This window comes from Solibacillus isronensis (genome assembly GCF_023715405.1).
In the GTDB taxonomy this organism is placed as follows: domain Bacteria; phylum Bacillota; class Bacilli; order Bacillales_A; family Planococcaceae; genus Solibacillus; species Solibacillus isronensis_B.
This window is the reverse complement of record NZ_JAMBOC010000001.1, coordinates 979,571-1,037,241: the sequence shown is the minus strand read 5'-3', so window position 1 is coordinate 1,037,241 and position 57,671 is coordinate 979,571. Positions and strand designations below refer to the sequence as shown.

Genomic DNA, 57,671 nt, shown 5'->3' with positions numbered 1-57,671 from the left:
AATCTTCCTCATGTTTATTCGAGTACTGTTCTTTGTTATTTCGCAGTGATTTCAGCAAATCTGTTACTTCACGGACACATTCATCCGTAAATTGAGCAGTGGATAGAGCATAGTGCTCAGGCATTCTGTTGTAAGGTTCGAAGCAGGAAAATGCTTTCTTTGCATGCTCAAAATCGGCTTTGTACTTAGGGTTTTCAGATAAAAATTGTATCACTTCATCCATCGATTCAAAGAGACTGTATAAATCAATCCCATAAAACCCGACTTTAGTGCTCAAAGTATTATTTATATTCTTTAGCCATTCTACAAATTGTTCTACTTCTTCATTTGCCCACATCCATTGCGGCCATCGATTAAAAGATTCCTTCAAAATTGCAGCGGCATTTACATCATCCTCTTCATAACCTTTTACATAGCGGTTCACTGCCTGTGCAGACGGCCAATCTCCTTCTACCGCAATAATATTGAATCCTTTTTGATTAATCAGCAGTTTCGTTAGCTCGGCGCGGACTGTGTAGAACTCCGAAGTACCATGTGAAGCTTCACCGATCATCACAATTTTGGCATTTCCAATCGATTTAACGATTTGATTTAAACTTTTTTCGTTAAAGGGAAGTGCATGCTCTTTTATTGCAGCTACCAGTTTTCTTGGCATGTTTTATTCGCTCCTTTCATACAACGTTATCTTTCCCGTGCTACTCATATGAATACCCTGCTGTGTGTAATTTACTCTGGAACTATGATGAAAAACCAATTTATTTTTAAATTATTATGTATAAAAGTAGATTTAAGCGGTGATACTTTTAGTGATGGTCGGTTAGCCATCGAATGATTTGGCGCATGATTCCTCGTGAATCTTATGCGCCTTTAATTTTGCTCATTTTTACATAATGTAGACAATCGCAATCTTTTTATAACTTTCGGGTTAGTAATTTTGTACTTTAGTGATTTTTATAATATGATAGTTTTATACTATATCTTGTAGGGAGAATGACTTAATGAGCATTTATAATTATTTAGTGAAAAAAACAAACGGTGAGATTCTTTCAATGGAAACTTATCGTAATCAAGTAATGTTGGTTGTGAATACGGCAAGCAATTGCGGATTTACATTCCAATATGAAGACATGCAAAAGTTATATGAACGCTATGCAGATAAAGGGTTCACAGTACTTTCATTTCCATGCAACCAATTTGGCGAACAGAATCCGGAAGACGGGGAAACGTCTGCAAGACAGTGCAAGCTTCAGTTCGGTGTTACATATCCAGTGTTTGATAAAATCGAAGTGAATGGTAATGAAACTCATCCACTATTCAACTATTTAAAACACGAAGTTGATTGTCCGGAATTTGTTCGTGAGACAATGCAGCAAAAACATTTATACAATACAATTCAAACGAATTATCCGGATTACTTAATCGGCCGCAATATTCGCTGGAATTTCACAAAGTTTCTAGTAGACCGTAACGGCCGTGTCATCCAACGTTTTGAGCCGGATGCTTCCTTCTTGGATATCGAAAAGGCGATTGAAGGGCTGTTGGAAACTGCTGCTGTAAAATAGAATATATATAAAGCCCATTTCTTTGTTGGAAATGGGCTTTATTCTAAGCATTTTTCTTCGTCCTTGTAGTTGTTGTACGTTTTCTCGTTTTCGGCTTCTTCGTTTTATCGAGTGAAGCTTGTAATGCGGACATTAAATCGGTCACATTATCAGGCAACGGTCGTCTTTCGTTTGCCACAACTGTACTTTCCGCTTTCTTTTCCTCTATCAGCTGCATAAGTGCTGTCCGGTAATCATCTGTGTATTTGGTCGGATCGAACTCGGTTGTCAATTCTTCAACAAGCATAAGGGCCGTGTCTAGTTCCTTTTGAACGACTGCTTCGACACTCGGTATATTCGGTACATCTCCGACATCTCGCACTTCATCCGGGAAATGAATGATTTCCATAACGAGCGTATTTTTGTAGACACGGACAATGGCCAATTGCTCTTTAGACCGAATCGTAATTTTAGCCACCCCAATTTTACCAGATTCCTCCAACGTTTTACGTAACAGTACATACGCTTTTCCACCTGTATTATCAGGGGATAAATAGTACGTTTTTTCAAAATAAATCGGGTCGATTTCTTCAAGCTTCACAAAATCTATAATCTCTACTGATTTATCCTCATTTTCTTTTCGCAAATTTTCCAAGTCCTCTTCATCCAAAACAACGAATTTGTTCTTTGTATACTCGTACGCCTTTACGATATCTTCATCTTTCACTTCTGCCTGACACCCTTCACAAACCTTTTTGTAGCTGATTGGTGTATGACATTCCTTATGGAGCTGCCGAAGTTTGACGTCTTTATTTTCAGTTGCCGCATGAAGTTTTACCGGAATATTCACTAAGCCAAAACTAATACTACCTTTCCAGACAGTATGCATGTTGTCACCTCATTTTTCCTTACTATGGGACTAAAAATTTAATTTATGTATCGTCTGCGAAAAAAAACAAAGGATAATTGAAAAACGAAAGTTGGCCAATATGTGAAACCAATGTTATTAACCGATGCACCTGAAATTCCGTTAGGTGATGATTGGTTATATGAAACTAAATATGACGGTTATCGTTCTGTTTTAATTTGGGGAAAAGGTAATCAATCACCATTACTGAAAAGCCGAAATGGAAACGTTTTAAATGAAAAATTCCCTGAAATTATTCGTTACTGTGAAAGTATTTATGACAAAATCGAAGCTTATTTACCGCTTACCTTTGACGGGGAAGTCGTTTACTTACTAAACGATTTTCAAAGTAAATTCTCGTTTGTGCAAAAGCGGGGCAAAATGACCAACCTAAAAAATATTGAATCGAACGCAAATACATTTCCATGCCATTATATTGTGTTTGATTTGCTGAAATTAAAAGGGAAAGATAAGGGAAATAGCCGGTTAACAACAAGAAAACAATTACTATCCGACTTTTTTGAACGTCTCAATTTACCTGGAACTGTTCAATATAGCGATTCAAGAAGACTCCAAATGATCGATGTATTTGAAAATCCGCATTTACTTTGGCAAAAAGTAAAGACCTATAATGGGGAAGGGATAATAGCAAAGAAGCGCAACAGCAAATGGCTGGAAGATACGAGAACGAAAAGCTGGCTGAAAATAAAAAACTGGAAGCACGTAAATGTCATTCTTAAAAAATTTGATCAGTCAAACGGTTTCTTAAATGGTGCAATATACAAAGAAGATAAGCTTATGGAGATTGTGTCGTTTAAGCATGGTTTATCTGAAGAAGAAAGCAAAACATTGGTCGCATTTTTTAAAACAAATGGTACGCTGGTGACGAAAAGTATATTTGAAATTCCTCCTTCAATTTGCGTAACCGTTGCTTGTATTGATTTTGACGGCAGTAAATTGAGAGAACCGCGCTTTCATTCTTTCCAGCATCATCTGGAAGCTTCAGATTGTAGCTGGCAGCAAATGCAAAGACAATTAAACCCGATTCCGGAAAATGTAACAGTCACAAATCCGGATAAACCGGTTTTTCCTGCAAGCAATATTACGAAGGATGATTATTTGTATTATTTGCAGACAGTTGCGCCGATAATGCTGCCTTTTCTGCAGGACCGGTTATTGACGGTCATCCGTTATCCTCACGGAGTTCCAGGAGAAAGCTTTTACCAGAAAAACTATACCGAAAATTTGCCGGATTATATTACGACGCAGTTAGTAGACGATACCCATTTCATTTTATGTAACAATATTGAATCACTTTTGTGGTTGGGCAATCAGCTCGCATTGGAATTGCATATTCCATTTCAGCCGGTCACTTCCAAGCAGCCGACTGAAATTGTATTTGATTTGGATCCACCGTCTGTTGATGACTTTGGATTGGCAGTAGATGCTGCACTGAAGTTCAAAACGATAATGGATTATTTTGAACTGACAAGCTTTGTTAAAACGTCAGGCGGAAAAGGTATGCAAATTTATATCCCATTGCCGCCTCACAAGTTCTCCTATGAAGAAACGGGTGTATTTACGGAGTTCATATGCAGATTCCTGGCACAGCAATATCCTGATTTCTTTACAGTCGAACGAATGAAGAAAAACAGAGGGAAAAGGCTGTATTTGGATTATGTCCAGCATAGGGAAGGAAAAACGATTATCGCACCATATTCAGCACGCGGCAATGATAAAGGACTAATCGCCACACCGTTGTTATGGGAAGAAGTAAACGAAAAATTAACGCCCGATTTTTTCACAATTCCAAATGTAATAAAGCGTTTAGAGAGCATAGGCAATCCATTTAGAGAGTTTAGGGAAGCAGGTGAGCGTCAGTCATTCCAAGCTGTTCTTGAGCAAATAAAAGGAAAGCAAGTGTAGTTGCAGTGCAAGCAGTCAACTTTAAAAAAAAGCCTTTCGCAAATTATGCGAAGGCTTTTGCATGTTAGGAAGGATTGATCACTATTGGAGCGTCCTCATGATGGGCTTGATGAGCCGGGGAGAGCTCATACGCAATCAGTGTTACATTTAATTTTTGCTCCAGTTGTTTAATTGCATCGAGTTTATTCATATCCAGTTCCGCAAATTTCGTATCTTTCACAAAAGCACATCCTTTACAGTTTAGCTTTAGTATGAAAAGTTAATTTATATTTATCCATATTGTATGTTATTGGTAAACAGGTGGAGACAAATAAAAAAGAGAGATAACATTATCTCTCAAGAATTAATAGCATTATAGTTTAATGGATGCAGAATATTTGTAAATACATCTTTTTTTACAATAAAGTATGTTTTTTTATTATATGTAACGACGACTTGCCCCGGTTTAACAAATACTTTGGCTGTTTTTAAATTAGCATATGGCGCACCCAATAATTTTGAAATGTTCATAATAATTACCCCTTTTTAAGTTTCTATTTTTGTTATTCCCAAAATAATAATAGTTTTAAACTATTTCAGATAGATTTATATTAAAAAATGCATCCAGTTACAAGTTAACATGAATACAAATCTACTTATGAATCAAAACTTTCGTACCAATGGGTGCTCTGGATGATAGTTCTAGAACATCGTGATTAAACATTCTAATACATCCATGTGAGCGATTCTTACCGATTGAAGCCGGATTATTCGTTCCGTGTATACCATAATGAGGCTTAGACAATCCCATCCAAAGCACTCCGAATGGTGCAGGAGGATTAAGTTGTTTATTGATAATCGTATAAGATCCGGAAGGTGTTGGGGTCAATATTTTTCCAACAGCAATCGGGTAAATTTTTATAAGATTATTGTTATTCATTAACTTTAATTGGTGTTTTGAAGTGGATATGTCTATCCATATCGCCATGAAGATCAACTCCATTGTTAAAATATAGTATGAAGCAATATAGATAACGATTAATTAGAAGGAACCAAATATTTCAACCTTTTTCCTTGGTGAATACAAAAAAAGACCTGAGCGACCACTCAAGTCCAAAAATGACCACTTATTATAAAATATGTTTTTAACTACAAATTATTACACTTTCAACACTTTATTATTGTGACTTAACTACCGGAATATAAATATCACAAATTTTCCCTTCATCAAGCATACAACGGTCATCGTACAATTCAAAATCATTACAACCTGGTGCGTATTCGTAACCAGACTTATGGAACCATTCATTAAAAATAAAATTCCATGTGCCTTGAATAGCAGCTACAAAGTTTGTGGCATCAGAAGGAGGTGTTGAAAAAACAGCATAAGTTGCGGGAGGTACTTCACGAACATGGTATTCACCAGCAATTTCAGCACCGTCTTTTGGTTCGACCCCGATTACATATTCAAATTCTCCGGTTGTCGGGTCTTCCGGAAAGCATACACCGTATTCATCGTGTTTTTTAATAAAATTTTCCGAATGAAGTTGTTCCATTCTTCCGCCACTCATATAGTCGTCCCAAAAAGCCGGGATGGCAGTTGAGTTTTCTCCGCCAGTTGAAGTCGTTTTAATGGCATAACCCGCAAGTTTAATAGCAGGTAGTGTAACAAATTTAGGTTCCATAACAATTCCTCCGATAAAGTATTTGTACGTGCAGGAAAGGCTTGGCGGAAACGGACGATTACTGTGCGCATGTAAACGGTAAGTTCCTGGTGAACAGCCGTAAAATCGCCGAAAAGCTTTACTGAATCCAGAGTGAGTTTCAAACCCGTATTCTATTGAAATATCGAGAATTCGCTTGCCCGATGAAAGTTCATGTGCAGCAAACGCAAGGCGGCGGTTCCGGACATAGTTCATCACCGAATATCCGGTACCCCATTGGAATACTCGACTGAAATGCCAAGTTGAATAGCCAGCTTGTGCAGCCAAAATATCCGGACTAATGTTTTCAGTGATATTCTCGTCAATAAACTCTAAAATTATCTGTAAAGTTTCTCTTGTGTCCATTTAAATTCCCCCAGCTGTAAAGTAATTCGTACAGTAAAATCAGTATACCAAAGCGCTGGTGGAAAACTGTTCCAAAATTGCTGTATTTGGAAATTAAATTAAAAAAAGCATTATTGTATTTAAAATTGTATTAAATCAAACACTTCAAGATTTACCGTAATTAATAGAGAATATAGGTGCACTCCTCTAAAAATCCTGTAGATTCGTTATTTGGCATATCTATATGCTATTGTAGTGCATGCCAATATGGGCTCTGCACGGATACTTGAAAAGAACGGGTATGAATCAGAAGGACGATTAAAAGACCACTATTTTATAGAGGATAAGTATTATGATGCATTACTATTCGGCAAAATTACTAACCTGGAAACTTAGAGTTCATGTACAGATACAATGAAGAGGTTTATTGACGATAATATTAAATGGTATTCAGTCCCTTCATATTCCATTATAGGGCACAATTCTTGAATAGAAATTGTGCCTTCTTCAGCCAATGACCAGATTGTTGAACAACATTCTTAAGATGTAATATCCAGCGTTTCGCAAGGTATAGACCGTCACCCATACATGACATATTTAAGACCATTGTTGAGGCAACGGTCGTCTTTTTTATTTTCGTTATTCTTTTATCCTTAAATCGGGCCAGATGATGGGATTGCCAAAGGAAGCTAAATATAGTCAGTTTGGGGAGGAATAAGAAACCTAAATAAATTAAATTATGATCTATTTATCTAATTTTTAAGGTGTTCTAAATTTCTTTTCAGATGATCTTTAACAATTCCCTTCAAACCTTCGTCTTGGAATTCCTCAATTAAGAGAGGTTCAACGGTTTTAATTACATCTTCACTAAATGTTTTATGAACTACTTATGATCAGTAAGAAATACATATATCATTATAAAGGTCCATCTAACCCATTAAAAAAATCATATAGTGGAGTATGTATTTAAAGTGAATAGGGATGTATGCCCTATCAAAATAATAAAGGAACTCATCACGAGCTATTTAGCGATGTGCCTATCTAATGAATAGTAGGTGGAGAGAAATAATGAACTCTTTTGAATCAAATCACCGTAATATTTCTGGAAAACAAAATAACTCTTTAAATAAATGGGATAACATGATTTATCCCGATAAACGTAATAAACAGAGTAACTCAAATAAAATTGATAAAAATAACTCAAATATTACTGCCATTGCAGGAAATTGGATTGTAGCAATTGGGTCATTACTATCTGCAATAGCGAGTACACCCTCAAATATTTTTACTCAACAAACACTAACCGATTTTAATTTAATTGGGAATATTTTAGAAGCTGGAGGAAGTGCGGTCGTATCAGAGACCGAGGACGCCTTATTAAATAAAGTTGGCGATCAACTTCAAGCTATAGGCAATTTAGCTACTGTAGCAGGAATACTGTCTAAAAATGAGCAATCAGGTCAACTTTTAGAAAAGCAGGGTAGCCTTCTTCAAGTAGTAGGGTTAGGAATCGTCATTAATACTGAAGGAAAATTAACTCTTTTAGAAACAATATCTAATACCGGTAATATCATTCAATTAATTGGGACTGTGATAGAGGTTTTTGCGGATACTGATACAAAAGAAGGAGAAGTAATGAATGCGGTCGGTGCTTGGATACAAGTGGTGGGAGCTGTTATTACAGCATTGGCTACCGAATAAGATGAATGTTTATATAACATTATCCAATTAATATGGCTTACTTCAGTCTACGAGAGTTCGAACCATTTACTTGCTTTTTAAGTTTTTCTATTTCGCTGGTTAAATAATCTATCTGTTTCTGCATATCTTGATTACCGTTTTTACTTGTATCATTTTGATTATTTTGTTCTTGCCTTTCTGCTTCTAATGCAAGTACTGCTGCCATAGTTGCAATAGTATCTCCTAAAGTAGTTATGGCTGCACCAACAATTGCTAGCTCGGCAGCCTGAATTGCTAATTGGTTTTGATATCTTGACTTTTATTTTTATTTTTCATGAAAATGCCTCCACTAAAATCTCTATTACAACGTATGCTACCAAAGATAATCATATGTAGGTAGGGATGACAAAAGGAGTTGTGACTAAAATTAAAACAGTTAAACCTGTTAAAAACGGAACACTAAAATCAAAAAAACATGATGTAGAGAATTTGTTATTGTTTTTTTACTTATTCAATTGAAGATAATGATATTCAACAATCGGGGGTTTTTCTTGAATAAGATCCCTTTTCTTATGATGATTTTGGAAGGGATATTTCTAGAAACGTAAAATAGCATCTATTAAATCAAAAAAAATAAATTAAAGCCCGCAATTTGTAAAAAGGTTATGGGCTTTTTTGCATTGCATAGAATAGTCAGAGAATGCATTACACGGTATAGTTTAGGTATATGTAGTTACCATTATTTAAGCAGTAATATTAGTACAGGCTCTTTTCTATAAGAGATTTTTGCATAAATTCCTACGTATTTCAATGCAAAAATGGTTGGGTTTTGACGAAGGACTCCGCATTTTTATTCTGAATAAAAATGTTTTAATAGTTCTTAAGGCGGGCAAGTATAATTAGGAATTAAGGAGGGAAAGAAATGAATTTAAGATTACAAAAGCGGGAAATTGAAAATTTAATACATGGATTTATTGAAGGTGAAATCGATAGTCATACAGCACCAATATTAAAAGATGAACTAGATTTAATTGTTTTGTCAGACGGCTTGATTATAGAATTAGATCTTTCAAAAGTAACTTATATGGATAGTAGTGGTCTTGGTTTACTTGTTGCCTTCTATAAGAAAGTAATTAAAGGAAATACTTCCCTAAAATTGATAAATCCATCTGAAAGAATGACAAGAATGTTTAATATCACTGGCCTTAGTCAGTTTGTGGATATTGAAATAAGAAAAGTCACTAGTGTAGGCGTGTAATTACTCATGTCCAGATCTTATAAAAGCTGCTTTAGTAACGTTTCAGCGATTTGCATAAAATCCCGTATAAACAATATTCTAATATAAAATCGATAAACGCTGCTACAACAACGTTTACCGATTTTTGTTATGCCCACAAACTTTTATTCAGGAACGATTGGTTTATTATGTATGCTTTAAAAGTCTTTGCCGATATAACGCATCATCTTAGATAAAAAGAAATTAACTTTTGTAATTCTAATCTTTTTAACCATTTTCCAATGTCATCCTCTTGAAATCCTCTGAAAAATCTAGTCGAATGGGAGTAATCAACTCAATGTAGTTACCATCTAGATCATTAAAATAGATTGCGGTGGTGGCGTGAGAACTGTTAGCTAATGTTCTTCAAAGCCTAATGATGTGCGAATAGCAATTCCTTTTTCATTCAACCAACTCTTAGCTAAAGGATCTCCTTTTTAATTACTTGATTTAAATAAAGCAATAAAATTCCTGCAAATAGGGGAGAATGTCGCTTCTTGCTTATAAAATAATTTCGGTTGAATCGCAATTTCTAATTCAGGTAAATCAACAAAATAAATTCCATCCACATACCCTAGTTGAATTTTAGGTAATATACTGATTCCTACTTCTTTAGCGACTAAATACTGGGCAATCGTAATATCTTTACATTTAGCAACAATATTTAAGGAAATGTTCTTTTCTTTGAGATAAAATATAATATTTTCTAACATCGAATACCCTTCCATAGCTTCTAACGAAATAAACGGGAACTTCATTAAGTTTTGTATCGATACCACATCTAGATCAATCTCATTGGACCATTTCTTTGGTACAGCCAATGCAAAAGGACTAGGTGTTAAGGAGAATTCTTCATACTGTTCACTATTTTCCGGTGCTAAAATAACAGCTATATCTATTTCATTATTAAATAACATTTGTTCTATTTTTTCGGAATCCCCTTTGAAAATTTGTAATTCTACTTTAGGGTAGCTTTGAGAAAATTGCCGTATGACATCTCCTATTAAATGTATACAGCTTGAAGAAACCCCTACACGTAATTGACCCACTTCCCCTTGCATCATATAATCCATTTTCACGTCAAACATTGCCATTTGATTAAGCATATGAGTTGCATGATTATATAGCATTTCTCCAGCTTCAGTAATCTCCCATTTTTGACGATATCGCTTAATTAATGGTGTACCGTAGCGTGTTTCAATTTGTTTTAATAACATACTTAATGGTGGCTGTGCCATATGTAATACTTCGGCAGCCTTTGAAATGCTTCCCTGATCAACTATTTCTTTAAAATAGCGTAATTGACGTAAATCCAATTAACCACCTCATATATAAAATATATATCTTTATTATTTATTATATATTTTTCAGTTAATATTTCAAGGAGTATACTATTTGTAGGAGGGGAAATATGAATCATACAATCACAATTACAAAAAGAATTAGCATTTACATAATTGGTTTATTTCTACTTTCACTTGGTGCTACATTTTCAATTTTGGCAGGTATCGGTGTTTCTCCTGTAACCTCTTTACCTTATGCATTTGCTTTAATTACACCTTTGTCAGTTGGTATTACAACCGTATTAGCTAATTTTGTTTTTATAGTTTTACAAGCAATAATATTAAAAAAAATACGTTGGAAGAATTTTTTCATACAATTAATTATTTCCTTTTTATTCGGTTTTTTTATGGATTTCACGATTTGGTTAACAAAAGGCTTACCTGAAGCAACTTCAATTGTTCTTATTATTGTGTATTTAGCAATAAGCTTAATAATTGTTGCCTTAGCTTTACTGTTATATTTCACAGCGAATTTACCGACGATGCCATATGATTCACTTACGCATGTCATTGCGAACACTTGGAAAATGCCATTCAGTAAAGCAAAAATTACAAGTGACATGCTAAATGTCGTACTTTCACTTGTGATTTGTTTACTATTTATTCAATCATTTGGCGCTATTGGTATAGGTACGTTCATTGCTGCCTATGGTATTGGGAAAATAGTTGGTGTTTTGCTTCACAAACTTCAACCCTCATTAAAACAATGGGTGTTTAAAAACAACTAAATTTATTCAAGTAAATACGATTGCTGCTGCTAATAAATCTTTTTTACTTTGATAATAAAAATAAGCCGGGGAATTTCCCTGGCTTTTACTTGTTTATACCCAAAACCTTTTTGAGTAACCTACTTCTAACTGTCATTACAAACCCCAATCCAACAATCAGATTTTACACTGATGCTTGAATCTTATAAAAAGACAATTAGTTGTGCATAACAATCCAGGAATATAATGAAAATATGGGTTTATAAAGAGTTGGATGGGTAATTACTATTTATTAGTAGTCAAAATATAGAGCCTTTACGAAGGGATTAAGATTCGAAAATATTACAACCTGTTAGTATGTTACATGTATATTTTTACGTAGTTAAGCGTTATAGAAAAGGAGTCATCCTATGAGAGAAATAAATAAATCAGCATCTGCTAAATTCCTATCTCTTTTAAAACAGGCAATAAGCATGAATAAAAGGCCATTTCCTTGGGTAAAAGCCTTTTGTGCAGGGATAGCTGCATCTTTACCAGTCTTTATTGGATTGATGTTTGGCAATTTTGAATATGGATTGATAGCTGGGATGGGGGGGGACCCCAATTAATAAAGTTTAATAATATATTATTTGGATAGTTAATTTATTTATACAAATTCATAATATTATCGTATTCTAAAATTTCCACTTAATGACTTAACCTGTTTAAAATAGAATATTGATTCAGAACCCTTACAACTCAAGCCTTTTAGCGCTATAATACCTCTAGAGGTGAAGAGAATGTATATTTCAGAAACAACAGTAGAAGTGCGCTATGCCGAGACAGATCAGATGGGTGTCGTTTATCATGCCAATTATCTCGTTTGGTGCGAAATCGGGCGTACGCAAATTGTGAAGGATTTAGGATTTAACTATGCGAAGCTTGAAGAAGACGGCTATTTGTCGCCTGTTATGGATTTTTCGATTCAATATAAAGCGGCGATGCGCTATGGTCAAACGGCTACAGTTCGCACATGGATTGAAGAACATACGAAGCTGCGCACTACATACGGCTATGAAATTCTGCATGAAGACGGTACCGTTGCAGTAACGGCGAAGTCTCAGCATATTTTAGTGAAAAAGGAAAACTTCCGTCCGGTCGCATTGAAGAAGATTGATGCTGCTTGGGATGCCAAATATGCGGAAGTTGCGAAAATTCAAAGTTAATCGACATGTCCTGTTAAATTGATAACAGGGCATTTTTTCTTTAACGAACTGACGAATATTGTTATAATCATATACGACTAAACGGAACTGTATATAAAAAATCTATGAGGGAGGTGTGTTCATGGCACCAAAAACAATCGCGAATATTCAAACCCGCTGTCATATTTTATTGACGAATACGGCACGTGAAGCGATGAAGGAGCATGTTCCAGATGAACACGCCTTTTTTAATTTACAGCAATATTTCATTGTCGCGATTGAAAAAGTATCGGTCGATGCAGAGCAAACGCATTTGAGCATCTTTTTCGATAATGATAAAAACGTAAAATTAAAAAATAAATTTGAAGAACGCGTTGTCATTATGGACTGTGTATTTGACCGGAAAAACGGTCTTGTGGCAAAAAGCTTTCGAACACGCGGCAAAGGGACACCGGTTGTCACAAATCGCCGCGCCACAATGAAAATCCACTTCGTTGCATCCCGTATTAGTGGCCATACATACCAGGATCCGTTTCTAAAGGCCATTGATGAACTGCCGATTGCACAGGAACGTTTTGATTATGTCAATAAGAGAATCAGCAGCTGGGAAGGCTATTTAAAAGTTTTAAACAAAAATGCGGACATTGAAGATATTCATGCCCGTTTTTCAAGTGTCACGTTTGATGCCGATTTTTCTCATATGACAGTTCGCATCAACAACCTCGATAAAAAGCAGTGGAAACAGCTGGATGGCCTAAGTGCGCGTTTGCGCGGCTATGTGCAGGAAATCGGGGATGTTGCCAAAATCCGCCGGAACGAGAATACCGTTGAAATTGCGTTAAAACCATATTACAGCAATTTGGCGCGGAGAAATGAGCTGCAGTTCCAATCGGAAGACATCGAATTTTCCAATGCTGCGACGAAATCACAGTTAAAGCGGCTTTTAAAAGGGTTTGAACGTTTAAAAGAAGGATTGGCCGCAAATGCGAACCTCGAAACGATACTATTTGAAGATAAGCCGGTCATTGCCGAGCGCAGAAAAACGGTTCCTCTTAATTTTCATAACCGGCTGAATCCTTACCAACAGCAGGCAGTCGAAGGGGCGATGAGTTCCGAAGATCTGTATGTTATTCAAGGTCCGCCCGGTACTGGTAAAACGACGGTAATTTCGGAAATTTGCTATCAAAATGCAAAAGCAGGTTTGAAAACACTCGTTGCTTCGCAATCAAACTTAGCGGTAGACAATGCATTAAGCCGACTTTTATCGAACAAAGATATCCGGATTTTGCGTTACGGTCGTACAGAAAGCATAGAAGAAGAAGGGAAAAGGTTTATTGAGGAAAATGTTGCAACGTATTGGCAGGAGCAGACATTTGAAGCAATCGGCCATGAAATTTCGCTGCATGAACGAAAAGAGCAGCTTTTAAATAATGAGATCAATGAGGCTCAAAATGAAATTGCTGCGCTTGAACAGAAACAAAAAGAGCTTGAACTTCAAATTGAACAAAAAGAAGCGGCAAAAGCAGAATTGCATATTCTGGCTGAAAAGATTCTGGCATTAAAAAAACAATTGACTGAATGCAAAAAAGAACTGGAAGACAATGAACGCAAGCTGGAGAAACTGCAGGCAACGCAGAGCACAGTAGCCGAAACCGTTGCAAATTTTGAACAGCAAGTAAAAGACGGATTAACTGTCGAGCAATTGACAGAACAAGCACAACAGTTAAAAGAGGCGAGAGAAAACTTCCAGCAGCAACTTACGCAAAGTCATTATAAAGCGCAACTTGATCAATTCCAGCAGCGATTTAATGCTGTTAAAACGAAAATTGAAAAGACCAACGAAACGTCACAGTATGATTTGCTCATTGATAAAATTGCCTCTTTGAAAAAAGTGTATGAAATTGAGGAGTTCATGAGTGAATACAATATTCGCCGGAACTATGCAATGGACCGTTTACTTACAGCGCTTGATCGAATTCAGCCGCAAATGGAGCAGTATAAACCGATTAAAGATGTGAAGGAACGTCTGGAAAAGGCATTGCATTACAGTGAAACGGCGTTAGGTATTCATGTAACACCGGACAGGCTGGATATGGGCCATCATTATACGCTTGAAGAAATTCAGGAGTTTTTGACGAAGCTTAGTATCGCTTTTCGGGACCGTCGCGTAAATGCTCAAAACGGAACCCGCTCCATTCAGGGTGTTCATTTGCGCATGCAATATATCGAGCAGCTGAACAATAAATATATGGATGCGATCCGTGAAACCGTGCTTATTTTCGAAAAGCTGAAAGAGGAAATCATTCTTCAGTTTAAAGAGCAAAATGATGTGAAAGCACAGCATCTTCAGCAGCTGGAAGAAGAGGCAACTACGGTAAAATCCCAAATGGATGCGATCAATGAAAAAATTGATCCATCGATTACGTTGAACCATTCCACGGACGAGCTGGAAGAACTGCTCGCAACAAATGAACTGGATCAGATGAAAACTGAAACACAGCGCCAAAACCGTGAAAAAGTGGAGCTTCAACTGGATAAAAAAGCGGAGGAGCTGGCAGTTTTAAATGAACAGATAGCCCTTGGTACTGAGACTGTCGAACAGTTAACAGTTCGCTTTAAAGGGATCAACAGCGAAGGCATCCAGCTTGAAAAACGCCGGACAGAACTTGAACAGCTGACAAAACTGAACCCTGAGCAGGCGATCATTGAAGTAAACGAAAAGATCGGGCTTCTTACAGAAAAGATCGAGATGCTTGAATTGAAAATCAGTTTGCTTCCGGTGACGGCAGAACTTCAAAACGAATGGTACGGTTTACTGAAAAACGCCAATGCCCATGACTTGGACGAAATCCGCAAATTGTATGTGAAACATGCCAATGTGATCGGGACAACTTGTGTTGCATCGGCAAATAAAGAGTTTATGGACAACTATCCGACATTTGATGTCGTGATTATTGATGAAGTTTCGAAAGCAACACCACCGGAACTGTTACTGCCGATGTTAAAGGGCGCAAAGATCATTTTAGTTGGGGACCATCACCAGTTGCCTCCGCTTGTAGGCGATGCGACATTTGAAGAGACATTGGAGCAAGTTGTGAAGGAAAGTACAACATTTGAAGAAAAACGAGAGCTTGAAAAGTTACTGGAAGAATCATTGTTTGAGCGTCTTTATAACAATTTGCCGTCACAAAATAAAACGATGCTCGCCCTTCAATATCGAATGCATAAAAATATTATGTCAACTATCACACCGTTTTACGAAAATGAATCCGAACAGCTGCAGTGTGGGTTAGAGGATTCGGATGCCGTACGCGATCATTTCCTTGAAACTTCAAAGGTTACACGAAATCACCATTTACTATGGCTTGATATTCCGAATGCCAAGCCGTATTTTGAAGAGCGTATGAAGGAAGGCTCGAGTTTATTCAATTTAGCTGAGCTGGAACAGATTAAACAGCAGCTTCTTGAATTAAATGCCGCAACGGGACAAGCGAAAGCACAAGGGCTGATTCCACAAGACGCATTAAAATCGGTTGGCGTTATTTCATTCTACGCGGAGCAGGTGAAACGTATTAATCGTCTGATCGAACAGGAAATCAGTGTACCGCATTTACACATCCGTACAGGATCCGTCGATAAATTCCAGGGGATGGAGATGGATGTGATTATCGTCAGCATGGTGCGGAATCATGACAATGAACGCGGAGAAATCGGGTTTGCGAAAGATTACCGACGCCTGAATGTTGCATTATCCCGCGCACGGGAACTGCTCATAATGATTGGCAGTACCGAAATGTTTACAAAGCGTCCAAAGAGCGCGAAAACACGGGATATGTATGCCCATGTATTAACGACAGTAAAAGAGCAAGACGGCTATTTTGCTGTGTAGAAACAGGGGGATTGAATGGATTTACAAAGTACAGTTATACAGCTGCAGAAAGAACTCATCCAAAATCCGTCCATTGAAATCAAAAAGCAAATGCAATACGCCATTCCGATTCACACATTGGAAGTGAAATATCATCCGGTAATGCGTAATGCCATGGATATTTTAATGAAGATGATGCTCATTTCATTTGAGAAGGCGAAGCTGAAAAATGTGGAGTTATTAGCCGAAATTTTATTGGTGGAACCGTTATTTATTCATGATTTGACGAATAAAATGTTACGACTGGGTATGATTGTGAAGGAAGAGGAATTTGCACTAACTGCAAAGGGTAAGGCTCAGCTGGAATCGGGCATTTTTGAAGAGGAACTTGAAGAAACAAGTTATTTTATTCAATACAGCCCGATCCATGAGCAGCCATTGGAGGGTGACCTGGAGGAATTTGCGGATTTGGAAGAGTTTCCGGAGCCTTTCCCGACAATCGAAACAGAAGAAATCGAAGCAATTGAAGAGAGCGTGCTGATTGATTTCATACAACAGCAACTTTCCGAACAACCGGTGGCGGAAGATGAAGTACCGCACTATATAACGAGTGTTGTTTCGACGGAATCGATCCAGATTAATGATATACCGGTCCTATGTTTTTTACTGTTTGATCAAAAGGAAAACAGGCATTTTGTGCGGGTATACAATACATTGACACGTGTATGGGATGAACGGCTGGAGACAATCTTATTTACTATAGAAAAAGAGCAGCTTTAGTATGCGTGAAATAATATTTTTGGAATTATTGCAAAATTACAAAGTACATGATACACTAATGACAATTTAATAGACTTATCAAGAGAAGCGGAGGGACTTGGCCCGATGATGCTTCAGCAACCTCTAGTTTAACTAGAAAGGTGCTACTTCCAGCAAGGTGTTGACCTTGGCAGATAAGAACGGGTAGAAGCCCCTCTCAATTCTGTTTTGCTGGAATGAGAGGGGCTTTTTTATTGTTCCGGAACGGTTCGTTTCGCTCGTAAAACAATGCATTGCCTGAATACCACAGATTATTAAAAGTTTATTGAAAAAGTTTATGAGGGGGAAAGTGGAATGCCGATTAATATTCCGAAACATTTACCGGCGGGTGAGCTGCTTAGAAAAGAGAAGATTTTCGTCATGGAGGAAGACCGTGCGAAAACACAACAAATTCGACCGTTAAATATTTTAGTGTTTAATTTAATGCCTGAAAAAGAGAAAACCGAACTGCAGTTGCTGCGCTTACTCGGTAATACACCATTACAGGTGGATGTGACATTTTTAAACACGGCTACATACGAATCAAAAAATGTTTCCAAATCGCATTTAGATACTTTTTACCGGACGTTCGACCAAGTGAAGCACCGTCGCTTTGATGGGCTCATTATTACAGGAGCGCCAGTAGAGAAAATGGATTTTGAAGATGTTGGCTACTGGAATGAGATTACGCATGTTATGGACTGGGCAGATGAACATGTCACTTCGATTATGTATATATGTTGGGGCGCCCAAGCTGCATTGTATCATCATTTTGGCATCGGAAAATTCGAATTGCCGAAGAAATGCTCCGGTGTTTATTCCCATGTGATTACGGATTTAACAGTAGATTTAGTGCGGGGATTCAGTGATGAGTATGTGGCACCTCATTCACGCCACACGTCGGTTTCAATTGATGAAGTGCGAGCACACCCTGACTTGCGACTATTAAGCTATTCGGATGATGCAGGCGTGTTTATCGTGCAATCGAAAAACAATAAACATATTATGATTACAGGGCATCTGGAATATGATGCAACGACCTTATCGGATGAGTATTTCCGCGATATTGAGAAAGATCCGGACAATACGGAAATTCCGATCAACTATTTCCCGAATAACGACCCGTTGCAGGCACCGAAAAATGTTTGGCGTGCCCATTCGCATCTGTTGTTCTACAACTGGCTGAACTACTACGTATACCAAGAAACGCCGTATGAATGGCATTACGTCGATGAAAATATTGAATATCATATTTAATGCTTATAAATGAAACGAACCAGCAAGAGATGGACTCCTGCTGGTTCGTTTTATTTAATTGCGACCCAGGCACGTTCGCGTTCAATCTGCAAACTAATTTCCCGCCCGAAGAAATCGCTTAATAATTCGTCTGTTAAAACAACTTCGCGTGCATTGGCTTCGACATTTTTTCCGTCTTTCATTAAAAGTACATGGCTAAAACAAGGAAGTATTTCTTCTACATGATGCGTCACGTAAATTAGGGTAGGGCCGTTTTCTGCTTGTGCAATCTGTTCTATTGTTTGCAGCAAGTTTTCCCGTTCGATTAAGTCCAGACCGCCACATGGCTCATCCAATATTAAAATTTCCGGATCCGCCATAATGGCCCTTGCTATTTGAACACGCTGCCGTTCACCTTGAGACAAATGCTCGAATGATTTATTTGCTAAATGGTCACAGTGAAAATGCTTCATAATAGAAACCGCATGGTCAATTTCTTCTTCCGTCACATCATTGAAAAGGCGAAGGGCACCGAATTTTCCGCTGAGCACGATTTCAATTGCATTATCCTGCCAGTTGAAGTTATCGATCATCGCATTGCTGACCCAGCCGATCCGCGTCCGCAGTTTCGGTATATACGTCTTGCCATATGTTTCACCCAGTACTTGGACCTTACCTTCATTTGGCCAAATATAGCCGTTAATAACTTTCAGCAACGTCGTTTTGCCGGAGCCGTTTAACCCTAAAATAGCCCAATGCTGTCCCTTTTGAACATGCCAGCTTAAATCATTTAAAATCTTTTTGTCATTGCGATATAAATGGATATTTTCAATATGTATCATTTAAAAACACCTCCACTTACTACTATGCACCTTTTTTCATTGTCGTGAAAGTATTTTTTGAAAATTGTAACAATTTAAATGTAAAAAAAAGAAAGCAAACGCATAATGCTTGCTCTCCTCATTATTTATATAACAACACTTTCGACACCTGCTGCGCGGTGGAACAACTTTCCGTTCCATTTGAGTGCCCATTGTACGACAGGCCCTAAGCCGAACGCCATAAATACAGTACCGACTCCGACTGGTCCGCCCAATACAAAACCTAATACAGCAACCGTTACTTCCATTGTCGTCCGTGCACGGTTGACACTCCAGCCGAGGCGATGCACCAACAGCAGCATTAATGTATCACGAGGTCCTACACCGAGGTTTGCGACCATATACATCCCGCAGCCGAAGCCGAGCAGAACAACGCCAACAACAAACGCCAATGTTTGTTCTAACAGTGTATTCGCATCCGGTAATACTAACAAAAATATATCAATAAAAATCCCTGTCAGGAACATGTCCAAATAAGTCCCTGCTTTTGGCAATCTTTTTGTGAAAAACGTATCAACAGCCAGAATGAGCAAACCTAAAATAATCGACCACATACCGACCGTTAATCCCAAGTTTTTTTGTAATCCGATATGAAGGACATCCCATGACCCAACGCCAAGTATTTGTCCTTTGATCGTCAATGCGACGCCTAATGATAAAACAATGATGCCTGCAATAAAAAATACGCAGCGCCAATAAAATTCCTGTTTCACTTTCACATGTAATCCCTCATCAATCCTCGATATAATCCTTACTCATTATAACGATTGAATCGGCAAAAATGGATTTACAATAAATTCGAAACATTTGAACTTTTTGAGCGGCAAATTGTTTGTATTAGGAAGCGGAAATAGGGCCTTTATTTTTCGTACGAATAAGTTAATTCATCGGATGAATCGGCGACATCTACAACTAAATGATGTTCATTAAAAAACCATTCATCGGATTTTTCGATGTAGTAATGAATATCTTCCACAACCGTTTCAATACCTATTTCATGCGGCTGCTCCCGTGTCATCCCTAACGAAAACCCTTCATGAAAAGGTGAAGAACCTCCATACCTTGCATAAAAGCGAATAAAATCGCCTTTTTCTACTTCCATCTCTTGTTTAAACCAATTGAGTGCTTTTTCTGATAGTTTGATTTCCATATATTTCACCTCTACTGCCATTATGCAGTAAATAAAAAAAACTTACAAAGCTCGCGTTCTGAATTTTAAGTACAAAAAAAGACTGAAAGGAAACCCTTTCAGTCAATCGTTTAAAATCCTTTAATTTTCGGTTCAGTACCGGCTTTAATCCGCTTAATATTTTCACGGTGACGGTAAAAAATGAAGCCTGCCAGAACGACAACCAAAATGAATAATGCATATTCTCCTGTTATCATCCAATGACCAATTACATAAATAACCGCTGCAGCGGATACAATCATAGATGATAAGCTGACCATTTTCGTTAACTTTAAGGCGATGACAAATACAATGATTAAAATTAAAAATAACGGTAAATTATAGCCTAAAATAACACCGCCGCTCGTAGCAACTGCTTTTCCTCCGCGGAAACTAGCGAAAATCGGGAACATATGGCCAGCAGCCGCGATGACACCTAAGATTAAAGGATGGACAGTGCTGTCTGCGAAAAATGGCAATAACGGTAGCAATACCGCAGCCGTTCCTTTCAATATATCAATAAGCAATACGGCGATGCCCGGTTTTTTGCCTAATACTCTAAATGTATTAGTCGTTCCTAAATTGCCGCTGCCTTGTTGTCGAATATCCGTTTTGTAAAAAATTTTGCCAATCCATAAAGCAGATGGAATGGAACCGATTAAATAAGCACAAATAATAATTAATGCGTTGATCAAGTGTTGTGCTCCTTTCGAATTCAGAATTACTACTTGGTACTAATAGTATGTATTGAATATTTTACAATGTTTTTTAATAGAAGGAAAGAGGTATTATTTTTTCGTTCATCGTAAAAAACAGGGAAAAAGTTACATTTTATTGTTTGCTACTGAAGGATATGCTTTTAAACGTTCGTTTTTGATGATACAATTAATCTTTGCAAAGCCTAAATCAGTACCTTTAAACATTGACATCATGCATATTTGAGCGTACGATTAGGTAGTAAATAGAACGTTTGTTTGTATTTTTGGAGGGGATTACATTTGGTAAAAAACCAAGCCGGTATTTCGTATAATGAAGATGCCATTCAAGTATTAGAAGGTTTAGAAGCCGTACGCAAAAGACCAGGGATGTATATTGGTTCTACAGATAGTCGAGGTCTTCACCACTTAGTGTATGAAATTGTAGACAATGCAGTGGATGAAGCGCTTGCTGGATATGGAAATCATATCATCGTGAAGATTCATGAAGATAACAGTATTAGCGTGCGTGACCATGGTCGTGGTATGCCAACAGGTATGCATAAAATGGGTAAACCAACCCCTGAAATTATTTTCACCGTCCTTCATGCAGGCGGAAAGTTTGGACAAGGCGGTTATAAAACAAGTGGCGGTTTACATGGTGTAGGTTCATCAGTTGTAAACGCCTTATCAACATTTTTGGAAGTAACAATTTATCGTGATGGCCAAGTTTATCGCCAGCGCTTTGAACAAGGCGGGAAACCGGCTACATCGCTTGATATGATCGGAAAAACGAAGGAAACAGGAACACTTGTACATTTCCTGCCGGATCCAACGATTTTTTCAGTCGTTAAATATAATTATGATACATTGGCAGAACGCTTACGTGAATCTGCGTTTTTATTAAAAGGATTAAAAATTGAACTAATCGATGACCGCGGAGAAGGAAAAAATGAAATTTTCTATTATGAAAGCGGTATTGAAGCATTCGTCACATACTTAAACGAAGAAAAAGATGTATTACATCCGGTTAAATATGTTGAAGGTAGCATTCAGGAAATTGAAGTGGAGTTCGCACTGCAATTTAATGACGGCTATTCCGAAACGATTTTGTCATTCGTTAACAATGTCCGTACACGTGATGGCGGTACACATGAAACCGGCGCTAAAACAGCGTTGACACGTGTGTTTAATGAATACGCCCGCAAAATCGGATTACTGAAAGAAAAAGATAAAAACCTGGAAGGCACTGATATTCGTGAAGGTCTGACAGCAATTGTTTCTGTACGTATTCCTGAAAATCTGCTGCAATTCGAAGGTCAGACAAAAGGGAAGCTTGGTACATCTGAAGCACGCTCTGCCGTTGATACCGTTGTTTCAGAGCAATTAATGTATGTGCTTGAAGAAAATGCCGAGCTGTCGGCTTCTTTAGTGCGTAAAGCAATTCGCGCCCAACAAGTGCGTGAAGCAGCGCGTAAAGCACGTGATGATGCCCGTAACGGGAAAAAGAAAAAATCGAGTACGCTTCTGTCTGGTAAGTTGACACCTGCACAGTCGAAAAATGCTTCAAGAAATGAATTATACCTTGTAGAGGGTGATTCAGCGGGCGGTTCGGCGAAGCAAGGTCGTGACCGTACATTCCAGGCGATTTTGCCATTGCGCGGTAAAGTTATCAATACTGAAAAGGCAAAGCTGCAGGATATTATGAAAAATGAAGAAATTGCGACGATTATCCATACGATCGGTGCAGGTGTCGGTGCAGATTTCTCGGTGGAAGATGCCGCTTACGATAAAGTTGTTATCATGACCGATGCCGATACAGATGGTGCCCATATTCAAGTATTATTGCTGACATTCTTCTACCGTTATATGCGTCCGCTCATCGAAGCAGGAAAAGTGTATATTGCGTTACCGCCTCTTTATAAAGTATCAAAAGGGTCGGGTAAAAAGCAGGAGCTTATGTATGCCTGGACAGAACAGGAGCTAAGCGCCGCAACGAAAAAAATCGGCAAAGGCTATATTATTCAGCGCTATAAAGGTTTAGGTGAGATGAATGCCGATCAGCTTTGGGATACAACGATGAATCCGGAAACACGTACATTAATCCGCGTAAAAATTGAAGATGGTGCACGTGCAGAACGTCGTATTACAACATTGATGGGCGATAAAGTAGAGCCCCGCCGTAAATGGATTGAATCAAACGTCAACTTCGGCATGGAAGAGGATGCAAGCATTTTAGAAAATGAATTCATCCAGCATGAGGAGGTTAACGAATAATGAGTTTTGTAGAAAAATTTCAAGATCTGCCATTAGAAGAAGTAATGGGTGACCGTTTTGGTCGCTATTCCAAATATATTATTCAAGATCGTGCATTACCGGATACGCGTGACGGGCTAAAACCTGTACAACGTCGTATATTATATGCGATGTTCCATGAAGGTAACACTTTTGACAAACCGTTCCGTAAATCGGCAAAAACAGTCGGTAATGTAATTGGTAACTACCACCCGCACGGTGATTCTTCGGTGTATGATGCAATGGTCCGTATGAGTCAGGACTGGAAAAGCCGTCAGATGCTGGTTGAAATGCATGGTAACAACGGTTCTGTCGATGGTGACCCGCCAGCCGCAATGCGTTATACGGAAGCACGTCTTTCAGCGATTGCCGCAGAACTATTACGTGATATCAATAAAAATACAGTTGAATTCGTACCAAACTTTGATGATCAGGATATGGAACCAACTGTATTGCCATCTCGATTCCCGAATTTATTAGTTAATGGCGCAACAGGGATTTCGGCTGGTTATGCGACGGATATTCCGCCACATAATCTGCAGGAAGCACTTGATGCGGTTTTAATGCGTCTGGACAACAAAAACTGTACAGTCGATGAACTGATGACCGTTATTAAAGGTCCCGATTTTCCTACGGGCGGGATTATTCAAGGTGTTGATGGCATTAAAAAAGCATACGAGACAGGTAAAGGGAAAATTATTGTCCGTTCACGTACAGAAATTGAGCAGTTAAAAGGCAATAAAGAGCAAATTATCATTACCGAAATCCCGTTTGAAGTAAATAAGGCCAATATGATCCGTAAAATGGACGAGCTGCGCGTAAATGACCGCCGTTTAGACGGTATTTCCGAAATTCGAGATGAATCGGACCGTGATGGTTTACGAATTGTTGTAGAGCTGAAAAAAGATGTGCCTGCACAAGGAATTTTAAACTTCCTTTTAAAATCAACGGATTTGCAAGTTTCATATAACTTCAATATGATTGCGATTCATAACCGTCGTCCGATGATGATGACATTGCCGCTTATGTTGGATGCGTATATTGATCACCAGAAGGAAATCGTGCGCCGCAGATCCCAATATGATCTAACAAAAGCAGAAGATCGCTTACATATCGTTGAAGGTCTTATGAAAGCTTTATCCATTTTAGATGAAGTGATTGAAACAATCCGTGCATCGAAAGATAAACGCGATGCGAAAAATAACATTATCGAGAAATTCGGCTTTTCGGAAGAACAGGCAGAAGCAATTGTCAGCCTACAACTTTACCGTTTAACGAATACCGATATTACACAACTGCAAAAAGAGCAAGATGAATTACATGAACTTGTTGTGAAACTGAAAGCCATTTTAGAGGACGAGAAGAAGTTGATCCGTGTTATTAAGTCCGAGTTAAATGACATTAAAAAACGCTTTACTTTACCTCGCCTTTCTACAATCGAAGCAGAAATCGAAGAAATTAAAGTAACGCGTGATGTATTGGTCCCAAGTGAAGAAGTTGTCGTAACCGTAACAAAAGACGGCTATGTAAAGCGGACAAGTCTTCGTTCACACAGTGCGTCAAACGGCAAGGATTTTGCGATGAAGGATTCCGATTACTTGCTGTATGAAGCTAACTTGAACACGCAGCATCATTTACTCCTGTTTACGAATAAAGGGCACTACATTTACCAGCCGGTACATGAATTGCCGGATATTCGCTGGAAAGATCTCGGACAGCATATTTCAAGTATTGTGCCGATCGACTCAAACGAAGAAATTATCGAAGTCATCGGTATTGAAACATTTGAGCAACCGAATATGTATGTATTTACCGCTACAAAAGAAGGGCAAATTAAGCGGTCGGCACTTGCTGACTATATCGTCACTCGTTATTCGAAACCGATTAAGACAATGAATTTAAAAGGCGAAGACGAGATGATTTTTGCGCGTCTTGTTACGGATAAGGAAGAAGTATTGCTTTCTACAAACACGAGCTATACAATCCGTTTCCCTATGGAAGATCTTCCGGTAACAGGTGTGAAAACAGCAGGAGTTAAAGGGATTATTGTTAAAGAGGGCGAGTATCTTGCAGCGGTTGCATTATTAAATCCGGAGCAGGAACAAGAACTCGTTATTGTCACACAGCGCGGTGCCGTTAAACGAATGTTGTTATCGGAACTTGAACTTGGCACCCGGGCAAAACGCGGTGTCGTTATTTTAAAAGAGTTAAAATCGAACCCGCACCGTATTTATACAATTTTAGTTGTTAACTTTAGAAATACGTTTATAATCGAGACCGAAAAAGGTATACAGGAAACAATCTCAGTGACATCCTTAACGAGAGCGGACCGTTATTCAAACGGTTCACTACGGATTGATACAGAAGGCGATGGGGCAATCTGCCGCGCTTATGTGGAGAAAGTAGAATAAATTTGAAAGCGATTGGGCTAAGCCCAATCGCTTTTTTAATAAAAAGCAGAACTAGTCCATCCTCAAAATCTATGCGGTCGCTGTTTTTAATGCAAACTCTATTTTTCTAACCGAACTATCATTAACATGCTATTATTATTTATAACAAACAATAAAAATGGGTGAGTTCAATGCATATACATCAATTCGAAAAAAACGTTTCAAAAGTAATTTTGTCAAGAGGAAAGGATTACTATAACAAAAATCTCATTCGAGAATTTAAGCAAATTGCACATAATGCATGGCGGGCAAAAATTTTAGGTACGGATGAGTACCTTGTTTATATCGAGCTGAAAAATGATAAGATTGTCGAATCTTACTGTACATGCCCGTTTGATGGTACTTGTAAGCATGAAGTTGCGGCGTATTATGCGATTCGTGAAAGCTTGATACAGTCAAATGTAGAAGCCGTCGATTTTATGGCCTTCTTTAATGAAAAGACTAAGGCTGAACTGGTTGATGTATTAGTGGAGATTATGGAGCAATATCCATCTATACAGGAACGCTGGATACCGAAAAAAGTAAATGGTATAAAAAATGCAACTCACCTCATTCTACAAGCAGAAGAGAAAATTTTAAAAAGTGTGAATCAACTTTTTAAAAGAGGCTTTTGGCAAGCGGATGATTTTGAAGAACCCATTGAAAGCATCTTTGAAGTTATGGAACAAGCACAACAACTGACAAATGAAGATCCACTAACTGCATTTGCACTGTTTGAGGTTTGTTTTGAGCGAATTAGCGATATAGTAGATAATTGTCCTTCGTGGCTTTACGAGCAAACACTAGAAGAAATGTATCGTATTTTTTATGATAGTCTTCAGACAGTTCAATCCAATGAACAAGCAATCGAATGGACTAAATGGCTTTTAGTAAAGTTTGACCAAAATGTAAAAGTGAAAAAAGAGTATTTGTTTTTAATGGAAGCTGCCATAACACTTAGTCCTGTTTCCAATATGAAGTATCATATATTGGAAGCCTTACAGCATCATACCAAAAAAACTGGAGATAAGAAGCTGGCATATGACTTAGAATTTCAATTATTAAAGACTGTAGGCGCTGAAAGTGAAATAGAGTCGTTTTATAAAAAAGTCGATATTCATAGCACATTACGTGTACAAATGATTCATTTTGCGATAGACCGGAAACAATATGCAAATGCCCTTACTTTATGCGCAGAGGGAATTGAACAGGATGCAAGCTCTCTGCATTACCGGAATCAATATTTAATATCGGCGTTTTCCATTCATCAAATGATGGGCAATTTGCCAGCTCAACGCACAGTTGCATTTGAATTGGCATTAGGTGGTCAATTAGACGATATTGATCGATTAAAAAATCTTTATGATGGTGAAGAGGAATTACTACACGATATATTAAATGATTTAATTGAAATTCTTGAGCAACAGCAGCCACTCCCAAATCACTATCCAATCCTTTTAGAAAAGACTTATCAATGGGACCGATTATTAAAGTATTGTCAACAAGATATTGAGCGGATTTTACGATTTGGCCATTCACTGCAACCACATTACCCGCAAGAAGTTGAAATTTTACATGTACAACATATTTTAGCGCTTGCAAATGTTGCATCTAATCGGGAACATTACAGTCATCTTGCATCTATTATTACATGCTTGCAACAGCTAGGCTATCAGGACAGGGCTATAGAATTAAAAGCCTATTTAATTGAAACATATCCACGAAAAAAGGCGCTACATGATATATTAAATGCAATGAGCATACTATAACCACAATGCATAAAAGAATATGGGGCAGCATAATATAAAAGTAATTCATTGACATGGGAGGCATACTTTCATACAATGAAGTTAGTAAGATTCATGCGTGATGGATCTACAGTAGTACAGAGCGGTTGGGTGGCCCCCAATCGCTTTTTTATTTACCCTTTTATGATGAAAATTAAAAACACCACCTAGATGGCTAGTCTAAGTGGTGAAAACGAATTTTTTACAGCATCATTCGGAAAAAACGATAAATGGTATCGACAATACGAAAAATGTCTGTCGCATAACGAAAAATGGCGAGTTTTTCCTTACGCTTTTTTTCCGAAACAGCCTTAGCCTTTTCTTTGCGTGATGGATAAGACACAGTAGTACACCTCCTTTGCAAAAGGAGTCAGCTGGATGCTGCTTTACTATTGTACCATGAAATATTAAGGAGAATATTCCTGTTTTTAATAGAAAAAAGCATAGTAAAAGCGTCAAATTCCGGCAAGAAATTCTCCGGATGTTGACGCTTTTTTATTCGTAAGCATTTTTACAAAGGTCCATTTTTGTTCAGGCGGCAAAAGGATATTATTCTGTTTTACCACACCGATCGTAAATCCCGTATAATCTTCCTCGACGACAAACTGGTAAATATCCTGCTGTTCATCGTTCGTTCCTGTAAACTGGACGACATGCTGGCCACTTCGGGCGGTAAAGTACTCCCAATACGTCAATTCATAATGGCCATCAAATACTTCAGCAATGAGTAACTCTTCGTTAAAAGGCCACTGCTGCGCTTTTACATAATCGATATAAGGGGAGTTCGTCTCAATTTCTTTCCCGTTCAGTACAAAGCCGACAATACAGCCCATCACTACGACACAAATGAATACGCGTATATGCTGTCCAAGCATCATCGCTTCACTCCTCAAGATAGAATAGGGGAGATTTCACAAAACAGTGGAGTTATAAAAAATCAGCCTCTAACAGTGTTAGAAGCTGATTCGTTTTTCCTCAACTCGTCAAAGTAAGGAAGGTTATTTTTAGTGAGAAATGTCTTGTACAGAAATCCCTGTCTGAGCTTTTACTTCAACTTCACGGTATTTCAGATCATTTCTTTCTTTAGAAATTAATGTACCGATAAATCCGCCTAAGAAGCCAAGAGGTACAGAAATTAATGCAGGGTTCGTTAACATAATTAACGGTTCACCAACAAAGATTGCTTTACCTTCAACCGGATTCCATACGTTTGGAGATACGGCAACTAAAATCAATGCAGAGATTAAACCTGTTAACATTGCTGTAACTGCACCTGATGTGTTGAAACGTTTCCAGTAGATTGTGTAGATGATTACCGGTAAGTTCGCTGATGCCGCAATACAGAATGCTAATGATACTAAGAAGGCTACGTTTAATGTTTGAGCACCTAAAGCTAATAGAATCGAAACAATTGAGATAATAATTGAACCGATACGAGCTGCTTTAACCGCTTCTTGTTCAGTAACTTTACCTTTTTTAATAATTTGACCGTAAATATCATGTGATAGGGCAGAGGCACCAGAAAGTACTAAACCTGCTACTACCGCTAAGATTGTTGCGAATGCTACCGCACAAACGAATGAGAACAGAATGTCGCCGCCTAGCGCTTGTGCTAGTAGTGGGGCAGCCATGTTACCTGCCGGGTTTGCTGCTACGATTTCGTCTTTACCAACGAATGCTGCTGCACCGAAACCTAGGAAAATCGTTAATACATAGAATAAACCAACAATCCAAGTAGCCCAAATTACTGAAGAACGAGCTGTTTGTGCGTCTTTTACTGTGAAGAAACGCATTAGGATGTGTGGAAGACCCGCTGTACCAAGTACTAGCGCCAATAGCATTGAAATTGTATCAATACCATTTGTATAACGTAAACCTGGATTTAAGTAAGCTTCACCATGCTCTGTTACCGTTGTCATTTGTGTAAACATGTTCGCGATAGAGAAGTCGAATTTTGCTAATACTAAGAATGAAATAATAACAGTACCTAACATTAATAGACATGCTTTAATGATCTGTACCCAAGATGTTGCTGTCATACCACCGAATAATACGTAAATTGTCATCATGACACCAACTAAAAGTACCGCCATCCAGTATTCAATACCTAACAGTAATTGAATTAAGGCACCTGCACCTACAAGCTGAGCGATCATGTAGAACAATACGATTGTAATTGTAGATAATGCTGCTGTACCACGAACTTTTGCTTTATCGAAACGAGCTGTAATCATGTCGGCTAATGTGAATCGGCCTAAGTTACGTAATGGCTCTGCGACGATATATAAAACTACTAAATAGGCTACTAGGTAACCGATCGAGAAGAAGAAGCCATCAAATCCGAATAAAGCAATCGAACCTGCGATACCTAAGAATGATGCTGCCGATAAGTAGTCACCAGCAATGGCCATACCATTTTGCCAGCCCGTTAATCCGCCGCCAGCTGTGTAGAAATCCGACGCACTAGATGTACGTTTAGATGCCCACCAAGTAATGACTAAAGTTAAACCTACGATTGCTACGAAGAAGAATATCGCTGTAAAACTCATTTGCTTCTACCTCCTTCATATTCCGCAATAATCGCTTTCGCTTCTGCGTCATATTTATTAGCACGTGCTACATAGAAGTGAGCTAATCCCCATGTCATTACGAACAACCCAGCTGAATAAAGCCATACCCATGTAATATCACCAATCGCTTTTTGATGTAAGATATCTGTAAACGAAGTTAAGATTGGTAATAACATATAAAGTACTAAAAAGATTGCGGTAATCGACCATAAAAATGAATTCTTTTTCCTCGCCAGTTGCCTGAAAGATTGCTGTGATGCAATTCTCTCATAATCAATAATTGGCTTTTGATTATTCCCCATAAACATTCCCCCATTTTGTGATAATTATTACTGCTTAATGTACGTAAAATTCTGCTTTTAGGATTTTACATTTTCATTCTATTTTAGCTGTAACAAAATTGCAACACTTTTTAAATAAATTATGGGGAAAAATTTTTTGCAAAAATAAGTTTAATAGAGAAAAAATGATACATTAACGGGAGAATATTAAAATGTTATATTTTGGATAATCAATAGAAAGGTAGGATTTACATGGGTTTGGAGGGTCCTGAACATGAAAGAATTACAAAAAATCTGAAAATTAATTATAAGAAAGTATTATTCATTTCTATAAGTAAAAGTAATATTTAAAAAATAATTTATTTTACAAAAAACTAAAATCAGTATATTCGAAAAGTTATATTCATGTAAAAAATGGTATAAAAAAGCAAAAAACTGCTCAAAAATAGCAAATATTTTCGAGACAGTTTTTATTATTTTTAATCTATTGTTCTAATTTATTTTCTTATCATAATTAATGTGATACATCTTGTACAGAAATACCTGTATGTGCTTTAACGCGGATCTCTTTATAAACACGTTCTGCTTCTGCTTGTTCCACTTTGTGTGCTGTTAATATAGAGCCTAGGTACCCTGCAAAGAAGCTTAAAGGAATTGTAATGATGGCAGGTACCGCTAAGTTCACGATTGGTTCACCAACAAAAATTGCATTTCCTGTAGGACTCCAAATGTTTGGACCAAGCGCACCTAATATTAGACAAGATACTAAACCTGTTACCATTGCAGCAACCGCGCCGTTTGCATTGAATTTCTTCCAATAGATTGTATAGAGGATAACCGGTAAGTTTGCCGATGCCCCGATACAAAATGCAAATGATACTAAGAAGGAAACATTTAAGCTTTGCGCAAATAATGCCAAAAGGATTGAAACAATTGCAATGGAAATAGAACCGATTCTTGCAGCTAATACTTGTTGCTTTTCCGTTAATTTCCCGTCTTTCAGAATCTCACCATAAATATCATGCGAAATTGCTGATGCACCTGTTAATACTAATCCGGAAACAACCGCTAATATAGTAGCAAACGCAACGGCACAAATGAATGATAGTAAAATATTGCCGCCTAAAAACTCTGCCAATAGTGGGGCAGCCGTGTTACCAGCAGCATTTTCTGCGATGATTTTATCAAATCCGACGAAATGCATTGCACCAAAACCTAAGAAAATCGTCAGTGAGAAGAAGATCGCCGTAATCCATGTTGTCCATGAAATCGATGCACGCGCCGTTTTCGCATCTTTTACTGTAAAGAATCGCATTAAAATATGCGGTAAACCCGATGTACCGAGGACTAATGCAAGCATCATCGAAACCGAATCGATTGTAGATGTGTACTTCATACCAGGAACTAAATATTCGTCCCCGTAATTTGTGCTAACCGTATCAAACATTTTCACTAAATTGAAATCAAACTTTGAGAATACTAAAAATGCCAGTAATGTCGTACCGAACAATAATAGACCTGCTTTAATAATCTGTACCCAGCTCGTAGCCGTCATTCCGCCGAACAGTACGTACGTCGTCATCATGACACCGACAATTAAAACAGCCATCCAATACTCGATACCGAATAAAAGTTTAATTAATGCACCGGCACCAACTAATTGGGCGATCATATACAAAATTACGATAATAATCGTACCTGTAGCCGCTACACCGCGAATCCGTTTTTCATTAAAACGAGATGTCAGCATATCCGCCAATGTATAGCGTCCTAAATTACGCATCGGTTCCGCTATTATATATAGAAGAACTAAGTTTGCAACGACATATCCGACAGAGAAGAAGAAGCCGTCAAAGCCTGTTAATGCAATCGCTCCGGAAACCCCTAAAAACGCCGCTGCAGATAAGTAGTCACCAGCAATGGCAAATCCGTTTTGCCAACCTTTTAAACCACCGCCAGCTGTGTAGAAATCACTTGCTGAAGAAGTTCTTCTGGCAGCGATATATGTAACGATCAGTGTTAAACCTACGATACCAAGAAAGAAACCTGCTGAAACGAGATTCATTGTTATGCACCTGCCTTTTCATATTCTTGTAAAACAGCAGCTGCAGCTTTATCGAATTTAGATGCCATTTTTACGTAGAGTGTACATAAGATAATTGTCATAATGAATAGGGCAAGCGAGTATACCCATACCCAAGTAATGCTGCCGACAGCCTTCTGTTGTAACACAGGTGTGAATGCCAGCACCGGTAGTAAGATGTAAAATGTCAAAAATGTTATAGTTATTCCGAATAAAAATGTGTTTTTCTTCTTTACAAACTGATTGAATGCTTCCATGCGATCGATTTTTTCATAGTTAATGCCATCGCATTTCGCTGAGATTTTGTCCCCTAATTGACTCAACGGAATTCCCCCTTATGAAAAATTATTCTGTTTTAAACGGCATATTACTATTTGAATCCGTTAATAGTACTCATTGTAAGAGGGGATAGAGTATAATGCAATAACAATTTTTCTGAAAAGTTGGAATGTTTGAAATGGTAATGAAGTAGAATTATCAAGTTTTAAGGAGATAAAATTAAAGAAGATGTGTTTAAAATTTACAAAAGATTATTATTTGGGGAAAGGAAAATAATGAAAAACATATTTTAGCTAGAAATTAAATTACATAAAGCACGATATTATATTTCGACAATTAAAATATCTGTAATTTTAGCTGATTTCGTGTAATTCAGTACATTGTACTATAACACAAAATGGATAGTAAAAATCTGATATACTAACAATGCAAAAATTTTTATAAGACTTGAGGGAGTTTATTCATCTAGGTGAATCTGATTATTTACAAAACATGGAATGATAATATTAATATTTTGACCATGTGTGAGAAAAAACCCGAGATATTCCAAAAAACAAATCAGAAAAATATCAAATTGGAGGAATACGATGTTGAATTTGACTACGAAGCGGTTAACGTTCGAACGTTATACGGAAAAGGATCTTCCATTTGTGGTAGACCTCGTTTCGGACCCTTTCATGATGAAATTTATTGGCAATGGACAAATAAAGGATAAACATTATGCGATTCATTTAATTGAACGGATGCTTGAACAATATCAAAACTTTGGGGATTACGGGTTACATAAACTGTTTCATCGTCAAACGGGAGATTTTATCGGTCACGCGGGGCTTGTTGCACAAGTTATTGACGATACATTTGAAATTGAGCTCGGGTACTGGATTAAACGTACTTATTGGGGACAAGGCTACGGGTTTGAAGCAGCACAGGCCCTTGCAAACTATGCAGATGAAGAAATGTGGTTGCACCGGTATATTTCAGCGATTCAAGTAGGAAATGAAGGATCGAAAAGAATTGCATTAAAAAACGGGATGCATTTGGAGAAAACCATTGAAATGGACGGGAAAATGGTTGAAATATATGTTAAGCTCAATTCATTTGAAGAAGATGAAACGGAAGCATTATAAGAGGAGTATCGACACATTGTGAAAACGTATTTTGAAAGCTACGAACATTATAAAAGGCAAGGGAATTCAATCAAAACAACGACCATTACAGCAAAACAGTTGCTGCCTGCGCTTATTGCCCATATGGAGCGTATGGACAGGCAGTTTACGCTGCATATTATCGGCCAGCTGCCAATACCGATCGATTCTTTAATTAAGGAAGCTTTTGATCAGTGCCATCTAGAACAGCCATTTTATACCCAGCATTGTGAAAAGCGCAGCTACAAATATCGCCAATTAACGAAAAACCGGATTAAAGTGGAGTTTACGATGCGTTACCGTATGGCGCGGCAGGAAGAAAAATGGATAGTTGATGAAATTCAAACCATTTTAAAGAATCGAATACATCCAGACATGTCGGCGTTGCAAAAGGTCTTAATTGTCCATGACTATATCGCAAGAACCTATAGCTATGAACGTCATACTGAAGGTTCGCCATTTGCTGTGTATACATTTATGAATGAAAAACACGGTGTTTGTATGGCGTACGCGCTTCTTTTTGAAAAGATTATGGAAGTACTTCGGATTCCTTGTTATTATGTGATTGGAAAAGCAGCGGGTGAGGGAACAGAGGGGCATGCATGGAATATGGTGCAGATGGATGATCATTGGTACCATGTGGACGTGACTTGGGATGATATCGGCTCAATTTCTGGTAAAGAAGTTCGCTATCGCTATTTTTTAGTTGCGGATGAGAAAATGCGTCTTGATCATGAATGGAATGAAAATCATTATCCAATCTGTACGAGTACTAAATTTGAAGCATTTCATCGTTTATATGATGGCTGTCTTGTCAATAATAGCTTATATTATGCACATCCTGGAAATAGTTATTTGTATGAAATAAAATTTGCAGATTATCCTTTTCATGCAAAACAGAAACTTGCTGTTAACATTCAATTTTGTTTCTATATAGATGGATTTTTATATTTCAGGAATAATTCTCATAATAGTTATTTGTATCAATTTGAACTAGTTGCTGAGAAATTAACGCAGTTAAGCGCGGTAGCAGTTATACGAATCTATGAAACTGAAACATCATTGGAAGTCTTGTATGCAGATAAAACGACAGATAGTATTCAGAAGTTGATTTCAGCGGATACAGAAAGTGAAAATTCTCTAATAGCTGAAACAGATGAAAATCGCCTAGAAGTTCCGTTAAATACATTTGGGGACAGCTGGGTAGCTTCAGTTGAACAAGAAGCGGATTGTCAGCCAATGTTGTTTAAAAGCGCGGTTGGAATCGAATTGATTGTAGAAGATCGTTGCAAACAATTAACGGTAGATATATATATTAATAGAGGTTTACATATACAAATAACGAGTAACCGAAAAAATGTGGAATTCAAACAACCAGCACAATTGAAGGTGCCAATTGCGATAATACCGGGCTTGGAGCAGCAATTAAGTAAACAAAACATGTTGGAGTATTTTGCTGATGAAAAATTTATTTATATACAATTATATAAAAGCGTTACGATCCAACTGAAAATGAAAAAATAAGCGAATGGCCATAATTTAACGGGTCCGGTTAAATTATGGCCATTTCAGTAAAAAACGCATTTTGTCTCACTATTATAAGTATACTTTTGAAACGAGATGTAACTTCCTATAATATATATTATGACCGTGTCCCTATTTTTAAAATGAGTTGCAGCCTTTTCGCTCGCCACTTGGAAATTGATGTACAATTACAAGAACTTCGGGACACTCTATTTTTGGATATTAATACTGAAAACTTAGAAGTTCGGGTCTGAAGTTCTATCCATATTGGATTTTATAATAGATAATCAAACCTGCTCATCTAATAACGAACAGGTTTGATTATTATTTAACTGGAGTATTGATCTCTTTTATAAATGCTGCATAATCAGATTGTTTTAATACAAATAAATTAGTATTATTCCAATGACTTATATCAGTTAAAAACTCATTACTTGAAATACTTTTTATTCTCTTTAGCTCTTGTAAAGGTTTATTGATTTTCTTCTACAACTTGCAATGGCACAGATTCAATTCCTGTAATTATATCTTCTTGATATTCCCCTAAGATGATTAACTAAATGTATTGTAACCTGATGATTAAAAGCATCGATATGGTCTTGATATTTATTGCCACTTCCATATCCCATACTTACGTGAATAAATGCATTTTTTGTATCGGTATGTTTTAGTAATTGGTATATATAGGATGCTTCTTCTTTGGAGTCTAACGGTAACTTTAATTTATTATTCCTCCCTTTTTCACTTAATATTTCTTCGAAGTCTATAGTATTTTGTGTACATTCAGATATATAGTCTTTAAACAGCTATTGTTTTCAATAAATAATAAAAACCTCGATAAATCTTGTTTTTCTAAACCTAGGCAGTGTCTTTCATAAAGTAATTATGTTCAATGATGCATTCTATATTTGTATTAGATAGAATTTCTTCTTTCTAATAGCACATTATCTTTCCATATTCCATCTAATTGAGCGATCTTTTCTCGCACTCCAACAATACGAAAGCCATTCTTGATGTGTAAGTTGAGGCTAGCAACATTCTCTTTAAAGATTTTGGATTCTAGAGTCCAAAAACCTTCCTTTTCAGAAGCTATAATCATATGCTTTAATAATAAATCACCGATTCCTTTCCCTTTAGCGTGTGTATCTATATAAATACTTACTTCTCCTACCCCCTTATACACATTTCGTTTGGAAACGGGAGATAATTTACACCAACCTAAAATATGAATTTCCTCATATGCCACAAATGAACATTGAGGATTTGCTTCACCGAACCATTCATCATAGGATTCTGGTGCTTTCGATTCGAATGTAGCCATTTTTGTTTCTATCCCTGCTTCATAAATTCGTTTTACATCTTGCCAATCTTCACTTACAACAGACCGCACTTTAATTGCCATCGATTAACCTCCATATAAATTGATTGATAATTAAAATAATAAATACAATAGTTGCATTTTACAAGTATTTTTGATTTAATTTTATTAGAGGTGATTGAATGGAAAACAAACGCGAAATTTTTCACATACTAACACGAAGATTTGGCTTATTAAACAAAAATTGCTGCACTGTTGGATCGTTTGAAATTTCTACAATCCAAAGTCATATAATTTATGAAATCGATAAAAAGAAAACACCTTCTATGCAACAAATAGCTGAAACACTCGCAATGGATATTACAACATTCAGTCGTCAAATTCAAACACTTATTAAAATGGATTTGGTGAGAAAAACACCGTCTCCACAAGATAAACGTGTATCGATTTTATCGTTAACAACACAAGGGAAATTTGTCGCAACAACAATTGATGAGTCCATGAATACCTATTTAGAAGAAGTATTTTCACATATGAATGATTTTGAAAAAGAAACTGTGCTACGCTCTATTCAACTACTAAATGAAGCTATGTCCAAATCAAAAGTATGCTGCACCCCTCTTTACTAAGCAAGAGCAATCTTGCTTTTCATTTTCGAAATATAGTTGTACTTTGCAACTAAATAAATTTGATGGAGGATTTTCAAATGGAAATTAAATTAACGGTTAAATCACAAACTTCAAGTTGTTGTTCAGCTACTCCTGAACCAACTACAACATGCTGTGGATCTACTGAGCAAACTAAAAAAGAAACAACAAGTAATGAAATGGCATTTCATTTAAATAAACAATATCCTGTGGCAATACTTGGTGCAGGTCCAGTTGGTTTAGCTGCAGCAGCACATTTAGCAGGAGCTGGTGAATCTTTTATTGTTTTAGAAAAAGGTGCTGACGTTGCTAAAAATATAAAATCATGGCAACATGTTCGTCTATTCTCTCCTTGGCAATATAATGTTGATAAAGCAGCTAAAGAGCTTTTACAAAAGCACGGCTGGAAAATGCCACAGGAGGATGAGCTTCCAACAGGTCAAGAAATTCGCGAACACTATTTACAGCCACTAGCCAATATCCCTGAAATTAAACCATTCATATCATTTAATACAACAGTGGTTGGTATAAGTAAAAAAAATCACGATAAAATGAAGTCTGCTAACCGCGATCAGGCTCCGTTTGTTTTATATATTGAACAAGACGATGAAACAAAACAAATTTTAGCAAGTGCAATCATTGATGCTACAGGCACGTGGACTCAGCCAAATCCGATTCTTTCAGATAATGTATGGACAAAAGCTGAAAAGCAATTAGCTAATAAAATTTTTTATGGCATTCCAAACGTAGATGAATTGAAAAATCGCTATTCAGGAAAACGTGTCGCTGTTGTAGGTGGTGGACACTCTGCGATTAATACAATTTTAGAGTTAGAAAAGCTTAAAGATGTTGAAATTACATGGATTTTACGTAAAAAACGTGTGGAAGATGCATATGGTGGTGAAGACAAGGATGCACTTGCCGCACGAGGTGAACTAGGCAGCCAAATTCACAACTTAGTTGATGAAGGTAAAGTAAAAGTATATACACCTTTCTATATTCAGAATCTTGAACAAACAAAAGATGGCATCATCATCAAAGGCGAAGATCCAGACGGTGAACAACAACTTCCTGTAGTTGATGAAATCATCTCCAATACGGGTAGTCGTCCAGACTTCTCTTTCTTAAATGAAATTCGATTATCGATTGACGCTGCTGTTGAAAGCGTAGAGACGCTTGCACCACTGATTGACCCAAATGAGCATAGTTGTGGTACCGTGCGTCCCCACGGCGAGCTAGAGTTGCGTCAACCAGAAGCTGGCTTCTATATTGTTGGTATGAAGAGTTACGGACGCGCACCAACGTTCTTAATGGCAACTGGCTATGAACAGGTTCGCTCCATTGTCGCTTATTTAACAGGTGATATAGAGGCTTCGCGTAAGGTGGAGTTAGATTTACCTGAAACGGGTGTATGTAGTTTAGATTTAAGTGCATCTAATACCAAAACAACATGTTGCTAATTAAAAGGGCCACGCTAGCTGAACTAGTGTGGCCCTTTTAATTAACAAGAAAGTCTTGTCCATGTACATCAATTTCTAATCAACAATATGGCCCAAAAACGCAAACTTCTTATTGAAGAATCGCGTCCGAATGTTGAATAATATTGATTTATATTAACTGGTTAATGAGTACTATTTAATTCACCATTTTTTATTGGTTTAATTGTAGAATAAATTAACTCTCCAGTTTCGGAAAGTGCTCTAATGTTTACAGGCATTAACATCTCATAATCTGAATTAACAAAGAAAAATTGCGCTCCCACACTGTTAACGATCAAAGCATCTTCAAAGAAGCCTTTCTTTGTTTCAACTTCTATTCTCTTAATAATAGGATTGATAATTTGACCAAAATAGTAGGATCTGTTTCGTTCCTTTGAACCTGATGCACTCCAAGTAAATTCATCATCTTCAATAGGTGGAAAATATGTTGAAATTAATGTAGATTCTAATCCCTCATCATTTCTTAACTCCCAATTCCCCAACCAATTTTGCTCTAACCGAGCCATCATAATTGAATCCCAATTTCTAAATATGGTTAACCAGTCCCCATCTATTTTTCTAACAAGATAGACATCTTCTGTTGCAGAAGACCATTTTTCCGTAAATTTAAACACATCCTCTTCTATGGGTGGTTGTTTGTGATTATAAATTAGAAATACAGTTATCGATACCGTTAATGTTACTATCCAAATAAATATCTTTCTCAATTAATCCCCCCTTTTTTCTGAAAAAGGCGAACTTCTTTTCAAGAATCCCGATTGTGGAATATTGTTTTTATGTAACCCCAAATTTTTCATTTGAGAGCGTTTATTGAATTTACTATTTTTATCCTTTTTCACTAATTTTGTATTATTTATTTTGCGATAAACATGAAATATTGTTTAAGAAGATTTTTTATCAGTGGATTAAGTCCTTCAGGTAACTCACTTACTCTAAAAAACATTACTTCGGTAGTTTCTTGACCATCTGCTTTAAGAACACCACCTTTAATTTCTTTTGAAATATATGCAATTGTAACAGGGTAAAATTGGTCGCCGTTTGGTAACTTCACAAAATGCTGTTTTCCAGAATAGACACCCACTAAATCAAGTTTACCTATTTCAAGCCCTGTTTCTTCTAATACTTCTCTTCTTCCTGCTTCTTCAGTAGACTCTCCTAATTCGATAAACCCGCCGGGAACACCCCATTGCCCATCATTTCTTCTTTGCAGCAATAAATCTCCATTTTCGTTAATCACAGCTACCGCAACTCCAACTAAATTGAGAGGTTGGTTACCCACAATCTTGCGTAAATCTTCAACATAACCCATAGTTTCCTCCTTAAAAAATATAATAAGTGTTTACCTAATTATATTTCGATAAATTTAAAAATTTTCCTTTTGCAAACCTTGCAAAACACTTCCAAGGCCTCATTCGAAAGCATTTCTTAAAAAATGTTATTCAATAATACGGCTCTATAATGGAAAAACGCGACCTTCTTATTGAAGAACCGCGCCCGATTGTTAAGTAATATTAGATTTTTATTGGTTAATTCTATATACACATATCTTGAGGACACATTACAGATGAAGCAAACCTTTGATGGCATTTAAATACATAATTGACCTATCAAAAAAACTTTAAAAAATGTTGAAACTATTTCTCGTTTTTTCCGTCGGTACAGGGCATTACATAATAAAGGAGACTTAATAATGAAGAAAAGTATCAAAAGGAGGTCTTTCATGTTGAAAGCCAAACTAACAATAGTAGGGATTATTTTAATCATTATTGCTGCAAACCCATTCCAAGCACAAGCGGCTACTCAGTTTTCTGATGTGAATAGTCATTGGGCGAAGAAAGAAATCATGTATTTATCTGATCTCAATATTATCGGTGGCTATCCGGATGGAACATTCAACCCGAATGAGCCGATCACGCGATCACAAGCATCTGCTATGCTCATCAAAGCACTAAAGATTCCGCTGAACGAAGATACATCAATTCAGTTCAAGGACGTGGCGAAAGATTCCCCTTACTACAAAATTCTCGCGACGGTGAATGAAAAAGGAATCCTTCGCGGTAACAATGGCTTCATGCGTCCCGGAGAAGAAACATCACGCGCGCAAATGGCTGCAATCTTACGTCGTGCATTCGACATGCCGCTTGATAAGCAACCGACATTCATTGATGTCACACCAGCACACTGGGCATATCAGGATATCAACGGAATCGCAAAACAGCGTGTAGCAGGTGGTTCTAACGGCAAATTTATGCCAAAAGACGCTGTCACACGTGCGCAGTTTTCGGCATTTTTAGTGCGTGCAATGGATGATAAAATGAAATTAAGCAACTATCGTTCATATGTCAGCATAAAAGGTAAAGCAATTGAACAGGATGGCTTGCTCTACTCTATCGCTAAAGACAAAGATGGTTATAATCAAATTATTAAAGAAAATATGGAAACCGCTAAACAAGAGGTTTTATTAAAAGATGAAGACATCCCACGTAGTCCTTGGGATTATTCCCCTTTGTACTTGCATAACAATACTCAATTGATTCTCTATAACAATGAAATTTTTATTCCTTATTATAGTGGCGATTTTGCTGAAGCAGACGAAGTTCCATATGCTTATGCAGTAATGAAAATGAATACAAATGGACAGGAACTGAAGAAAATGAAAGAACCTTCAGGCAGTAACTTCCGTAATATGTTCGTTTGGAACGACCGGATTTTCTATACGGATGTAGATGCAGAGAATTGGAATTACTTGAATCGTCGTATTGTACAGGACAATGAGAAATTTGTGGACAGCAAGCTAGAACTTTATTCTACAAAGATGGATGGCAGTAGTGATAAGAAAAAAGAATGCAGCTTTGATGCGCGTATAACTTTTGATGTATACAGTTACAGTTACGGAGATGGAACACCTATCGAGGCGGGTGGAGAAAATAAATCTGTATTATATGACCATTCTTCAATTTATTACTTTAACAATAAAGGTATCTTCAAATATAGTTTGCTTGATAAAACGACAAACAAGCTTTCCAATGTTTTAGCTAAGGATATGAATATTTCAGATACACAATTAGTTGTGACAGATCTAAACGGAAAGAAACATATACTAAAGAAATAACCTATAAACAAAAAAGTGGTCTTTTGATAAATCGTACTTACTTATGGTACGGTTAACCCATGTTAATCCAAAAGCCTTTTAATTTACCAATAATTCCTTTGAATTCTTATTCAAGAAAAGCGCCCGATTGTTGAAGATCGTTATTCAACTAAAGGCCCTGGAATCGAAATATTGGAGCGAAAAAAATGAAGGTTTACAGCGTTAATAAATTTTCTCTGTATACAGGTTTTTATTCAAATAACAACTCATAACGTTTTCTCCATGTTTATATACCATTGCATAAAAAGCTGTATAAACAAGGTTACATACAAAAACCCGCAAACGTTGATTTAACAATGTTTGTGGGTTTTCTGTACGTGTCCAAACTTTGATTTGGGAACGTTTATTTTATATTTAATGTATGATTTATACGAATCTTTTTTGCACATAACCAAAATAAATAGCGGACAGTAGTAAAATTAGCCCCGAACCAATGAAAAGCCACTGAACAGAAAAGATAGTTGCTAACGTCCCTGCAAGCAATGTTGATAAACCAAATAATAAAGATGTTAATACACCTTGGGCACTATAAACTTTCACAAGTTGTTCATCCGTTGCTTTTAATTGTAGCCACGTACCAAGCAGAATGCCTTTGAACTGGTCAAAAACTCCGAAAAATAGACTTAATATTAGTGCTACTATTGCAATTTGGTTTAATCCAAACAATAACATCACAATAGCAACAGCAACTGATGAAAACAATACGATATTTTTTAAATTCCTCTCGAAAAATTGGTCAAATTTAGTGAAAATAAAACCACCAATAATCAATCCAATGAAGAAGGTTGTATTAATATAACCCCACCATGCCTCAGATACATGTAGTACATCAGCCACAAAAAGATACATAATGGCTGCGACCCAAACGACATTTGCAATGGATTCAAGGATAATCATTACATGAATCGTACGGAACGAATGATTATCCCAAATAAGTTTAAAGCCCTCTGTTAGTTCCTGTTTTTTAGCAACATTTAATTTTCTTTCGAATCGCGTATTGTCTGTAACGAACAAAATAAAAAATGTAGAGAGAATAAAAAGGAATAATGTCATCCAAATCACTATTCCCCCACTAGTTGCTGCCACAAGTATCCCGCCAAGTGCCCAACCACCAAGCCGTGTTGATTCATCAAGCATTGATAAAGTTCCATTTGCACGTAGAAGCTGTGAATTTTCTACGATTCGAGGAATCAGCGCAGTACTAGCTGGTTGTGCAAACCCATCTAAAAAAGCGACTGCAAAAATGATTATTAGCATAAAGGATAATGACAGTGTATAAAGCGAACCTACTGCCAAAATCAACAATAAAATCGTTTTTAATGCTTGCGAAATAACAAGTAATTGTTTTAAACGGTAACGATTAAACAGTAGAGGCGCAAAACTGCTACTAATCATGCGACCAGCCATATTTAAAAATGGTAATAGTGCCATATAGAATGGTGATTCACTTGCTTGATATAAAATAGAAATTAACCCGACGATATAAAAAACGTCACCTAAGTTGGCAAATAATTGACTAATCCATAAATAATGAAACGATTTTTTCATCTTCACTACCCTTTCTTGTATTAAAAATTCAAAAGGTAGTTAAAGTTACACTCGTATCTCCTCCAATTCACTCCGATACACCACTAGCTAACATTTAAATATAAGAACAAAAACGAACTGTAATTATCCATTTTTGGCAGGAAGATGAAATATTTATTTTAATTATAACGTAAAAATTATGCATTTAAAACAAGTTCCCAAAGCGATGTTTGGTCACATTTAGAAATATTTGTTGCTCTAAGCATCCATTTAAATTCCGGTTCCTTTTGAAAGTTTCTTTTTAATAACAAAGTAAGTTACTACACCTAAGCAAATGTATATAATCAACATATAACTTCCCAATAACATTGAGTTCTTAAATACAGTCGTTAGCGTGTAGGCGGCTTATGTTTCAAATCAATCTTAAATTTTTCATATCCACAGTCAAAACTAAAAGACACAACCATTAACTATTTCAATCGTTATTCCCCTTTCTGCTTTAATAACCTTCCCCGTTAGCTTAAGTGGCCCTTTAACTGAAAAGGTTCCATTCCGTATCCAAGGAAAGCGCCCGATTACGATATAAGTAAAAACCTATTTAGTTGTTTCCATTGAGGGAAGTATGAGAAGACAAGCTATACCGATAATTAGTAGATAGGCGGATAATATAAATCCTAAGCTAATGATACCGATTAAGTCTATTAGGTAGCCAAATAGCAAGTAACCTGGTATGCCTCCCCCAACACTAATAATATGATAAACACTAAATACACGCGCAAGGTGTGTACCCTGTACATTGGTTTGAAGATAACTCACAACGAAAATATTTAATATACCTTGAGAAACCCCGCCAACTATTAATAAAAACTGTAACAAAGGCAATGGCAATTTCAGTGCAAAACATAAAATAGCAAAACTAAAAGCAAATAATGATATTAAGAACCCATATTTTTTATTTAAATTGTTGTATAGAAATGGACTAATTAATGAACCTATTACAATTCCGAGTATTGTCGGGGTTGTAAATAAGAAAAAGTATTCGGCTCCTTTACCATATATCACTTTTAAATAACTAATTAAGTAAATATCAATTGCAGAGCCAACCATCCAACCTAAAAAAAATATAATAAACAGCCTGAAAATGATTCGATCCTTTTTAATATAAAGAAGACCTTCTTTAATTGAATTCACTAAGGGAGCTTTTTCTGATATATAAATGTTATTTTGATAAGCAGGTTGAATAAAGAAAACAGTTAGAAGAGAAGCAAAATAAAAAATAGTCACGACGAGTAAACTCTCATATATAGTAAAACCGAATTTAAATAACAGAGCTGCAAAGGAATAAGCAATCAGTTTACCTGTCATATTAATGATACGAAAAAGGCCATTAGCTTTAGGGATTGACTGACTATCTATAATATGTGGAATTAAGCTGGCACTTGAAGTAGTGAAAAAAGCATTCACGAGTGTGATTAAAAAAATCAGTACATAAATTATAAGAACCGATTTGTTTTGAAAATAACTGATGTAATAAAAGAGCAACAGTAGGACTATTCGAATAGCGTCGGAAGAAACCATTATTTTTTGTAATGGTTTTGCTTCAACAAATGCCCCGATGTGTAAACCAAATAATAAAACAGGAAGTGCCGAAAATAGAAAATATAGCGAAGTATCGACACCAGTCCCTCCCAATGTCTGCAGCATACTCAGTAAAATAACAAATAATATTGCATCTCCAAACGCACTAAAAAAGTGAGCAGAAAATAGTAAGAGGAATTTTTTATTGTTAAACATGTTTCACCTCATCCATTTTAATTGACCAGTGGTTAATAAAGAGTGAAAAGAAAACTCTAGCGAACTAGAGTTTTTAGTAAAAAATCGGTATAGGATTGTGCTTCTTCTTGCGCTTGTTCGAAATTTTCAACGCGTCCTTTATAATAAAGGACAAAGCCGTGAAGCGCTATAAATGTCGAGTGGATGTTATTTTCATCTAATGTATGCTTATGTAGGCATTGTAAAGTATGATTGAACTTTTTTAAGCTTTCTCTTGGAGCGATTTGTTGTAAGGGATCATTTAAACCATCGTGTTTAACAAACATAAAATCATACTGGCTTTGATTGTCTAAGCCAAATTGAATATAGTTAGTTAATACATATTTAGTACCTTCAAGGCAATCAAATTTTAAGGCACTATCTAATAAGTTGTTTAATATTGTGAAATACTTTTCAATAACCGCATTAAATAAATCTGTTTTATTTTGAAAGTGGTAGTAAATAGAGCCGTGACTAAATCCTAAAGCACTTGCAATAGAACGCATCGACACTTTTTGAAAATCAATTTGAAGAAACTGTCGGTCTGCCTCCTCAACAATCATATCCTTTGTTAATCCATTCTCAACTTTCTTTCGTCCCATAAATTACACCTCTATTTGACCAGTGGTTAATTTTATAATAAAGCATAAAATTTATTAATGCAAATTAAAAATTGGTTAAACCAAATAAGTTGCCATTCCCCCGTTTGTAACTTAATTAAAGATTCTTATCAAACTTTATTAAAAACCACCCAGATGCAATGCTGTTCGCAATGAACAACAGCAAAATGTTAAACGGCTCAACGATTAACTGCGCTGGTGGTCAAATCTTTAACTAATGTTGCAATCAAACATTGCGAAGGAACCACTCAGGCTGAAGCAGCATTATGGCTTATGTAAGAGCAATCTTCATTTGTACTAGGGCAAACATTAAATGGTGATGGTAGTTGGACAGTCAACTAACTAAATCAACAATATAATCAACTGAAAATCAAAATCAATAAAACTTTCATATACAAAATATCATTCAACTATTAAAGGAGCTGAGATTAAAATGAAATCTTAGCTGCTTTAAGTTTGATCTTGAATTTTCAATATATATATTAGATGACAGGATGAAACCATTACTTTAGCATCTTCTTCTGTAAAGAATTAGGTTTAAACGGATTTTTTTGTTACTGATTTGGTCATCATTATTGCCTCTCCTAGTTAGATTAAATAACACTTGTCAATAACTAAGATAGTACAGCTTGAATATTATCGCCTGTTCAAAGATTCCACTTACCTCTCGGCGACACATCTGTATACTTATTTTTTTAACTCTTCGTTTACAAACTGCTGTATACGAGCACCGATCGCATCCCGTACTTGCTGGAACACTGCCCATTTTTCTTCCTCTGTACCCGTAGCTTTAGCGGGATCTTCAAATCCCCAATGCTCACGGCGCACACCTGGAGGAGTCATTGGACACTTATCCGCCGCATCTCCGCAAAGTGTTACGACTAATGTTGCTTTGTTTAAAATATCTTGATTAATTAAATTCGACGTATGGTGAGAAATATCGATTCCTACTTCATTCATTGCCTTAATCGCATTGGGATTGACACCATGCGTTTCAATTCCAGCTGAATACACTTTCCAATCTTCCGGTAATAGCTTTTGTGCCCATCCGTCCGCCATTTGTGAACGGCATGAATTTCCTGTACATAAGAAATATAGTGTGTTTTTTGTCATATTATAAACTCCTTTAAAAGATTCGTAATGTAATATAAAGTCCGATTAATGTAAAAATTAAGATCGGCACCGTTAACACAATCCCTGTTTTAAAGTACGTACCCCAAGAGATTTTCACACCCTTTTGAGACAATACATATAACCAAACCAGTGTCGCAAGTGACCCGATTGGTGTAATCTTTGGACCTAAGTCTGAGCCGATAACATTAGCGTAAATTAATGCTTCACGTAACGTACTATCCGTCGTCGTTTCTGCAATCGCTAAAGCATTGACCATCACAGTTGGCATATTGTTCATGACAGATGATAGAAATGCCGCGATAAAGCCCATTCCAACTGTAGCTGCAAACAAACCTTGCTCTGCTGTCCATTCAATTACACTAGCTAACATAGGGGTTAATCCTGCATTGCCTAGTCCGTATACAACAACGTACATCCCGATTGAGAAGAATACGATATTCCAAGGTGCCCCTTTCACAACGGCTTTTGTATCCACGACAGCACTTTGTCTTGCCATGACTAAGAAGAAAATCGCGATAACGCCTGCTACGAGCGAAACCGGTACACCAATAAATTCACTTGAGAAATAGCCAACTACTAAAATTGCAAGTACAAACCAAGATAACTTGAACATTTTCATATCTTTAATCGCAAGGCGTGGTTCCTTTAACATCGATTCATTGTATTCACGTGGAATCGATTTGTTAAAGTAAATCAGCAGTACAACAATCGTTGCCGCAAGCGAGAACAAGTTCGGAATAATCATACGTGAAGCATACTCCACAAACCCAATATCAAAGAAGTCTGCTGATACGATGTTGACTAAGTTACTCACTACAAACGGTAAGCTCGTTGTGTCTGCAATAAAGCCACTCGCCATAATAAACGGGAAAATCATTTTTTCGCTAAATTGTAAATTTCGCACCATCGCTAACACTATTGGCGTTAAAATTAGTGCCGCTCCGTCGTTCGCAAATAATGCAGCCACAACCGCTCCAAGCAAACTGACAAACACAAACATTTTTACACCATTGCCTTTTGCTGCCCGCGCCATATGTAATGCAGCCCACTCGAACAGACCAATCTCATCTAATACAAGTGAAATTAAAATAATTGCAATAAACGATAATGTGGCATTCCATGTAATATCTATTACTGTCCCGACATCGTTAAAATCGACCACACCAACAAGTAATGCAACGATTGCTCCGGCCATTGCCGACCAGCCAATATTCAGTCCTTTTGGCTGCCAGATGACAAAAATCAGGGTAATGATAAAAATGAGTGCCGAAATAACAAACATATTCATATTTTAGCCCTCCACACAGTCGCTGTTAATTTTACATCCACATGTCGAATCCTCATTAATTGAAGCAAGTATATTTTGCATTAACGAAGTTTGATTTTCATGAATACGGTAATGCTTCCACGTCCCGACTTTACGTTCTGTAATAATGCCAGCTTCCTTTAGCTTTCGTAAATGCTGACTCACAGCAGGCTGTGAAATTTTAAGGACGTCCGTAAAATCACATACGCATACTTCCCCTTTTTTCAGACAGGCTAAAATGCGTAAACGATTGGCGTCCGCAACAGCCTTCAACTGCTTTTCCATTAAATCGAGCTCCATCATATCCCTCCATAGCTATATAATAATATGCTTATATTATGATTAAAAAATAAATCACTATATAATGATATGCTTATATTATGTTATGACCATTATTTTTGCAACCCTATTATTTACTATTGCATCAAAGAAATGAGAAAACAGTTCAGTTCGCAAATCCTTTTTTTAGATAAAAAAGACTCACTTTAGAAAAAGGTTGATTAAAAATGAAAAGGGCTTCCATATTCCGGAAGCCCTTTTCATTATTCTTTTACTCTTATAAGCCGTAAACTATTTAGCGATACCAAAAGTGTGGCTCCCATATCTGAAAGTATGGCAATCCACAATGTTAACCAGCCGGGTATTACTAAAAGTAGTGCAAGGAATTTAATACCTACCGCAAAAGCAATGTTAACCTTAATAACATTTAATGCTTTTCGGCTTAACTTTACAGTGAATGGGAGTTTTTTTAAATCATCGCCCATTAAGGCAACATCAGCAGTTTCTAATGCTGTATCGGTACCAGCACCACCCATCGCAATACCTACTGTAGAAGCTGCTAACGCAGGTGCATCGTTTACACCGTCGCCTACCATCGCTACATTGCCATACTCAGCTCTTAATTTTTTTATAAAACTCAATTTATCTTCAGGCATTAAGTCGGCTTGTATTTCTGATACCCCAACATAGTCACCTATTGCCCTAGCAGTTCCTTTATTATCACCCGTAAGCATGATTGTTTTTTGAACGCCAAGTTGATGCAATTTATTAATTACCTCTTTGCTTGATTCACGGACTTCATCAGCAACAGCAATAATTGCAAGTATTAATTTTTCAGTTCCAATTACCATCACAGTTTTACCTTGATTTTGAAATTCGGTTACATCCTGTTCTAGATTGTGACTGAAATTTATCGAGTCCATCTCCTTAAATAGTTGGGGACTACCAATATAATAAGTTATTCCCTTAATTGTACCCTTAACGCCTTTCCCTGTAATTGAAGTAAAGTCTTCTACTACAACACCCGTAAAAGAAATTGAATCATTTTCTGCTTTTTTAACAATTGCCGATGCAAGGGGGTGTTGGGAACGATTTTCAAGCGCCGCAATCACTGCAAGTAAATCTTCTTCATTTATATTATTTTCAGTCATTTTATAATCTGTAACAACGGGAATACCTTTTGTTAAAGTCCCTGTCTTATCAAATGCGATTGCTTTTAAAGCGCCCATTTCTTCTAAATAAACGCCACCTTTAATAAGGACCCCCTTATTAGCTGCATTTCCGATTGCCGAAACAATAGAAATAGGTGTAGAAATGACGAGTGCACATGGACAACCAACTACTAAAACGGATAATCCTTGATAAACCCAAATTTCCCAACTACCATCAAAGAAAAGAGGTGGCACTACTGCAACTAAACCTGCGATCAGCATAATAATGGGTGTATAATACTTTGCAAATTTATCTACGAATGCCTGTGAAGGTGCTCGTTCAGCTTGTGCTTCCTCAACTAATTCAATAATTTTTGAAATGGTTGTATCTTCGACTAATTTTGTTATTTTAACTTCAAGTAAACCTTCTTCATTTAATGTACCTGCAAATACTTCATCATCTACTGATTTACCGACAGGAACTGATTCACCCGTAATAGCGGCCTGGTTTACAGAAGAATAACCGTTTACGACAACACCATCCATCGCAATTTTTTGACCAGGTTTTACAATCATGATGTCCCCGACTGTGGTTTCTTCTACATGAAGCATTAATTCTTGACCATTTCTTCTAACGAGGGCCTCTTTTGGAGCGATATCCATTAATGAGCGAATTGATTGTCTTGCTTTATCCATTGAATAGCGCTCAAGTGCTTCGCTGATCGCAAAGAGAATCACAACAATCGATGCTTCTGCCCATTCACCGATGAACGCTGCACCAATTACAGCAACTGTCATTAAAGTTTTCATATCAAAATCTAGACGACGCAAGTTTTGGAAACCGACTTTAAAAAGAGAGTATCCGCCAATAACAATTGATGTGATAAACAATAACGAAGTGATGAGATTATCTTCCCCGTTTATAAACTGTGAAAGATAGCCAAAGACAATAAATAACCCGGCATACATTAAAGTACTGTGCTTTTTATAAAAAGGTACTTTTACCTCTGTAAGTCGATTATTTCCATTCGTATAATTGCCTTCTTCGCGAACAGGCTTATCAGGAATCACTTTCAGATTCTCAAAAGCACCTGCTTTTTCTAATTCCTCGATTGTCGCATCCCCATACACGCTAATTTTCGAAGCGCCAAAATTCACCTTTGCTTCCTGAACCCCAGTTAGTTCTTTTACATTGCGCTCAAACTTCCCTGCACAGTTTGCACAGGAAAAACCCTCAACTCTAAATACCTTTTTATCCATTAATGAATCCGTTGAATTATTCAACTTGAACACCTGCCTTTTGATGGGCAAATGCTATTTCAATGAGTTGTTTTACATGATCGTCATCCAATGAATAATAAACTAATTTCCCTTCTTTACGGTATTTAGCTATTCCGAGATTTTTAAGCAGTCTTAAATGATGTGAAGCTGTAGCTGTAGATGCTCCTACAATATTGGCAACGTCACAAACACACAGTTCATTTTGTGACAATGCATAAGCAATTTTAATTCTTGTATCATCTGATAAGGCTTTGAAAATTTTGGCTACTTCTATTGGGTTTTCCATAGATAATTTCTTTTGAATCCAGACGACATTGTCCTCATTTATACACGTGATTTCACACACATCATTTGCTTTCTGCAAAGTATTCACCTCTATATTCTAATATACGTTTGATTGTATATATTAGGTTATGCTTCTTCATCTAAATAGTCAAATGAATATTTGAATGAAGTATCGATGTTATTCGACAATAGAATAAATTGCATTATCCTTGATTTAAAGGCAAATTTGTATAAAGAGATTTACTCCAGGGTAAACTTTTTAAAGAAAAATCTGGAGGTGCGTTTAACGTGTTAGAGAAAAAATTAGCTCTTCATGAAACAATGGAATTTCATGAAGTTATAAACTTTATGACAACTAGTTTACTTAAATCGAAGTTAAGTCAAGGTGTTGTCTTTGATGATGATTTAAGGGCTTTATTAGATAAAAATGTGAAATTATCTACCCCAGCACTTGCCGCAATGGTTAAGCTCTACTCTAAATCGGAACTGGTATATTAGGAGGTCAAATTTATGGAAGACTATTTAGATCCAATCAATTCAATCGGAATGCCTGAACTAACGGATTCGGGAGTTGCGCTTGAGTTTTTGCTTACAACAAAGACGGGAATTCGAAATCTTTCAATCGCCTTAACCGAAACAGCTTCCCCAGCACTGCAAAAAATCATGAGAACGCAACTCAATGTGATGATTGATCTATATTTTGAGATTTCTGAGCTTATGATGAAAAAAGAATGGCTGAAGCCTTATCATCTAGAAGGTCAAAAAGAGTTGGATATTAAATCTGCTGAAAATGCGATAAGTATTGCACAGTTGGATTTATTTCCTAAGAGCATGAACCGCAAAGGAATGTTCCCTACCCCACCAAAAAAGTAAACGGAAACGAGGGATTTTTTAATGAAAGCTGTTACTTTTCAAGGTATAAAAAATGTTGAGGTCAAGGAAGTAAAAGACCCTAAAATTAAAAAAGCCGATGATATTATAATCCGTCTAACAACAACAGCTATTTGCGGATCTGACTTGCATCTGATGCATGGAATGATACCAAATATAGGCCAAGATTATGTCGTTGGGCATGAACCAATGGGAATTGTAGAAGAAGTCGGCAAAGATGTGACGAAGGTTAAAAAAGGTGACCGGGTTGTCATTCCTTTTAATATAGCCTGTGGTCAATGCTGGTATTGTAATCACGAGCTGGAAAGTCAATGTGATAATGCAAATGACAATGGTGAAATGGGCGCCTACTTCGGCTATTCAGATACAACAGGCGGTTTTCCTGGAGGACAGGCAGAGTATATGCGTGTTCCCTATGGCAATTTCCTCCCTTTTAAAATTCCGGAGAAATCTGAAGTTCCTGATGAAAGTCTCGTTCTCCTTGCCGATGCTGCCTCTACTGCTTTTTGGAGTGTAGAAAATGCCGGTGTGAAAAAAGGAGATACGGTTGTTATTCTTGGTTGCGGACCTGTTGGGCTATTGGCGCAAAAATTTACTTGGTTAAAAGGTGCAGAAAGAGTAATCGCAGTTGACTATATAAGATATCGTCTTAAACACGCAAAGAAGACAAACAAGGTCGAAATCGTTAATTTTGAAGACCATGAAAATTGTGGTGAATATTTAAAAGAGATTACAAAGGGCGGCGCGGACGTTGTCATTGATTGTGTCGGGATGAGCGGAAAAATGACGCCATTAGAGTTTCTGGCAAGTGGTATAAAACTGCAAAGTGGTGCTATGGGAGCGATTGTGACCGCCAGTCAAGCAGTACGCAAAGGAGGAACAATCCAAATTACCGGTGTTTATGGTGGCCGGTACAACGCTTTCCCACTCGGTGACATCTTCCAACGCAATGTAGCAATACGCACCGGACAAGCCCCTGTCGTGCATCTCATGCCTCATGTCTATAACTTAATCGCTGATGGTAAGGTGAATGCAGGTGATATTATTACACATGTCCTCCCACTTGAAAAAGCAAAACATGGCTATGAAATATTCGATACAAAGCAAGATGACTGTATAAAAGTTGTTTTAAAACCTTAAATATAAGTATTTGGTACTTTTGTAACTACTCTTTGCAAAAGTACTTTTTTATTATAATAATTACCTTCTCTCCACCTACTTATCACGAGAATAAGCTTCAGCCACCCCTTTAACAATTTAACGCCTTCTCCCCGAAAAGGTATTTACAATTAATTCGACACATTTTATATAAATTCCATTAAATATATCAATTTATTAATAAACATTTGCTCTACATAAAAATATTACCAGTATTATTATCCTACAATAACTAGTAATATATATTTAGAATCAAAAAGGAGGATTTACCGCGTTGAAGAAAGCATTTAAACTTGGTTGTGGCGGGTTTTTAGCCCTTATTATATTAATAGTAATCATTGCAGTGTTCAGTGATGGAGAAACATCTGAAGTGGATTCAGATACAAAAGTTGAAGCGACAACTGAACCGAAAGAAAACGCAGCAGATACAAAAGAAGAGCCAAAAGAGGAAGCAAAAGAAGATAATGTACCGCGCGAATATAAATCTGCGTTGAAAAAAGCTGAAATGTATGCGGAAACAATGCAAATGTCTAAAGCTGGTATTTACGATCAGTTAATTTCGGAGTATGGAGAAGGTTTCCCTAAAGAAGCTGCGCAATATGCAATCGATAACCTGGAGTTTGACTGGAAAGCGAACGCATTAGAAAAAGCAAAATCATACGCTGAAACAATGGCAATGTCTGACACTGCTATTTATGATCAATTGATTTCCGAATACGGAGAAAAATTTACGGCTGAAGAAGCACAGTATGCAATTGATCATTTAGAATAAAATGAAAGCCTTCCATCGAATTGGTGGAAGGTTTTTTTCATTAAAATTCATCGATTTCCTTAATGACCGTTTTTAACAAATCAATTGAACGGACAGGATCGCCCTTATACTGCAGGCTGTGATCCGCTCCTTCCAGTAGTCTTGACACCAGTTTTGGATTATTGGCGAATTGACGATATCTTTCCGCATTATAATGCGTGTCATCATCCCCAATAAAACATAAACTTTCGTTACGGCTGTGTAACATTGATTCAAAAACATCATCCCGATTAAGAAGCGGCGTTAACCATACAGCCTTTGCATTATGAAAGATTTCTTTGTCTAACAATGAAGCCATAGCAATCGTTCCTAGAGACTTTCCAACAAGATAATAGCCATCATATGAGTTCTCTTCTAAAACTTTATCAATGACTGTACCTACATCATGTTTAATCGCTTCAACGAGCTCATCCATAGTGAAGGAATCATAAAACTTATCGTTATACGTATAATTCACCTGCAGCACATCCACCGATTTATGTGAAAACACGCCCGTCGAATAATGAAGAAGTGGTGCTTGCGCGGTATAGCCAGCTCCAGGAAGCAAAATCGCCAATTTTGAGGCATGCTCATCGGTACTTAAAACAGTATAATCAATATCCTTACCTTTATAACCTTTGATAAAATCTGTTTTAACTTTAAACATATATAAAACCCCTCCTATAAATTATTTATTACTTGGTTCAGTTGCATTTTGATCGACATCAACCGTCCATGAAACAATTGTTGTACTGTCCCGTACACCTTTTGCTTCAATCTCTTTTAATAGCTGCCTTACAGAATCGTGTAGAGACTGGGCATGGTCAAATACATTCATAATATCCTTCGGGTTATCAAATGTAGTTTGAGGACATTCCGTTAGTCCGTCCGTTGTCAAAAACAGCTGATTCCTTCCTTTTCGCAATTCTCTGCGACCCGTACTGTAACACGGCACATCCAATTCAAATGTATTGACACTCCCGATCCACTCGTAGAAATTTCTTTGATTTAACTGATATTGCTGCATTTCAGCCAATTCGGGATGAAATAAATGAAAAATACAGTCCCCAACTGAAAACCACCAAATATATTTGTCTTTCCTTAACACGATCAGACATGCCGTTTCCCCTTGTACTTCACGGCAACGGGCTAAAAAGAGCGGATTTTGAAAAATATGTAGGATATGATGATCTAATTCCAGAAAAGCTTCAGAAAGTGGCTTGTTAAAAATTGAAGTCAGATTATGTTCTTCTTTCGTAAAAGTTTCCACGACAAGTTCGGCACTTTCCGCACTGTTATGAGCATCCAAAATCATGACAAATTCCCAATTCTGTTCTTCATTCACCCAGACGATACAACCATCCTCGTTTTTATATTGCCCTGCTGATGAATGGCCACCAAACCGTCCAATTGTAAGATTCTTGAATTGCTGAATGTGCGGTAAATCAACAAAATGCGTTTCGCTCCCTACCCAACTGAATTTGAACATTTCTACTAACCTCCTTATACTCTTTATAGATTTCCATAGTATAGCACCAATAAAATGAATTTGTAAAATATGGAATAAATTTAGGGGGAAGGTAGGAAATTCGCCACTTTATATAACAAAAAAGCAATCGGTTCCCCAATTGCTTTCATCATTTTTTTATTAAACTTCTACACGGTAACGCCAATTTGCGTGTTTAACATCCTCATAATTGATATACGCAACACTTGCTTCAATGACGTCGTTTAAGTTCAGGCTATGATCCTTTGCAAATTCTTTCAGGCTATCCAGTAATTCTTTATCGCATGTCGTCCGGAATTCGATGCGATCTTTAGGCCGGTTTTTTTTGTCGTAAACGATTGAACCGGATTCGATTAAATTACTATAACCATTTTCCAATAAATAACCGATATGTGTGTCATATTTTTCGGCAAGCTGCTTTAAACTGTTAATAATTGCCGCGCTCATTCGCGTTTTGTACCGGATTCTAGATTCATCTGTTGTTTGAATCAGTTTCCCATTATGTATCTTCCACATTGTCATTCTCCTATCAGCAATTCGTTACGTATATTATAGCCATTATTGCACAAAAGAAAACACTCCTTATGGCATAAGGAGTGAAAGGCGTAAAGTTGCGGTCGGTATTGCCTATTAAGTTGTAATGTTTCGTACGTTAGTTTAACATCATATAAAACGTTTGAGCTGAAATTTTCAATGGTATATCTCAATAATGGTATATCTCAATTCGTGTATGCATTACGCTCGCCTAACTTTTGCTGGCATCTTTCGAAAATCTTCGTTAAAGCATTTTTGTTCATTAATTGCCTAAAATAAACTGTGAATGTTGCTTTATAAACGCATACAACGAAGCTAATAGAAATCATCATATAAACAATCTAAACTAGTGGTTAACTTACATCTACTCTTCAGTGACCGCAACTTTACTTACAAGTAATATACCACGTCAAAACATCCTTAAACCTAATTTGCGAACTTTTTTTTCGGAATTTCAATGATTCAAGTATATAATAGTAGGAACGGAGGTGTCTTAGCATGCTAAAAATTAAAAAGATCGAGTTTATTAAAGTTCTGTATGATGACGCATTAGCGCAAAATATCTTTTCAATCGCGAATATTACGTTTTCAAATAGAAATCCGATTCAAGGAGCCCTCCTCTACTGGCAGCAAAATGAATCAAAGGAACCTTATACAAAAGAAGGCGATTACAAGTTTTTCTATGACTTGGCAAAAGCGCAATATTTTGCTGCTGTAAAGTTTCCGAAAGACTGTGAATTAACACGGGATGAACGCCAGGAACTTGCCTATATCTTACTGGAAGAGCGCGGAGCAATCGGGACGTATAGTTTTGTTTCGACGAAGCCAAAAGCAACTTTCCATTTAAATAGTGCTTTTCAGGAAATTCCGTTCCCTGCACAGTTTTCGGTAGATGATTTTAATGATCTGTCCATTGTGAAACAAATGGAATCGAATGATGAAACTGTTTACGAGCAGCTTCCATATGACCGTGTATTTTTAGAAGCTTACCGAAACTGGTGCCATCAAGCAGTCCAGTTGCATCCTTCCCGCTTGACGGCTTATTTTCAATACTTGCCGTCTACGTATGTAAGTTATGCGAACCCGCTTCTATCAGAGCAGTTTATAATCGATTATTTGCCCGATGTGGATCTGGAAGCACTCCAGTATAA

At 37.0% G+C, this 57,671-nt stretch carries 56 protein-coding genes and 1 riboswitch (2 of these 57 running past the window's edge); of the genes, 24 read left to right on the top strand and 32 right to left on the bottom strand.

What is annotated here, in order from left to right; genetic code table 11:
* Window positions 1–655 carry the 5' portion of an erythromycin esterase family protein gene (locus M3166_RS05285; RefSeq protein ID WP_251688022.1) on the bottom strand. 587 nt of this gene lie to the left of the window's left edge, so only the first 655 of its 1,242 coding nucleotides appear in the window; the start codon lies at window positions 653–655; its stop codon lies beyond the left edge, outside the window.
* 343 nt (window positions 656–998) lie between these two features.
* On the opposite strand from M3166_RS05285, the gene M3166_RS05280 reads away from it, so the two are divergent.
* Window positions 999–1,562, top strand: a complete 564-nt coding sequence (locus tag M3166_RS05280) for a glutathione peroxidase (RefSeq protein ID WP_251688020.1) — start codon at window positions 999–1,001, stop codon at window positions 1,560–1,562.
* 43 nt (window positions 1,563–1,605) lie between these two features.
* Here M3166_RS05280 and M3166_RS05275 read toward each other — a convergent pair whose 3' ends face one another.
* Complete coding sequence (locus tag M3166_RS05275) at window positions 1,606–2,430, bottom strand: Ku protein (protein ID WP_251688018.1); 825 nt, start codon at window positions 2,428–2,430, stop codon at window positions 1,606–1,608.
* A 102-nt stretch (window positions 2,431–2,532) separates the two neighbouring features.
* On the opposite strand from M3166_RS05275, the gene M3166_RS05270 reads away from it, so the two are divergent.
* Complete coding sequence (locus M3166_RS05270) at window positions 2,533–4,374, top strand: DNA ligase D (protein WP_251688016.1); 1,842 nt, start codon at window positions 2,533–2,535, stop codon at window positions 4,372–4,374.
* A 64-nt stretch (window positions 4,375–4,438) separates the two neighbouring features.
* On the opposite strand, the gene M3166_RS05265 is transcribed toward M3166_RS05270, so the two are convergent.
* The 4 genes from M3166_RS05265 to M3166_RS05250 all read right to left on the bottom strand — a co-directional run bounded on the left by M3166_RS05265 (window position 4,439) and on the right by M3166_RS05250 (window position 6,422).
* Window positions 4,439–4,594 carry a uroporphyrinogen-III decarboxylase gene (locus M3166_RS05265; protein WP_251688014.1) on the bottom strand — a complete coding sequence of 52 codons (156 nt, stop codon included), beginning with the start codon at window positions 4,592–4,594 and terminating at the stop codon, window positions 4,439–4,441.
* A 116-nt stretch (window positions 4,595–4,710) separates the two neighbouring features.
* Window positions 4,711–4,884, bottom strand: coding sequence for a hypothetical protein (locus tag M3166_RS05260; protein ID WP_251688012.1), 174 nt, complete (start codon window positions 4,882–4,884; stop codon window positions 4,711–4,713).
* Window positions 4,885–5,005: 121 nt separating this feature from the next.
* Window positions 5,006–5,341: a L,D-transpeptidase gene (locus M3166_RS05255; RefSeq protein WP_251688010.1), complete on the bottom strand. Its 336-nt coding sequence runs from the start codon at window positions 5,339–5,341 to the stop codon at window positions 5,006–5,008.
* 190 nt (window positions 5,342–5,531) lie between these two features.
* Window positions 5,532–6,422 carry an AraC family transcriptional regulator gene (locus M3166_RS05250; RefSeq protein WP_251688009.1) on the bottom strand — a complete coding sequence of 297 codons (891 nt, stop codon included), beginning with the start codon at window positions 6,420–6,422 and terminating at the stop codon, window positions 5,532–5,534.
* Window positions 6,423–6,632: 210 nt separating this feature from the next.
* Between M3166_RS05250 and M3166_RS05245 the strand changes: the two genes are divergently transcribed.
* Together M3166_RS05245 and M3166_RS05240 are read left to right on the top strand one after the other, a co-directional pair.
* Entirely contained in the window at window positions 6,633–6,797 is a 165-nt protein-coding gene (locus M3166_RS05245; RefSeq protein ID WP_251688007.1) for a GNAT family N-acetyltransferase, read from the top strand.
* Between the two features lie 672 nt (window positions 6,798–7,469).
* Window positions 7,470–8,102, top strand: a complete 633-nt coding sequence (locus M3166_RS05240; protein ID WP_251688005.1) for a DUF6944 family repetitive protein — start codon at window positions 7,470–7,472, stop codon at window positions 8,100–8,102.
* A 37-nt stretch (window positions 8,103–8,139) separates the two neighbouring features.
* Here the strand turns inward: M3166_RS05240 and M3166_RS05235 are convergent, their stop codons facing one another.
* Window positions 8,140–8,307 carry a hypothetical protein gene (locus tag M3166_RS05235; protein ID WP_251688003.1) on the bottom strand — a complete coding sequence of 56 codons (168 nt, stop codon included), beginning with the start codon at window positions 8,305–8,307 and terminating at the stop codon, window positions 8,140–8,142.
* 696 nt (window positions 8,308–9,003) lie between these two features.
* On the opposite strand from M3166_RS05235, the gene M3166_RS05230 reads away from it, so the two are divergent.
* Window positions 9,004–9,339: an STAS domain-containing protein gene (locus M3166_RS05230; RefSeq protein ID WP_251688001.1), complete on the top strand. Its 336-nt coding sequence runs from the start codon at window positions 9,004–9,006 to the stop codon at window positions 9,337–9,339.
* A 455-nt stretch (window positions 9,340–9,794) separates the two neighbouring features.
* On the opposite strand, the gene M3166_RS05225 is transcribed toward M3166_RS05230, so the two are convergent.
* The gene (locus M3166_RS05225) at window positions 9,795–10,673 is read right to left on the bottom strand and encodes a LysR family transcriptional regulator (RefSeq protein ID WP_251687999.1); all 879 of its coding nucleotides are present in this window, start codon (window positions 10,671–10,673) and stop codon (window positions 9,795–9,797) included.
* A 95-nt stretch (window positions 10,674–10,768) separates the two neighbouring features.
* Between M3166_RS05225 and M3166_RS05220 the strand changes: the two genes are divergently transcribed.
* The 6 genes from M3166_RS05220 to metA all read left to right on the top strand — a co-directional run bounded on the left by M3166_RS05220 (window position 10,769) and on the right by metA (window position 18,514).
* Window positions 10,769–11,428, top strand: a complete 660-nt coding sequence (locus M3166_RS05220; RefSeq protein WP_251687997.1) for a YczE/YyaS/YitT family protein — start codon at window positions 10,769–10,771, stop codon at window positions 11,426–11,428.
* A gap of 389 nt (window positions 11,429–11,817) precedes the next feature.
* Complete coding sequence (locus tag M3166_RS05215; protein ID WP_251687995.1) at window positions 11,818–12,015, top strand: hypothetical protein; 198 nt, start codon at window positions 11,818–11,820, stop codon at window positions 12,013–12,015.
* Between the two features lie 171 nt (window positions 12,016–12,186).
* The gene (locus M3166_RS05210; RefSeq protein WP_251687993.1) at window positions 12,187–12,612 is read left to right on the top strand and encodes an acyl-CoA thioesterase; all 426 of its coding nucleotides are present in this window, start codon (window positions 12,187–12,189) and stop codon (window positions 12,610–12,612) included.
* 121 nt (window positions 12,613–12,733) lie between these two features.
* Window positions 12,734–16,480, top strand: a complete 3,747-nt coding sequence (locus M3166_RS05205) for an AAA domain-containing protein (protein ID WP_251687991.1) — start codon at window positions 12,734–12,736, stop codon at window positions 16,478–16,480.
* Between the two features lie 15 nt (window positions 16,481–16,495).
* A complete protein-coding gene (locus tag M3166_RS05200; protein WP_251687989.1) occupies window positions 16,496–17,239 on the top strand; it encodes a nucleoside-diphosphate sugar epimerase in 744 nt (247 codons plus the stop codon).
* Window positions 17,240–17,311: 72 nt separating this feature from the next.
* A riboswitch (SAM riboswitch) is annotated at window positions 17,312–17,419 on the top strand.
* Window positions 17,420–17,572: 153 nt separating this feature from the next.
* On the top strand, window positions 17,573–18,514 hold the full coding sequence (gene metA / locus M3166_RS05195) for a homoserine O-acetyltransferase MetA (RefSeq protein WP_014823882.1): 942 nt from the start codon (window positions 17,573–17,575) through the stop codon (window positions 18,512–18,514).
* Between the two features lie 50 nt (window positions 18,515–18,564).
* Here the strand turns inward: metA and M3166_RS05190 are convergent, their stop codons facing one another.
* The 4 genes from M3166_RS05190 to plsY form a co-directional block, all read right to left on the bottom strand.
* On the bottom strand, window positions 18,565–19,335 hold the full coding sequence (locus M3166_RS05190; protein ID WP_014823881.1) for an ABC transporter ATP-binding protein: 771 nt from the start codon (window positions 19,333–19,335) through the stop codon (window positions 18,565–18,567).
* Between the two features lie 125 nt (window positions 19,336–19,460).
* Complete coding sequence (locus tag M3166_RS05185) at window positions 19,461–20,087, bottom strand: YczE/YyaS/YitT family protein (RefSeq protein ID WP_353056567.1); 627 nt, start codon at window positions 20,085–20,087, stop codon at window positions 19,461–19,463.
* Between the two features lie 146 nt (window positions 20,088–20,233).
* Window positions 20,234–20,524, bottom strand: a complete 291-nt coding sequence (locus tag M3166_RS05180; protein ID WP_251687986.1) for a HesB/YadR/YfhF family protein — start codon at window positions 20,522–20,524, stop codon at window positions 20,234–20,236.
* A gap of 110 nt (window positions 20,525–20,634) precedes the next feature.
* Entirely contained in the window at window positions 20,635–21,237 is a 603-nt protein-coding gene (gene plsY, locus M3166_RS05175; RefSeq protein WP_079526708.1) for a glycerol-3-phosphate 1-O-acyltransferase PlsY, read from the bottom strand.
* A 303-nt stretch (window positions 21,238–21,540) separates the two neighbouring features.
* Between plsY and parE the strand changes: the two genes are divergently transcribed.
* From parE to M3166_RS05160, 3 genes are all read left to right on the top strand, one after another.
* Complete coding sequence (gene parE, locus M3166_RS05170) at window positions 21,541–23,514, top strand: DNA topoisomerase IV subunit B (protein ID WP_251687984.1); 1,974 nt, start codon at window positions 21,541–21,543, stop codon at window positions 23,512–23,514.
* Complete coding sequence (gene parC, locus M3166_RS05165; RefSeq protein ID WP_251687982.1) at window positions 23,514–25,943, top strand: DNA topoisomerase IV subunit A; 2,430 nt, start codon at window positions 23,514–23,516, stop codon at window positions 25,941–25,943. Before parE ends, parC begins: the two co-directional genes overlap by 1 nt.
* Before the next feature lie 170 nt (window positions 25,944–26,113).
* Complete coding sequence (locus M3166_RS05160) at window positions 26,114–27,730, top strand: SWIM zinc finger family protein (protein ID WP_251687980.1); 1,617 nt, start codon at window positions 26,114–26,116, stop codon at window positions 27,728–27,730.
* A 220-nt stretch (window positions 27,731–27,950) separates the two neighbouring features.
* Here M3166_RS05160 and M3166_RS05155 read toward each other — a convergent pair whose 3' ends face one another.
* From M3166_RS05155 to M3166_RS05130, 6 genes are all read right to left on the bottom strand, one after another.
* Complete coding sequence (locus M3166_RS05155; RefSeq protein ID WP_176142089.1) at window positions 27,951–28,091, bottom strand: hypothetical protein; 141 nt, start codon at window positions 28,089–28,091, stop codon at window positions 27,951–27,953.
* A gap of 112 nt (window positions 28,092–28,203) precedes the next feature.
* Entirely contained in the window at window positions 28,204–28,626 is a 423-nt protein-coding gene (locus M3166_RS05150; RefSeq protein WP_251687978.1) for a hypothetical protein, read from the bottom strand.
* A gap of 126 nt (window positions 28,627–28,752) precedes the next feature.
* On the bottom strand, window positions 28,753–30,297 hold the full coding sequence (locus M3166_RS05145) for a solute symporter family protein (RefSeq protein WP_251687976.1): 1,545 nt from the start codon (window positions 30,295–30,297) through the stop codon (window positions 28,753–28,755).
* Window positions 30,294–30,620, bottom strand: coding sequence for a DUF485 domain-containing protein (locus M3166_RS05140; RefSeq protein ID WP_251687974.1), 327 nt, complete (start codon window positions 30,618–30,620; stop codon window positions 30,294–30,296). The genes M3166_RS05145 and M3166_RS05140 overlap by 4 nt, the downstream gene beginning before the upstream one ends.
* A gap of 493 nt (window positions 30,621–31,113) precedes the next feature.
* On the bottom strand, window positions 31,114–32,664 hold the full coding sequence (locus M3166_RS05135; RefSeq protein WP_251687972.1) for a solute symporter family protein: 1,551 nt from the start codon (window positions 32,662–32,664) through the stop codon (window positions 31,114–31,116).
* Between the two features lie 2 nt (window positions 32,665–32,666).
* The gene (locus M3166_RS05130) at window positions 32,667–33,005 is read right to left on the bottom strand and encodes a DUF485 domain-containing protein (protein ID WP_251687970.1); all 339 of its coding nucleotides are present in this window, start codon (window positions 33,003–33,005) and stop codon (window positions 32,667–32,669) included.
* A gap of 543 nt (window positions 33,006–33,548) precedes the next feature.
* Between M3166_RS05130 and M3166_RS05125 the strand changes: the two genes are divergently transcribed.
* Window positions 33,549–34,088, top strand: a complete 540-nt coding sequence (locus M3166_RS05125; protein WP_251687968.1) for a GNAT family N-acetyltransferase — start codon at window positions 33,549–33,551, stop codon at window positions 34,086–34,088.
* An 18-nt stretch (window positions 34,089–34,106) separates the two neighbouring features.
* A complete protein-coding gene (locus M3166_RS05120; RefSeq protein WP_251687967.1) occupies window positions 34,107–35,630 on the top strand; it encodes a transglutaminase domain-containing protein in 1,524 nt (507 codons plus the stop codon).
* Window positions 35,631–36,543: 913 nt separating this feature from the next.
* Here the strand turns inward: M3166_RS05120 and M3166_RS05115 are convergent.
* Window positions 36,544–37,032 (bottom strand): GNAT family N-acetyltransferase, encoded by a 489-nt coding sequence (locus M3166_RS05115; protein WP_251687965.1) that lies wholly within the window; start codon window positions 37,030–37,032, stop codon window positions 36,544–36,546.
* A gap of 98 nt (window positions 37,033–37,130) precedes the next feature.
* Here M3166_RS05115 and M3166_RS05110 point away from each other — a divergent pair, with 98 nt between their 5' ends.
* Window positions 37,131–37,577, top strand: a complete 447-nt coding sequence (locus tag M3166_RS05110) for a MarR family winged helix-turn-helix transcriptional regulator (RefSeq protein WP_251687963.1) — start codon at window positions 37,131–37,133, stop codon at window positions 37,575–37,577.
* Between the two features lie 77 nt (window positions 37,578–37,654).
* Window positions 37,655–39,055 carry an NAD(P)-binding domain-containing protein gene (locus tag M3166_RS05105; RefSeq protein WP_251690015.1) on the top strand — a complete coding sequence of 467 codons (1,401 nt, stop codon included), beginning with the start codon at window positions 37,655–37,657 and terminating at the stop codon, window positions 39,053–39,055.
* A 161-nt stretch (window positions 39,056–39,216) separates the two neighbouring features.
* Here the strand turns inward: M3166_RS05105 and M3166_RS05100 are convergent, their stop codons facing one another.
* Window positions 39,217–39,801, bottom strand: coding sequence for a hypothetical protein (locus M3166_RS05100; RefSeq protein WP_251687961.1), 585 nt, complete (start codon window positions 39,799–39,801; stop codon window positions 39,217–39,219).
* Window positions 39,802–39,947: 146 nt separating this feature from the next.
* Window positions 39,948–40,403 carry an NUDIX hydrolase gene (locus M3166_RS05095; protein WP_251687960.1) on the bottom strand — a complete coding sequence of 152 codons (456 nt, stop codon included), beginning with the start codon at window positions 40,401–40,403 and terminating at the stop codon, window positions 39,948–39,950.
* 411 nt (window positions 40,404–40,814) lie between these two features.
* Between M3166_RS05095 and M3166_RS05090 the strand changes: the two genes are divergently transcribed.
* Window positions 40,815–42,206, top strand: a complete 1,392-nt coding sequence (locus tag M3166_RS05090; protein ID WP_251687958.1) for an S-layer homology domain-containing protein — start codon at window positions 40,815–40,817, stop codon at window positions 42,204–42,206.
* Between the two features lie 405 nt (window positions 42,207–42,611).
* On the opposite strand, the gene M3166_RS05085 is transcribed toward M3166_RS05090, so the two are convergent.
* The 8 genes from M3166_RS05085 to M3166_RS05050 form a co-directional block, all read right to left on the bottom strand.
* Window positions 42,612–43,793: an MFS transporter gene (locus M3166_RS05085; RefSeq protein WP_251687956.1), complete on the bottom strand. Its 1,182-nt coding sequence runs from the start codon at window positions 43,791–43,793 to the stop codon at window positions 42,612–42,614.
* Window positions 43,794–44,366: 573 nt separating this feature from the next.
* Window positions 44,367–45,566, bottom strand: a complete 1,200-nt coding sequence (locus tag M3166_RS05080; protein ID WP_251687954.1) for an MFS transporter — start codon at window positions 45,564–45,566, stop codon at window positions 44,367–44,369.
* 56 nt (window positions 45,567–45,622) lie between these two features.
* Entirely contained in the window at window positions 45,623–46,186 is a 564-nt protein-coding gene (locus M3166_RS05075) for a TetR/AcrR family transcriptional regulator (protein ID WP_251687952.1), read from the bottom strand.
* Window positions 46,187–46,891: 705 nt separating this feature from the next.
* Window positions 46,892–47,317 carry an arsenate reductase (thioredoxin) gene (arsC, locus tag M3166_RS05070; RefSeq protein ID WP_251687950.1) on the bottom strand — a complete coding sequence of 142 codons (426 nt, stop codon included), beginning with the start codon at window positions 47,315–47,317 and terminating at the stop codon, window positions 46,892–46,894.
* A gap of 13 nt (window positions 47,318–47,330) precedes the next feature.
* Window positions 47,331–48,626 carry an arsenic transporter gene (locus tag M3166_RS05065; protein WP_251687948.1) on the bottom strand — a complete coding sequence of 432 codons (1,296 nt, stop codon included), beginning with the start codon at window positions 48,624–48,626 and terminating at the stop codon, window positions 47,331–47,333.
* Between the two features lie 3 nt (window positions 48,627–48,629).
* A complete protein-coding gene (locus M3166_RS05060; RefSeq protein WP_251687946.1) occupies window positions 48,630–48,944 on the bottom strand; it encodes an ArsR/SmtB family transcription factor in 315 nt (104 codons plus the stop codon).
* Between the two features lie 242 nt (window positions 48,945–49,186).
* Window positions 49,187–51,334, bottom strand: coding sequence for a heavy metal translocating P-type ATPase (locus M3166_RS05055; RefSeq protein WP_251690014.1), 2,148 nt, complete (start codon window positions 51,332–51,334; stop codon window positions 49,187–49,189).
* Between the two features lie 16 nt (window positions 51,335–51,350).
* Entirely contained in the window at window positions 51,351–51,719 is a 369-nt protein-coding gene (locus M3166_RS05050) for an ArsR/SmtB family transcription factor (RefSeq protein WP_251687943.1), read from the bottom strand.
* Between the two features lie 209 nt (window positions 51,720–51,928).
* On the opposite strand from M3166_RS05050, the gene M3166_RS05045 reads away from it, so the two are divergent.
* The 4 genes from M3166_RS05045 (at window position 51,929) to M3166_RS05030 (ending at window position 54,461) form a co-directional block, all read left to right on the top strand.
* Complete coding sequence (locus tag M3166_RS05045) at window positions 51,929–52,138, top strand: spore coat protein (RefSeq protein ID WP_079526732.1); 210 nt, start codon at window positions 51,929–51,931, stop codon at window positions 52,136–52,138.
* A 12-nt stretch (window positions 52,139–52,150) separates the two neighbouring features.
* Window positions 52,151–52,513, top strand: coding sequence for a spore coat protein (locus tag M3166_RS05040; protein WP_079526734.1), 363 nt, complete (start codon window positions 52,151–52,153; stop codon window positions 52,511–52,513).
* Window positions 52,514–52,534: 21 nt separating this feature from the next.
* The gene (locus tag M3166_RS05035; RefSeq protein ID WP_251687941.1) at window positions 52,535–53,671 is read left to right on the top strand and encodes a zinc-dependent alcohol dehydrogenase; all 1,137 of its coding nucleotides are present in this window, start codon (window positions 52,535–52,537) and stop codon (window positions 53,669–53,671) included.
* Window positions 53,672–53,963: 292 nt separating this feature from the next.
* Window positions 53,964–54,461 carry an Ltp family lipoprotein gene (locus tag M3166_RS05030; protein WP_251687939.1) on the top strand — a complete coding sequence of 166 codons (498 nt, stop codon included), beginning with the start codon at window positions 53,964–53,966 and terminating at the stop codon, window positions 54,459–54,461.
* Between the two features lie 40 nt (window positions 54,462–54,501).
* Here M3166_RS05030 and M3166_RS05025 read toward each other — a convergent pair whose 3' ends face one another.
* The 3 genes from M3166_RS05025 to M3166_RS05015 form a co-directional block, all read right to left on the bottom strand.
* Window positions 54,502–55,146 carry an alpha/beta family hydrolase gene (locus M3166_RS05025; protein ID WP_251687937.1) on the bottom strand — a complete coding sequence of 215 codons (645 nt, stop codon included), beginning with the start codon at window positions 55,144–55,146 and terminating at the stop codon, window positions 54,502–54,504.
* Between the two features lie 21 nt (window positions 55,147–55,167).
* The gene (locus M3166_RS05020; RefSeq protein ID WP_251687936.1) at window positions 55,168–55,968 is read right to left on the bottom strand and encodes a protein phosphatase 2C domain-containing protein; all 801 of its coding nucleotides are present in this window, start codon (window positions 55,966–55,968) and stop codon (window positions 55,168–55,170) included.
* A gap of 159 nt (window positions 55,969–56,127) precedes the next feature.
* On the bottom strand, window positions 56,128–56,502 hold the full coding sequence (locus M3166_RS05015) for an rRNA methyltransferase (protein WP_251687934.1): 375 nt from the start codon (window positions 56,500–56,502) through the stop codon (window positions 56,128–56,130).
* Between the two features lie 516 nt (window positions 56,503–57,018).
* On the opposite strand from M3166_RS05015, the gene M3166_RS05010 reads away from it, so the two are divergent.
* Window positions 57,019–57,671, top strand: partial view of a nucleoside-diphosphate sugar epimerase gene (locus tag M3166_RS05010; RefSeq protein WP_251687931.1) — the start only. 721 nt of this gene lie beyond the right edge of the window; only the first 653 of its 1,374 coding nucleotides appear in the window; it begins with the start codon at window positions 57,019–57,021; its stop codon lies beyond the right edge, outside the window.

Coding starts and splice junctions, on each gene's coding strand:
- M3166_RS05115 (WP_251687965.1), bottom strand. CDS start 37,032: ATGGCAATTAAAGTGCGGTCTGTTGTAAGTGAAGATTGGCAAGATGTA.
- M3166_RS05055 (WP_251690014.1), bottom strand. CDS start 51,334: ATGGATAAAAAGGTATTTAGAGTTGAGGGTTTTTCCTGTGCAAACTGT.
- M3166_RS05235 (WP_251688003.1), bottom strand. CDS start 8,307: ATGGCAGCAGTACTTGCATTAGAAGCAGAAAGGCAAGAACAAAATAAT.
- M3166_RS05040 (WP_079526734.1), top strand. CDS start 52,151: ATGGAAGACTATTTAGATCCAATCAATTCAATCGGAATGCCTGAACTA.
- M3166_RS05090 (WP_251687958.1), top strand. CDS start 40,815: ATGTTGAAAGCCAAACTAACAATAGTAGGGATTATTTTAATCATTATT.
- M3166_RS05085 (WP_251687956.1), bottom strand. CDS start 43,793: ATGAAAAAATCGTTTCATTATTTATGGATTAGTCAATTATTTGCCAAC.
- M3166_RS05260 (WP_251688012.1), bottom strand. CDS start 4,884: ATGAACATTTCAAAATTATTGGGTGCGCCATATGCTAATTTAAAAACA.
- M3166_RS05230 (WP_251688001.1), top strand. CDS start 9,004: ATGAATTTAAGATTACAAAAGCGGGAAATTGAAAATTTAATACATGGA.
- M3166_RS05145 (WP_251687976.1), bottom strand. CDS start 30,297: ATGAGTTTTACAGCGATATTCTTCTTCGTAGCAATCGTAGGTTTAACT.
- parC (WP_251687982.1), top strand. CDS start 23,514: ATGAGTTTTGTAGAAAAATTTCAAGATCTGCCATTAGAAGAAGTAATG.
- M3166_RS05200 (WP_251687989.1), top strand. CDS start 16,496: ATGGATTTACAAAGTACAGTTATACAGCTGCAGAAAGAACTCATCCAA.
- M3166_RS05110 (WP_251687963.1), top strand. CDS start 37,131: ATGGAAAACAAACGCGAAATTTTTCACATACTAACACGAAGATTTGGC.
- M3166_RS05140 (WP_251687974.1), bottom strand. CDS start 30,620: ATGGGGAATAATCAAAAGCCAATTATTGATTATGAGAGAATTGCATCA.
- M3166_RS05180 (WP_251687986.1), bottom strand. CDS start 20,524: ATGGAAATCAAACTATCAGAAAAAGCACTCAATTGGTTTAAACAAGAG.
- M3166_RS05205 (WP_251687991.1), top strand. CDS start 12,734: ATGGCACCAAAAACAATCGCGAATATTCAAACCCGCTGTCATATTTTA.
- M3166_RS05075 (WP_251687952.1), bottom strand. CDS start 46,186: ATGGGACGAAAGAAAGTTGAGAATGGATTAACAAAGGATATGATTGTT.
- M3166_RS05280 (WP_251688020.1), top strand. CDS start 999: ATGAGCATTTATAATTATTTAGTGAAAAAAACAAACGGTGAGATTCTT.
- metA (WP_014823882.1), top strand. CDS start 17,573: ATGCCGATTAATATTCCGAAACATTTACCGGCGGGTGAGCTGCTTAGA.
- M3166_RS05250 (WP_251688009.1), bottom strand. CDS start 6,422: ATGGACACAAGAGAAACTTTACAGATAATTTTAGAGTTTATTGACGAG.
- arsC (WP_251687950.1), bottom strand. CDS start 47,317: ATGACAAAAAACACACTATATTTCTTATGTACAGGAAATTCATGCCGT.
- M3166_RS05080 (WP_251687954.1), bottom strand. CDS start 45,566: ATGTTTAACAATAAAAAATTCCTCTTACTATTTTCTGCTCACTTTTTT.
- M3166_RS05255 (WP_251688010.1), bottom strand. CDS start 5,341: ATGGCGATATGGATAGACATATCCACTTCAAAACACCAATTAAAGTTA.
- M3166_RS05095 (WP_251687960.1), bottom strand. CDS start 40,403: ATGGGTTATGTTGAAGATTTACGCAAGATTGTGGGTAACCAACCTCTC.
- M3166_RS05215 (WP_251687995.1), top strand. CDS start 11,818: ATGAGAGAAATAAATAAATCAGCATCTGCTAAATTCCTATCTCTTTTA.
- M3166_RS05135 (WP_251687972.1), bottom strand. CDS start 32,664: ATGAATCTCGTTTCAGCAGGTTTCTTTCTTGGTATCGTAGGTTTAACA.
- M3166_RS05065 (WP_251687948.1), bottom strand. CDS start 48,626: ATGAATATGTTTGTTATTTCGGCACTCATTTTTATCATTACCCTGATT.
- M3166_RS05025 (WP_251687937.1), bottom strand. CDS start 55,146: ATGTTTAAAGTTAAAACAGATTTTATCAAAGGTTATAAAGGTAAGGAT.
- M3166_RS05020 (WP_251687936.1), bottom strand. CDS start 55,968: ATGTTCAAATTCAGTTGGGTAGGGAGCGAAACGCATTTTGTTGATTTA.
- M3166_RS05060 (WP_251687946.1), bottom strand. CDS start 48,944: ATGGAGCTCGATTTAATGGAAAAGCAGTTGAAGGCTGTTGCGGACGCC.
- M3166_RS05035 (WP_251687941.1), top strand. CDS start 52,535: ATGAAAGCTGTTACTTTTCAAGGTATAAAAAATGTTGAGGTCAAGGAA.
- M3166_RS05190 (WP_014823881.1), bottom strand. CDS start 19,335: ATGATACATATTGAAAATATCCATTTATATCGCAATGACAAAAAGATT.
- M3166_RS05105 (WP_251690015.1), top strand. CDS start 37,655: ATGGAAATTAAATTAACGGTTAAATCACAAACTTCAAGTTGTTGTTCA.
- M3166_RS05125 (WP_251687968.1), top strand. CDS start 33,549: ATGTTGAATTTGACTACGAAGCGGTTAACGTTCGAACGTTATACGGAA.
- M3166_RS05240 (WP_251688005.1), top strand. CDS start 7,470: ATGAACTCTTTTGAATCAAATCACCGTAATATTTCTGGAAAACAAAAT.
- M3166_RS05220 (WP_251687997.1), top strand. CDS start 10,769: ATGAATCATACAATCACAATTACAAAAAGAATTAGCATTTACATAATT.
- M3166_RS05150 (WP_251687978.1), bottom strand. CDS start 28,626: ATGATGCTTGGACAGCATATACGCGTATTCATTTGTGTCGTAGTGATG.
- M3166_RS05275 (WP_251688018.1), bottom strand. CDS start 2,430: ATGCATACTGTCTGGAAAGGTAGTATTAGTTTTGGCTTAGTGAATATT.
- M3166_RS05210 (WP_251687993.1), top strand. CDS start 12,187: ATGTATATTTCAGAAACAACAGTAGAAGTGCGCTATGCCGAGACAGAT.
- M3166_RS05015 (WP_251687934.1), bottom strand. CDS start 56,502: ATGTGGAAGATACATAATGGGAAACTGATTCAAACAACAGATGAATCT.
- M3166_RS05160 (WP_251687980.1), top strand. CDS start 26,114: ATGCATATACATCAATTCGAAAAAAACGTTTCAAAAGTAATTTTGTCA.